The organism is Leptospira kirschneri serovar Cynopteri str. 3522 CT (assembly GCF_000243695.2).
Classification (GTDB): domain Bacteria; phylum Spirochaetota; class Leptospiria; order Leptospirales; family Leptospiraceae; genus Leptospira; species Leptospira kirschneri.
Window position 1 is genome coordinate 461,374 of the sequence record NZ_AHMN02000004.1, and the last position, 57,671, is coordinate 519,044.

General features: G+C 36.5%; 43 protein-coding genes, 1 tRNA gene and 5 pseudogenes (1 of these 49 running past the window's edge). 26 read left to right on the forward strand and 23 right to left on the reverse strand.

Annotated elements, in window-relative coordinates; translation table 11 throughout:
* Positions 1–526: 526 nt before the first annotated feature.
* Positions 527–1,261, forward strand: coding sequence for an MORN repeat-containing protein (locus LEP1GSC049_RS222115; RefSeq protein WP_004758787.1), 735 nt, complete (start codon positions 527–529; stop codon positions 1,259–1,261).
* 928 nt (positions 1,262–2,189) lie between these two features.
* On the opposite strand, the gene rktP is transcribed toward LEP1GSC049_RS222115, so the two are convergent.
* From rktP to LEP1GSC049_RS222100, 3 genes are read right to left on the reverse strand one after another with little or no spacing between them, the layout of a single operon-like run.
* Positions 2,190–3,284: an Arg-Lys translocation region protein phosphatase RktP gene (gene rktP / locus LEP1GSC049_RS222110; RefSeq protein ID WP_016560523.1), complete on the reverse strand. Its 1,095-nt coding sequence runs from the start codon at positions 3,282–3,284 to the stop codon at positions 2,190–2,192.
* 1 nt (position 3,285) lies between these two features.
* Positions 3,286–4,086, reverse strand: a complete 801-nt coding sequence (gene tatC / locus LEP1GSC049_RS222105; protein ID WP_004756074.1) for a twin-arginine translocase subunit TatC — start codon at positions 4,084–4,086, stop codon at positions 3,286–3,288.
* Positions 4,083–4,340 (reverse strand): Sec-independent protein translocase subunit TatA/TatB, encoded by a 258-nt coding sequence (locus tag LEP1GSC049_RS222100; RefSeq protein WP_004758675.1) that lies wholly within the window; start codon positions 4,338–4,340, stop codon positions 4,083–4,085. Before LEP1GSC049_RS222100 ends, tatC begins: the two co-directional genes overlap by 4 nt.
* A 464-nt stretch (positions 4,341–4,804) precedes the next feature.
* Between LEP1GSC049_RS222100 and LEP1GSC049_RS222095 the strand changes: the two genes are divergently transcribed.
* The 5 genes and pseudogenes from LEP1GSC049_RS222095 (at position 4,805) to LEP1GSC049_RS0204840 (ending at position 10,175) form a co-directional block, all read left to right on the forward strand.
* Entirely contained in the window at positions 4,805–5,614 is an 810-nt protein-coding gene (locus tag LEP1GSC049_RS222095; protein ID WP_002177737.1) for a hypothetical protein, read from the forward strand.
* Between the two features lie 50 nt (positions 5,615–5,664).
* Complete coding sequence (gene trxA / locus LEP1GSC049_RS222090) at positions 5,665–5,979, forward strand: thioredoxin (protein WP_001970524.1); 315 nt, start codon at positions 5,665–5,667, stop codon at positions 5,977–5,979.
* Between the two features lie 22 nt (positions 5,980–6,001).
* Positions 6,002–8,160 (forward strand): annotated as a pseudogene (locus LEP1GSC049_RS222085) (cAMP/cGMP-dependent 3',5'-cyclic-AMP/GMP phosphodiesterase).
* 17 nt (positions 8,161–8,177) lie between these two features.
* Complete coding sequence (locus tag LEP1GSC049_RS222080) at positions 8,178–9,308, forward strand: acyl-CoA dehydrogenase family protein (RefSeq protein ID WP_004755915.1); 1,131 nt, start codon at positions 8,178–8,180, stop codon at positions 9,306–9,308.
* A gap of 39 nt (positions 9,309–9,347) precedes the next feature.
* Positions 9,348–10,175: an Lsa36 family surface (lipo)protein gene (locus LEP1GSC049_RS0204840; protein WP_244266173.1), complete on the forward strand. Its 828-nt coding sequence runs from the start codon at positions 9,348–9,350 to the stop codon at positions 10,173–10,175.
* Here the strand turns inward: LEP1GSC049_RS0204840 and LEP1GSC049_RS2000000227300 are convergent.
* Positions 10,086–10,882, reverse strand: a protein-coding gene (locus tag LEP1GSC049_RS2000000227300; protein WP_162833666.1) for an IS5 family transposase whose coding sequence is annotated in 2 segments (ribosomal slippage) — positions 10,086–10,537 and positions 10,537–10,882 — 798 coding nt in all. Because the reading frame shifts where the segments join, the coding sequence is not laid out codon by codon here. The genes LEP1GSC049_RS0204840 and LEP1GSC049_RS2000000227300 overlap by 90 nt on opposite strands.
* A gap of 53 nt (positions 10,883–10,935) precedes the next feature.
* Between LEP1GSC049_RS2000000227300 and LEP1GSC049_RS222070 the strand changes: the two are divergent.
* Positions 10,936–11,394, forward strand: a pseudogene (locus tag LEP1GSC049_RS222070) (Lsa36 family surface (lipo)protein); the annotation flags it as partial.
* Between the two features lie 105 nt (positions 11,395–11,499).
* Entirely contained in the window at positions 11,500–12,111 is a 612-nt protein-coding gene (locus LEP1GSC049_RS222065; protein WP_004756008.1) for a hypothetical protein, read from the forward strand.
* Between the two features lie 1,138 nt (positions 12,112–13,249).
* Here LEP1GSC049_RS222065 and LEP1GSC049_RS222060 read toward each other — a convergent pair.
* From LEP1GSC049_RS222060 to LEP1GSC049_RS222025, 9 genes and pseudogenes are all read right to left on the reverse strand, one after another.
* Entirely contained in the window at positions 13,250–14,551 is a 1,302-nt protein-coding gene (locus LEP1GSC049_RS222060; RefSeq protein ID WP_032828388.1) for an MFS transporter, read from the reverse strand.
* A gap of 75 nt (positions 14,552–14,626) precedes the next feature.
* Entirely contained in the window at positions 14,627–14,986 is a 360-nt protein-coding gene (locus LEP1GSC049_RS222055; protein WP_004756006.1) for a phasin-related domain-containing protein, read from the reverse strand.
* Between the two features lie 98 nt (positions 14,987–15,084).
* Positions 15,085–15,657, reverse strand: a complete 573-nt coding sequence (locus LEP1GSC049_RS222050; RefSeq protein ID WP_000366622.1) for a bifunctional nuclease family protein — start codon at positions 15,655–15,657, stop codon at positions 15,085–15,087.
* Between the two features lie 59 nt (positions 15,658–15,716).
* A pseudogene (locus tag LEP1GSC049_RS222045) lies at positions 15,717–17,587 on the reverse strand (alpha/beta hydrolase).
* A 1,078-nt stretch (positions 17,588–18,665) separates the two neighbouring features.
* Positions 18,666–19,229 carry a DUF1564 domain-containing protein gene (locus LEP1GSC049_RS222040; protein WP_420890158.1) on the reverse strand — a complete coding sequence of 188 codons (564 nt, stop codon included), beginning with the start codon at positions 19,227–19,229 and terminating at the stop codon, positions 18,666–18,668.
* Positions 19,230–19,328: 99 nt separating this feature from the next.
* Positions 19,329–19,451 (reverse strand): annotated as a pseudogene (locus LEP1GSC049_RS2000000227745) (DUF1564 family protein); the annotation flags it as partial.
* A gap of 561 nt (positions 19,452–20,012) precedes the next feature.
* The gene (locus LEP1GSC049_RS222035; protein WP_004755938.1) at positions 20,013–20,492 is read right to left on the reverse strand and encodes an LIC11966 family lipoprotein; all 480 of its coding nucleotides are present in this window, start codon (positions 20,490–20,492) and stop codon (positions 20,013–20,015) included.
* A 921-nt stretch (positions 20,493–21,413) separates the two neighbouring features.
* Entirely contained in the window at positions 21,414–21,596 is a 183-nt protein-coding gene (locus LEP1GSC049_RS2000000228995; protein WP_016748683.1) for a hypothetical protein, read from the reverse strand.
* Positions 21,597–22,022: 426 nt separating this feature from the next.
* Positions 22,023–22,430, reverse strand: a complete 408-nt coding sequence (locus LEP1GSC049_RS222025; protein WP_004762018.1) for a DUF6968 family protein — start codon at positions 22,428–22,430, stop codon at positions 22,023–22,025.
* 632 nt (positions 22,431–23,062) lie between these two features.
* Here LEP1GSC049_RS222025 and LEP1GSC049_RS2000000227310 point away from each other — a divergent pair.
* Positions 23,063–23,859, forward strand: a protein-coding gene (locus tag LEP1GSC049_RS2000000227310; RefSeq protein WP_162833665.1) for an IS5 family transposase whose coding sequence is annotated in 2 segments (ribosomal slippage) — positions 23,063–23,408 and positions 23,408–23,859 — 798 coding nt in all. Because the reading frame shifts where the segments join, the coding sequence is not laid out codon by codon here.
* A 32-nt stretch (positions 23,860–23,891) separates the two neighbouring features.
* Here LEP1GSC049_RS2000000227310 and LEP1GSC049_RS222015 read toward each other — a convergent pair.
* From LEP1GSC049_RS222015 to LEP1GSC049_RS221980, 8 genes are all read right to left on the reverse strand, one after another.
* Positions 23,892–25,163: an ankyrin repeat domain-containing protein gene (locus LEP1GSC049_RS222015; protein WP_004776763.1), complete on the reverse strand. Its 1,272-nt coding sequence runs from the start codon at positions 25,161–25,163 to the stop codon at positions 23,892–23,894.
* Between the two features lie 1,372 nt (positions 25,164–26,535).
* Positions 26,536–26,609, reverse strand: a tRNA-Ile gene (locus tag LEP1GSC049_RS222010).
* 58 nt (positions 26,610–26,667) lie between these two features.
* The gene (locus LEP1GSC049_RS222005; RefSeq protein ID WP_016560436.1) at positions 26,668–27,222 is read right to left on the reverse strand and encodes a hypothetical protein; all 555 of its coding nucleotides are present in this window, start codon (positions 27,220–27,222) and stop codon (positions 26,668–26,670) included.
* On the reverse strand, positions 27,206–27,715 hold the full coding sequence (locus tag LEP1GSC049_RS222000; RefSeq protein WP_004763209.1) for an LIC_11959 family protein: 510 nt from the start codon (positions 27,713–27,715) through the stop codon (positions 27,206–27,208). The genes LEP1GSC049_RS222005 and LEP1GSC049_RS222000 overlap by 17 nt, the downstream gene beginning before the upstream one ends.
* 4 nt (positions 27,716–27,719) lie before the next feature.
* Positions 27,720–29,021, reverse strand: coding sequence for a HEAT repeat domain-containing protein (locus LEP1GSC049_RS221995; RefSeq protein ID WP_016748691.1), 1,302 nt, complete (start codon positions 29,019–29,021; stop codon positions 27,720–27,722).
* Positions 28,957–29,445, reverse strand: a complete 489-nt coding sequence (locus tag LEP1GSC049_RS221990) for a response regulator (RefSeq protein ID WP_016748692.1) — start codon at positions 29,443–29,445, stop codon at positions 28,957–28,959. Before LEP1GSC049_RS221990 ends, LEP1GSC049_RS221995 begins: the two co-directional genes overlap by 65 nt.
* Positions 29,446–29,515: 70 nt before the next feature.
* Positions 29,516–30,739 carry a 6-hydroxymethylpterin diphosphokinase MptE-like protein gene (locus tag LEP1GSC049_RS221985; RefSeq protein ID WP_232410866.1) on the reverse strand — a complete coding sequence of 408 codons (1,224 nt, stop codon included), beginning with the start codon at positions 30,737–30,739 and terminating at the stop codon, positions 29,516–29,518.
* A gap of 152 nt (positions 30,740–30,891) precedes the next feature.
* A complete protein-coding gene (locus tag LEP1GSC049_RS221980; protein WP_244266174.1) occupies positions 30,892–31,362 on the reverse strand; it encodes a DNA primase in 471 nt (156 codons plus the stop codon).
* A gap of 712 nt (positions 31,363–32,074) precedes the next feature.
* Here LEP1GSC049_RS221980 and eno point away from each other — a divergent pair.
* The 17 genes and pseudogenes from eno to LEP1GSC049_RS2000000227315 all read left to right on the forward strand — a co-directional run bounded on the left by eno (position 32,075) and on the right by LEP1GSC049_RS2000000227315 (position 53,371).
* The gene (gene eno, locus LEP1GSC049_RS221975; RefSeq protein ID WP_004755972.1) at positions 32,075–33,373 is read left to right on the forward strand and encodes a phosphopyruvate hydratase; all 1,299 of its coding nucleotides are present in this window, start codon (positions 32,075–32,077) and stop codon (positions 33,371–33,373) included.
* 299 nt (positions 33,374–33,672) lie between these two features.
* Positions 33,673–34,131: a septum formation initiator family protein gene (locus LEP1GSC049_RS221970; RefSeq protein ID WP_016748694.1), complete on the forward strand. Its 459-nt coding sequence runs from the start codon at positions 33,673–33,675 to the stop codon at positions 34,129–34,131.
* 10 nt (positions 34,132–34,141) lie between these two features.
* A complete protein-coding gene (locus LEP1GSC049_RS221965) occupies positions 34,142–34,735 on the forward strand; it encodes a ClpP family protease (protein WP_004755913.1) in 594 nt (197 codons plus the stop codon).
* A gap of 1 nt (position 34,736) precedes the next feature.
* On the forward strand, positions 34,737–35,093 hold the full coding sequence (locus LEP1GSC049_RS221960; RefSeq protein ID WP_004758748.1) for a hypothetical protein: 357 nt from the start codon (positions 34,737–34,739) through the stop codon (positions 35,091–35,093).
* A 23-nt stretch (positions 35,094–35,116) separates the two neighbouring features.
* The gene (locus LEP1GSC049_RS221955) at positions 35,117–36,127 is read left to right on the forward strand and encodes a YheT family hydrolase (protein WP_004756069.1); all 1,011 of its coding nucleotides are present in this window, start codon (positions 35,117–35,119) and stop codon (positions 36,125–36,127) included.
* Between the two features lie 11 nt (positions 36,128–36,138).
* Positions 36,139–36,696 (forward strand): DUF4416 family protein, encoded by a 558-nt coding sequence (locus LEP1GSC049_RS221950; protein WP_004756064.1) that lies wholly within the window; start codon positions 36,139–36,141, stop codon positions 36,694–36,696.
* On the forward strand, positions 36,671–37,246 hold the full coding sequence (lcpA, locus tag LEP1GSC049_RS221945; RefSeq protein ID WP_004763190.1) for a complement regulator-acquiring protein LcpA: 576 nt from the start codon (positions 36,671–36,673) through the stop codon (positions 37,244–37,246). The genes LEP1GSC049_RS221950 and lcpA overlap by 26 nt, the downstream gene beginning before the upstream one ends.
* A 403-nt stretch (positions 37,247–37,649) precedes the next feature.
* Positions 37,650–38,261 carry a TlpA family protein disulfide reductase gene (locus tag LEP1GSC049_RS221940; protein ID WP_004758733.1) on the forward strand — a complete coding sequence of 204 codons (612 nt, stop codon included), beginning with the start codon at positions 37,650–37,652 and terminating at the stop codon, positions 38,259–38,261.
* Positions 38,258–39,007: a type 1 glutamine amidotransferase gene (locus LEP1GSC049_RS221935; RefSeq protein WP_004756051.1), complete on the forward strand. Its 750-nt coding sequence runs from the start codon at positions 38,258–38,260 to the stop codon at positions 39,005–39,007. Before LEP1GSC049_RS221940 ends, LEP1GSC049_RS221935 begins: the two co-directional genes overlap by 4 nt.
* A gap of 114 nt (positions 39,008–39,121) precedes the next feature.
* The gene (gene secA / locus LEP1GSC049_RS221930) at positions 39,122–41,848 is read left to right on the forward strand and encodes a preprotein translocase subunit SecA (protein WP_004763167.1); all 2,727 of its coding nucleotides are present in this window, start codon (positions 39,122–39,124) and stop codon (positions 41,846–41,848) included.
* A 23-nt stretch (positions 41,849–41,871) separates the two neighbouring features.
* Entirely contained in the window at positions 41,872–42,309 is a 438-nt protein-coding gene (locus LEP1GSC049_RS221925; protein ID WP_016560516.1) for a hypothetical protein, read from the forward strand.
* A 100-nt stretch (positions 42,310–42,409) separates the two neighbouring features.
* Positions 42,410–42,787 carry a hypothetical protein gene (locus tag LEP1GSC049_RS221920; RefSeq protein WP_002079225.1) on the forward strand — a complete coding sequence of 126 codons (378 nt, stop codon included), beginning with the start codon at positions 42,410–42,412 and terminating at the stop codon, positions 42,785–42,787.
* Positions 42,788–42,935: 148 nt separating this feature from the next.
* Entirely contained in the window at positions 42,936–44,339 is a 1,404-nt protein-coding gene (locus LEP1GSC049_RS221915) for a TolC family protein (RefSeq protein ID WP_004756042.1), read from the forward strand.
* 10 nt (positions 44,340–44,349) lie between these two features.
* Complete coding sequence (locus LEP1GSC049_RS221910) at positions 44,350–45,351, forward strand: efflux RND transporter periplasmic adaptor subunit (protein WP_004758643.1); 1,002 nt, start codon at positions 44,350–44,352, stop codon at positions 45,349–45,351.
* Position 45,352: 1 nt separating this feature from the next.
* Positions 45,353–46,081 carry a hypothetical protein gene (locus tag LEP1GSC049_RS221905; RefSeq protein WP_004755988.1) on the forward strand — a complete coding sequence of 243 codons (729 nt, stop codon included), beginning with the start codon at positions 45,353–45,355 and terminating at the stop codon, positions 46,079–46,081.
* Between the two features lie 5 nt (positions 46,082–46,086).
* On the forward strand, positions 46,087–49,416 hold the full coding sequence (locus LEP1GSC049_RS221900) for an efflux RND transporter permease subunit (protein WP_004758795.1): 3,330 nt from the start codon (positions 46,087–46,089) through the stop codon (positions 49,414–49,416).
* A gap of 633 nt (positions 49,417–50,049) precedes the next feature.
* A pseudogene (locus tag LEP1GSC049_RS2000000227315) lies at positions 50,050–53,371 on the forward strand (efflux RND transporter permease subunit).
* Between the two features lie 589 nt (positions 53,372–53,960).
* Here the strand turns inward: LEP1GSC049_RS2000000227315 and LEP1GSC049_RS221895 are convergent.
* Together LEP1GSC049_RS221895 and LEP1GSC049_RS221890 are read right to left on the reverse strand one after the other, a co-directional pair.
* On the reverse strand, positions 53,961–55,613 hold the full coding sequence (locus LEP1GSC049_RS221895; RefSeq protein ID WP_004763203.1) for an outer membrane beta-barrel protein: 1,653 nt from the start codon (positions 55,611–55,613) through the stop codon (positions 53,961–53,963).
* Between the two features lie 978 nt (positions 55,614–56,591).
* On the reverse strand, positions 56,592–57,671 hold the 3' portion of the coding sequence (locus LEP1GSC049_RS221890; protein WP_016560524.1) for a CCA tRNA nucleotidyltransferase. 219 nt of this gene lie beyond the right edge of the window; only the last 1,080 of its 1,299 coding nucleotides appear in the window; its start codon lies beyond the right edge, outside the window — the gene reads right to left on this strand; its stop codon occupies positions 56,592–56,594.

Genomic DNA, 57,671 nt, shown 5'->3' on the forward strand with positions numbered 1-57,671 from the left:
ACCTGAGTTTGGAAATTTCGAAGGAATTGGAACATTATGTTGCGAAAATAAGAAACAACATTGAGTTCAAGCCGAGCCAGTTTGCTATAAAATTTGCGAGTTGCTAAAGACGACTCGCAAAACTCAGCGAATGCCTCTCTAAGGATCGGAATTCAGGGAGTCGTTGCACCTGAGTTTTTTATTCGCCAAGAGTCCTGCTCACATTAACTTATTTGGTGATCTATCAACACCAAGATATTGTAAATCAAAAGAGTCGTTCCTGATTCAAAAAGATTTTTTATATTTTTAGACAAACCTGCGTTAGGTGTGCTGATTTCTACTTTTTAAGGAATCAATTTTCGAACTTATGTCTAAAAACTATGAAGATCATTTATAAAAACGAATGTTAGGTGGTACCTTGCTAACAGTTCTTAAGATGATGATATAATTCAAAATTCTTTTTTATGAATCGACCATGAAACCTGCAGATTCTAATTCTTAAAGAATTGAGTTTGACAGATTCGGCCTGAATAAATAAAATTTTGACATGTTTGTAAGAGCAAACGTATTTATTTCGTATTCAAAAAATATGATTCGATGGAAACAGTTCTCAAATTTGGTTTTAAAAAAAATTAGAACCTCTCTTCCGGTTGAAATTTTCCGTAACAAATTTCTCGAAGTTATGTTCCTTATCCTAGTCGTATTACAATGTACTTCCAGCGATAAAAGAATTACGTCTAACGAATCCGCAGACGGTGGCGCGGGAAGTTCTTCTTATAGTGAAAGTGAAGTGAAAGAAGAACAAACTGAATCCTCTTTTTCCGCACGATCTACGTCTATGGAAGCCGATCGAGTTCGAGGTTGTGTCCAAGGAGATTGTGTTTCTGGAACTGGTGTTTATATTTATGATAATGATGATGAATATAGCGGTTCTTTTGTGAATGATCTTAGAAATGGCTCTGGAAGAATGAAATATAAAAATGGGGATCGATTTGAAGGAAGTTTTAAAGACGACTTGAGGGATGGAAAAGGGACTTATATTTTTAAAAATGGGGCTATGTTAGAAGGAACCTTTGAGATGGGAAAAATGATCGGTCCTGGAAAAGTGCGTTTTCCGGATACAAGCATTTATGAAGGAGATTTTCAGGACGAAAAAAATTCTGCAGAAGGAGTTATGTATTCTTCTTTTGATCATTCCAAAAGACATTGTAGAATAGAAAATAAGGTAGTTCTTTGTGGAGGACCTCTACAGGAATCCGGAGATATTAAGCCACTTCACTAAATAAATTTTTTATTTAAGAATATTTTGATATTCTTAAAATTCAAAAGATTGTTGTCAAAGGACTTATAACACCTGAGTTAGACGTAAAAAAATCTGGGTGAATCCAGCTTATCGCCGAACCTAGCTCTTTAGTTCTGGTTAATAGATTATATGCAGGAAGCATTATATAAAAATCGTCTTTAATTTTAATATAGAACGCGATCCGTAGATAGTCGTTCTGCTGGTTTCAAGCGTGATGTATTGAGTTCAGGAAGTAAGACGGCTTTAGTTTGAAAGAGCGTTCTCCTGAATTTTCCCGCATTGATTCCTTTTGCGTTATACCGAATTCACATTGTATAAATAATTTTTTTTCATGATCGCAAAACGGCGATTCTATGCAGAAATTTGATTGACCAATTAGTTATTTTTAGATGTCTCTGCGAAGGTATAAAAAGAATATTACTATTGAGTTGATTCAAAAAGTTAGAATGTAGAAACTCCTCAAAAAAAGTTATGAATTTCCGAATAGTCCCATTTGTAATAACTTCCTATATTTTCTCAAAATTCACCTTCATTAATTCTATAATCTTCAAAGTATGCGGCAATAGAAGAATTTATTTTTTAGATATTTGTACGATTAAAAAGACTGGTTCTATGGCTTTCCTTGCATTTAATCGTGGTGAAATTTTTCATTAAAGTTGTTGAAAAATTTTATAGTGGAGTATAGTAAAAACTGCTTTAATTGTCCAATTTCAGCGCAACAAAAACAGATGGAGAATTAATTTTTCAACAGTTCTATTTATGATTATTTCTGAACTTACAGATGTTTCAATAAATTCATTTTTTGCGATTTTACGAACAAAATTCTAAACAAAATTGGGTTTAAGATATTTTTTTGATAGTTCAGAAGAACATTCAAATATTTTTATAATTTAATAAACGAATGTATTTAATTTTTTATCCTAATTGCAAGTAAGGCGGAAGTTTCTAAGACTTTTTTACCGTATTTTTTTTCTAAGGTTCTACCACAGTCTAAAATCAGATCTCTAGAATTTCGAAAATTTTTGCCTGTTAAAACGTTTTGAAATTGTTTTATGAACTCGGGCGCCGAAATTCCGATTGCGGAATAGGTTCGGTCCGAAATTAAGACCCAGTATTCGTCCGTCTTTAAAACGGTTTTATGAATTTCTAAGTCGGCTGCTTTGTAATCGAAATAACGCACTTTATTTTTTTCCAAAGGAATGAATTCATTATTTTTATAAACGAATACGGGAAGTTCTTGAAAGTGAATATACCCTAATTCCCCGGTTTTAGTTTTAAGATAAAAAAGTGAAAGATTTAAAAATGGAATGGGCATTTTGGAAAGAATTTTACCGATCTTAAAAATTAATTCTTCTCCTGGAATTTCGTTTGTTTCATTGGCTAAGGAGAAAATTCCTTCTAACCTTGCTTTAAATGCGGATTCTAAAATTCCCGGACTTGAAAACCCTGCCAAAATACCAACACAACCGTCTGCACTCGGAACTACATTCGTATAATCACAGTTAGAATTTCCGCTCATTCTAGGAAAAAGAGAAACATCCAGATTTAAAATTTTAGGTAATTGGATTCTGTAAAAAGCTCTTTGAATTGAATCCGCGATTTCCTTATTTATTTCGCCTAACGTTTCACCGGAAGGATTCTCTTTGAATTCTTTTTGTTGAAAAAATTTTAAACGAAAAGCACGAACCAATTCTCCGATTTCATCGTCTCTTTCTTCTGCAGGAGTTTCTTCGTAGACTTCGTTTCCCCAGTCTTGAGCGAGAGTTATCAAAGAACGCATCGAAGAATAGATGAGTCTTACAAAATAGAATACGAGGGAAGCGATAAGAGTGGAAAATGAAATTGAAAGTGCAAGACGGATGGAAAGAGAAATTACCTTTTGTTGTCCTAAAGGAGACTTAAGAATAATATCGTCTGTAATCGTATAAACTAGAAAGAATAAAAAACTCAGAACGAAAACCGCGATCGATAATTTAAGTTTAGAAGGAATTTTTGTGATCAAGCTATTCTCTCTCTATTATTTTCATGAGAACGATAGATACTATAAATAAAACCGTCAATGGGACAAATAAGAATAACATCGAAATCAAATCTGGTCCCGGAGAAAGAACTGCGGCGGCAATCGCAAGAATTATAATCGCTTCTCTCCATTTGGAAAGAAGGAAAGAAGAACGAATGATTCCTAAACCGCCAAGAAGAATGAGTATAATCGGAAGCTGAAAAGATAAACCGAAAATCAAATGAATGTTGAAAAAAATTTCGTAATATTCATCGATTGGAAGTCTGGCTTCTATATCCAGGGGGCGGAAGTTGACTAGAAAAATTTTTAAAAGATTTTCGAAAGCTTCTGTCCAGCAGAGCCAAATCCCGAACCAAAAAAGAAGGGTGCTAAAAAAGATTAGGAATTTACCGTATCGATCCGCTTTGGAATCAAGTGCGGGAGAAATAAAACCCCAAAGAAAAAAGAGAACAAATGGAAGACCCAACAAAATAGAGATCATAAATGAACTCTTCAAGTAAATCATAAATGGAGCCATCAAATTGATCTGATAAAATGTCGCTTGTGGACCTAAGACATTTTTATAGGGTTGTGCGAGAATTTTATGAATCTCTTCTCCAAAACATAAGGAAATTCCCATAATGATCGCTACTACAACGAGAGACTTGATAAGAACCATCCGGAGTTCTTCCAAGTGATCTCCCAAGGTCATATATTTTTCCCTGTCTCTCGGTACGGATTCTTCCGGATAAGGAAGGTTTTTTGATTTTTTCTTTGCAGCCATTCCTAGAATGGGTTTTGTCAAGTGGATTTGGACTTTTTAGACTTAGAAGTTTTTGTTTCTTCTTTCGGAGCCGAACGCTCTTGTTCTTGGCTGATTTGTTGGGAAGAATCATCCGATTCACCTGTTAAGGATTTGCGAAACGATCTGATTCCATCTCCTAAATCTTTTGCCAAAGAAGGTAGTCTTTTTCCTCCGAAAAGTAAAAGAGCGATGAATAAAATGAGTAGAATTTCAGTCCATCCGAGTGATCCGAAGACTGCTAAGGGTGCAAACATATTCAAATACCTCGACTAGCATTCAGTGTTTAAAAACGCGAAACACATTTCAGTTTCTTTGTTAGACTTTTACTTCCCTGTTATCTGTCAAATAGTAAGTAAATAAATCCTTAAGTTAGAATTTTCATTATACAACAGGACCGTTCTTATCTTTGATTGGTAATAGTTCCCACAATTTCAAATCAATGTATATGTATTTTTGTTTTTTCTTAAGTCAAGAGTTGGACTTCCAAAAAGTGCTATAGATTGAGCATTCGTTTTAAACTTTGAAAGAAATCGGTTATCACTTGGATAAATTTAACGGTTTCGACCAATTTTCTGGTAAGTAGTATCTACATTTTTAGAAATCAGATTTTAAGGTGAGATGGAAAGAAATTTTTCCAAAAAATGAAACGATTTAGATCGGTTCTGTCCTTTTTCATTTTGAAAATTACCGATATTCTAAGTATATCAGTTGGGAAAAGATGGCACTCAACAAAGAACAAAAACAGGAATTTGCAGAGAAACTAACGGACTTCAAAGTCTATTTGGATGATCTCAAAAAAGAAAGTAATCTATTTAAATCTCAATTGAGAAAAGACCCCAGATTAGAACCGTACTATCAAATTGCTTTATCTGTAAACGCAATCAAAATGATCAATACCTGCCTTTTGGTCAATGACCTAAGTGTTGCGATCTTAGACATTAAAAGTGATACATATTTAAATACCGGAAGGAAAGAAATTTACAATGCGATTTCCGGAATGGAAAAAGTAGTAGGGGCCGATTTCGAAGGAAGTCTAGCGGAAAATAAGGATTTACTAGCAAAAATTCCAGAATTTCTACCGGTTCAAAGATTGAATTTTATCAAAGCGATTCGTCAAGTAACAAACAAAACGATAGACGCTTTTGGAACCAATAGTAAGTGGAAATGGAGTTTTCCGGAAATCCATTTTAAAATTGCAGTACTGTGTAAAAACGTTTTCGATTTCCGTGCATTTGAAAAAGAAAGAGACTTAGAAAATCCTCACTACTATATTCGGCAGGAGCATTTTAATTTGATTCTTGAACTATGTAACTACGCCGCACAGGAATATCGGGCTAAATTTGATCTTTCTACACAAGACGCAGGAGATTTGAAAAAGTCCATCGCAATGTTGGAAGTAAACCGTAAAATTTTACAAACTACAGGTGAAACAGAAGACTTAGAGAAGACAAAAACTTTGATCGAATCTCTCCAAGATAAAGTCGAATCCATAGAAGCAGATAAGGATAAAAAGAAAAAGAAAAAATAGACCCTGTGAGTCTGATCTGTATTGTAGGAAAAAAGGAGAAAGAATCAAAGATGGCATTGGCAGAAGTCAACGATACAAATTTTAAAAGTGAGACATCCGGAGGATTGGTTCTCATCGATTGTTGGGCGGAGTGGTGCGGCCCTTGTAGAATGGTGGCTCCGGTTTTGGAAGAACTTTCTGGTGAATTGGACGGGTTGGTAAAAATCAAAAAACTGAATGTAGATGATAATCAAGATACAGCTCAAAGTTTAGGGATTTCTTCCATTCCTACATTGTTGCTTTACAAAGACGGACAACTTGTCGATAAAGTAATTGGAGCGCTTCCAAAAGCTCAAATTAAGAATTTTATAGAAAGACATAAATAATTTTTTTACTTCTTTATTTATTATGCTGAAAGAAACATACAAAGGTTATACGGAATTGCCTAGAGGAGGTATCTCATCGATACTTCCGAGGGATACCTTCAGATTGGCTCACCGCCGGAAACGATTAAGGATACAATGGGACTTGAAAAAAAGTCTCCTTTGGTATTTATCTTACCCAATAAATTCTTTCATGTGGAGAAGGGAATCAGTACTGCGGAACTGGAATTTCCGATCTACTATAACTTCTTTTTAAGACAGAAAAAAACATTTATCGTTTGTACGGAAGAACAGAGAACCCAGTTGATAACTGTACTCAAAGAGTCTCTTATGGGACCCGATAACATCAATCTTAAAAGTGAGTATCTCAACGGAGAACAATCTTTCGGATTCCCTGATATGAAAGCGGAAATGGCTTATTTTCGTGGATACAAGGGATTAGACGACGTAGTCGATTTTAAAGTATTCGATGCAGAAAATAAAGTATATTATGGAAATGTAATTATTGGCAAACTACAAAATGGGGATTTTCTTATCCAGGACGGAGAAAGAAAAATTGAGGTTCCAGGAGAAGTAGGCTTCAATATCAAATACGATATTGGGGAAAGACCTACTGAACCATTTCAAGCCCCACTCCTTGCAATTACTTGTCTTGGGCCTTCTCACGGATTTGATCCTGAGGATAACACTTCTGGTTTTATTATCTGGTTAAATCACCAAGGAATTATGGTGGATCCTCCCGTAAATTCGACGGAGTGGTTGCGTCAGTCGAACGTAAATCCTAAACTAATAAGCCACGTTATTTTAACTCATTGTCACGCTGACCATGACGCAGGTACGTTTCAAAAAATTCTGGAGGAAAACAAGATCACGATTCACGCAACGGAAACCGTGATGGATAGTTTTCTTAGAAAGTATTCCGCTTTGACTAAAATTCCTAAAAAGGAATTACAGGAATTATTTCACTTCCAACCAATCATTATCGGAAAAGCGACTATGATTAACGGAGGAGAATTCAATTTTCATTATGCACTTCATTCCATTCCTTCCGTAGGTTTTGAGTTTTTCTTTCAAGATCAGTCTTTTATTTATACTTCGGATCATTTGAACGAACCTGAGATTCACGATAAAATGTATGCGCAGGGAATTCTTCCCGAATCTAGATGGAAATTTTTCAAAGAGTTTCCCTGGGAAAGAAGGATCATCTATCATGAAGCTGGAATTCCTCCTCTTCATACTCGGATCAGTTATCTAGCTTCTCTTCCCCCTGAAATTCAGGAAAAAATTACGGTGTATCATATTGCCAGAAAGGATATGCCACCTGGAACTAAGTTGAAACTTGCTAAGTTTGGAATTGAGAATACTCTGTATCCGGAAATTACACCTCCGAAACATATCGAAGCGTATAACCTTTTAGATGTGTTGACTCAGATTGATATATTTCATGGATTTCCGATCGAAAAGGCTAAGGAATTTTTACTCATCGTAAACGAAGAAAGATATAAACGAGGAGATCAAATCATCCGCAAGGGAACTCCAGGGGATAAATTTTATATCATTGCGTCCGGAAATGTCAAATTTGAGGGACTCAATCAGGATGAAACTGGTCAAGGACCGATCAAACGTTATGGAACGTATGAGTATTTTGGAGAAGCGTCTCTTGTATTGGATCTTCCACGTGCAGCCGATGTTTATGCGGAAACGGATGTACTCGCGCTTACGATCGAAAAAAATAAATTTTTACAGTTCATACGAAATTCAGATCTAAAAAATAACCTAACAAGACTAAACGAAATTAGAGATTCTAATTCTTGGAAAGCATTGGCGGAATCCAGACATTTCCGAGGATTGACCAGCCATCAGATCACTCAGTTAGAATTGATCATGACTCTGCATAAAGTGAACGAAGGTTCAATTCTTGTAAGAGAAAAAGAATTTTACGGAGATGCCTACATCATTCGAAGTGGAAAAGTAAATGTCTATCAGAATGGTAATTTATTGGCTGAACTAACGGACGGAGACTTTGTCGGAGAGATTTATAATATCTCTAAGAACTTTGTATCGAATTATACATTTAGGGCGGAAACGGATACTGAGTTATATTCCATTCGGCAAAATGATTTGATCGATTATGTGAAGAAGAATCCAGGCGTTTACATGAGAATGAATACAGTCTACGCGTAGACGTTTGGGAGAAATGAATGGATAGAATCCTTCAATTTACGGAAGAACATGAATCCTTCCGTACGATGGCTAGAAAATTTTTCGAAACGGAAGTTGCACCGAATCACGAATCCTGGGAAAAAGTAGGGGTTGTTCCGAAAGAAATCTGGAAAAAAGCAGGGGCAAATGGTCTTTTATGTCCAGACGTTCCTGTAGAGTATGGTGGAGCGGGTGCAGATTTTCTATATAACGTAATTGTAATCGAGGAATCTTCAAGAGTAGGAAACAGCGGTTTTTTTATCTCTCTTCATAACGACGTAATTGCACCTTATATTACGACTTACGCAAACGAAGAACAAAAAAAACGTTGGTTGCCTGGTTGTACAACCGGAGACAGTATCCTTGCCGTTGCTATGACCGAACCCGGAGCAGGCTCTGATTTAAAAAATATTAGAACTTCTGCTATTGAAAAAAGTGATCATTACGTAGTAAACGGACAAAAAACCTTCATTTCCAACGGACAATTGGCAAATTTAATCATTACGGCTGTTAAACATGATAACGGCACGATGTCCCTTCTAATGGTAGAAGAAGGAATGAAAGGTTTTGAAAGAGGAAGAAGATTAGAAAAAATTGGTCTGAAAGCTCAGGATACTTCGGAACTGTATTACAACGACGTGATTGTTCCTAAGGAAAACTTGATTGGAAAACAAGGACAAGGTTTTCGTTATCTCATGCAAAAGTTGGCTACGGAACGATTGGTTCTTTCCATCGCAGCCGTAGAAGCGACCGCACTCGTACAAAGAATTACCCTTCAATACATTAAAGAAAGACAGGCCTTCGGAAAGAAAATCGGAACCTTTCAGAACATTAAATTTAAAATGGCTGAAATGGCAACGGAACTGGAGATGTGCCGTACTTTTGTCGATAAGATTACTCTGGAAACTATAGCCGGAAGATCAAATACCGCAGAAGCCTCTATGGCAAAATGGTATTCTACCGAAATGCAAAAACGTCATACAGATGAATGTTTGCAGTTCTTTGGTGGTTACGGTTATATGATGGAATATCCGATCGCGAGAGCGTACCTGGATGCGAGAATCCAAACAATCTACGCGGGAACTACGGAAATTATGAAAGAGATCATAGGCAGAAGCCTAGGACTCTGAAATAAATTTCTAAGGGTTTCCGTCAAATGAAACGGGGTAATGATGAATACCTTCCGCAGTTTAGTGGTAGGAAAGTTTTTTCCTATTTTAGTTTTTTCTTTTGTTGGATTTTTGACCCCGGCCAATTCGCTAATTGCGCAAATCGAATGTAGCGGCGCGGCTTGCGAAATCATTCCGAGTAATATTTCCTCTCAATTTAACGGACTGGAATACGAGATTCGTACAAAGTATCTAAACGAAGTAGTCGACTCGATGGAAGACGCCGCTTTATTGACTACGATCAATTCTTCCATGATGGGTAACGGATCGATTAATCGATTTCAACTAGGAGCAGGACTTTCCGCGGCGGGAGTTAAGAATGACGATATACAGATTCAATATGGTGGAATTACTCTTCCGAATTTACCAAACGGAGGCGCTTCTCTTGCTCCTACGTTGATGGCCGGAGTTAATTTAGGTTGGTTGACCGGAAGCGGACCCGCTGATCAGAAAGATAAAGATGAGAAAGATGGCGAAGGAAGATCTTTTCTTCATAGAGTCAATATCTTTGCTCATGGCTTTCAAGGAAAGTTGGATCAAGGAGATTTGAAAGAGCTCAACGATCAATCGGATCAGTATAAATTTTCGGGCAATTACAATTCTTTTGGGGCTACGGTTCGTTTTCAATTGATTCGAGAACGTTATACACGTTTGGATTTTTTTGGTTTTACCGGTCTTAGTTTGGGACTCGGATTTCATCGTAAAACCGAAGAAATGAATTTAGAGCCGGTCTCAAAACTACCTATCAAAAAAGTTAAAAGCAATGATAGAGCTTGCGAGATAAAGAGATGCAAGATAATTTTCAGATTTTCTTTCCCAACGAATTAGGATAGCCCTGAATCGATTGTGCCAACTGTTAGTTCTTTCAACGACCCATCGTCTAGGTTTTCCTTTATATTTACCAATGAGAGGCTTCTCACCTTTTTTCCGAATATGAGATTGAATGTTTCTTCTTTTGATTAAAACTTCTATATCTTTGAAATCATATCCTTTATCTAAACAAAGATGTTTTGGTTTCTTTTTTCTTCTACCGGAAAAAATCAGGATTGAATTCAACGTATCTTTTACAGCGTGTTTATCATGAACATTGGCTCCACTCAATGTTATGGCCAAAGGAATTCCATTTCCATCTGTAAGAATATGCCGTTTAACCCCCAATTTGGCACGGTCTGTAGGGTTTTTCCCAGTTAAGCTCCCCCTTTGGGAGCTTTAACCATTGCCGAATCCATCGAAGCCCAGTCCCATGCTATCTGATTCTTTACATCATAATATTTTAAAATAGATTTATAAATCTTTTTGAATACTCCTGCTCGTTCCCATTCTTGAAATCTTCTGTGACAAGTTTGGCCAGATCCAAACTCATTCGGAATGGCACGCCACTGACAGCCTGTTTTCATTCGATAGATGATACCGGCCATTACTAATCGTGTTGGTACTCGATTGCGACCTCCTTTCGGATTTACCTTTTCTTTCGGGATCAATGGGGCTATTTGTTTCCAAAGTCCATCCGGTATCTCTGAATAATATTTGTCCATTTCACAAGTAAATAATTACGATTCAAAAGTACAACCAGTTTTGAGACCGGCTCTTAGGTTATTCCCCGTCACAAATACCTAAAATTTCATTTGGCCCCGCCACAGGACGTTGGGACGCAGACTTTGCTTTGGATTATAGATCTAGGTCTCAGTCTTTGCCGATTGATATTCGAACAGGGGTGCGTTTGTTTTATTTTCTTACGATTTTTGTCGGAGCGGGGATGAGTCAAAATTCCGGAAATTCCAATATTCATTTAAGTGTGACCGGTCCGATGGTGCTTACTTTGGAAGCGGCAGCTGCTGGTTTACCTATAGATTTTTTAAAAGGGCAGTCGGCTAGCTCGGCAGGAAATCTGGCTATTCGAAGTCATGGAGATGCAAAAGCTAAGGACAGCGTGAATTATCTTTTGGGAGGAGTAGAAATCAACTTACTCACCTTTAAAATTTTAGTGGAAGGATTGGTTTCTGATAAAATTTATTCTGCGAACGTAGGCGTTAAGTTTGCCCTTTGATAAGACGGTACGTTTCTTGCAATCTTAATAGATAAGTCTTCATAAATATTCGTTTTTTATGAAGATTGCTTTAGAAATAAACAGAATGTATTTGAGGAAACCGTAATGATCCAAACGTCCGCAGAATCTTCCGTTCATATTTCTTGTATTCCAAGAGACGGTTCCTATGCATTAAAAGTGAATATCTCTAATAATGAAATTGGAATCATCTACAGAGTTACTGCCGCTCTTTTTGTGAGGGGTTGGACAATTGAAGAAGCCGTGGCCGAAACTTCCCAAGACGGTTATATCAGCGATATTTTCATCGTTAAAAGTGTGGAAAATTTTCCGATGACTGAAGAGGCTCTTCATCTCATTCAGAAGGATTTGAAAGAAATGTTTTTCCAAGGTGTTTCCGTTCTAAACTACTTAGAAAGATTTCCGGAAAAAGCCGAATATCTGAAAAATAAAGAAAGGTGTCCTATCGAATTGTTCTTATTCAATTCGCAGGGCAGTGATTGTACTGTCATGGATTTGAGAATGAAAGATAGACCTGGTATTATTTTCGAAGTGTCCCAACTTTTGTTTTTATACGGTATCGATATTCTTTCGTTTAAGGCGGTGACTGATTCTAATTCAGTTCGAGATATGTTTTTGCTTCGATTGGAAAACGGAAATAAATTAGATGAGTCTCTTCACTTTGAAAAATTAGCAACTGCTTTAAGGACCATTTTATAAATATACTACTCGGACGTATGAAAATAGTATCAAAAGTTAACAATTGATTTTACCAAAGATATGGAAGTTTTCAAAAATTATATTTAGCCCTGATTTGTGAGTTTTTTGTAGGAGATCCCACATTTTCAGTTTTGAAACAAGTTTAGTATAAGTATTATCTTATGCGTCCAAATAGTAAGAGTCGTTTTAAAGATTCTTCTATTTAACGCTAATTTGTGGAGAAAGTTGGAGAATAAAAAAACTCAATGCTTTTCCTGAATTCAATGCATCGCCTTCGCATTTGGTTATATTATCGAATTCACATTAATTTTTAAATTTTGTGGTAGTTCCCACAATTTTAGGAAATTGGAATATTTTGTATATCAAATTAGTGTAGTAACTACTGCGAACTTTGCATTTTTTTTAGATGTAGGAACTATTACTGATTTCTATTTAAAGTGAGTAGGACGTAAGAAATCCGTTTTATCTTAATGTGAGTTTGGTATAACGCGAAATGGATCGATGCTAAGAAAACTAAAGCAGAACGTTCTCTCAAACTTCTCTTCTATGGGCGCTCTCAAGCTCAGCAAAACGCTCTCTACCATAACCAACCCCACAAGTTGAAGAAGATTTTAGAATCAGAAGGATAAAAACGTACATTATTCAAGTGTTCCGACAAGAATGAGTCTTTTTACTTGCGAAAAGCATGTTTTTCTGATAGAGAAAATTTTTCCGAACCTTACCGCCTCCACCCCCACCCAAAAATAAAAGGGTGGGAAACTAAATTTTACAGAGAATTTGTCGTAATTCCGACAGATTTATATTGAGATCCAAATACTTGTGGGTTTGGTTATGGCTCTCTATGGATCGCGTTTGAAACTCAAGCAGAACGCTCTCTCAAACTTCGCTTCTATGGGCGCTCGACAGATCGCGTTCTATATTGAAACTAAAGCAAAACGCTTTTTACGAAAGCGTTTTAGATCGTGAGCCATTTTAATTATGAAATTTGCGAGCTGCGACGACGACCCTCGTTGCACCTGAGTTTATTATTCGCCCCAATTTTCTAACGCCGAACTAACGTTAGATAATAAAGTATCTAATATTTTGAACTAAAACATGGCTTTGCGTTTAAAATTAATGGTACTCAATTTTATAGAGATCAATAGTTTTTAGATTCTACTGGCTTTGGTTGTTTCAATTTCCATATAAAAAGCAGAAATAAGAAACTAACAAGCCCGGAAGTCAAAAATGAAATTGCAGGACCTTTACTAAAGTAAATCAGACAAAATACAAAAGGGGCCATTCCTCTTCCTAAAGAGGCGAGACTTCTAAACATTCCGAGATTGGTTCCTTGTTCTTCTTTTCCGGATACAAGAGAGACTAACGTAGATAAGGAAGGATGAAGTAGGGCGCTTCCAGAAGCTAAAAACGTAAGTGAAATAAAAAGTTGATAAGAATTAGAAACGAAGTATAAAATAAAAAAACCTACTAACAAAGAGAACGTTCCTATACGAATTAATTTTGTTTCGTCAACTTTTCCAGACAGTCTTCTAAAAACTCCTCCTTGAATCAGTACGATGATCATTCCTATATAAACGAAAGTAAAACCGATTTCAGTAGGTTTGTAGTTCAAAAATTGACTGAGATAAAAATTAATTGAAAATTCGAAACCAGAAAACGCAAATACGAAAACGAAATAAAAAATAGAATATAAAACTACTTTCTTATTTTTCGAAGTGAATACTCCTAAAATCGGATGAATTTTTTTTCTTTCTAACGAATCTTTTTGATCGAATGTTTCCTGAAACCAAAAAAGAATCATAAGCAGATTGATTAACGCGATGATTGTAGCGGCAAGAGCTGAGGCAGGAAACACTGTAAACGTTAAATCCGGAAACATAAGTTTCAAAAAGTCTAAATTAATTTTGGCGAATAATCCTCCCGTTGAAGGGCCTGCGATAAAACCTAAACCCACACCGGCGCCTATCATTCCCATTCCTTTGGCTCGATCTTTTTCGTTTGTAATGTCTGCCATCGCTGCAGAAGCTACGGATATGTTTCCTCCCATTGTTCCGGTGATCACTCTGGATAAAACGAACAAAGAAAAATTTCCAGAAAACAACCAAATTACATAACCTAAAAAACTTCCAAGACTAGTGAGAACTAAGACTGGTTTACGGCCTAAATGATCCGAGATCCTTCCCCAGATCGGCGCAAATATAAATTGTAAAATAGAATAGAGACTTGCTACAATTCCACCAAAAAGAGCTACAAATAAAGAACGATCTCCGGAAGAAACTTCCAACAAAAGTCGAGTCCAGTCAGCAAATTGATCTAAAACCGGGTCTCCAGGTTGAGAAAGAAAGATCTTAAGAGTTTCTGGAAAGATAGGAAAGATCACAGAAAATCCCATCATATCAATGAATACCGTAAAAAAAAGTACGAAAGAAGTTTTATTCATACGAGGTAGGAAGGCCTGAAGACAATAGTCTTTCAAGCCGTTTACCTTGTCTTAACATTTTCAGAAAAAGTAGGGTTATTGTTTTTTACTTAAGAGATGTTTTAGTTCATCTAAAGTATTTTTTGCAGCCGCTTTGAGAGGTTCCGGAATGGAAGATTCAATTTCGGCAGAAAGTCGAATGAAATTTTCCTGAAGTTTTGCAAACGCCTGTTGTCTGCTCTCTTCCCCCTTCGAAAGAATTTCAGTTGCGTCTTGAACCGTTTTATTGAGAAGCTCTCGAACTCGGTTTGCTTCCATACTTTGGTTGATTTCACCTTTTTCTCTTAGTTCCTGGTAGATTGTATCCAATTCGGCCAAGGACTGTTTAACTTTTTCTTCTCCGTTTTGAAATAGTGCGATTCCCGCGTTTAGAATATCCATCAATAACCTTTCCAATCTGATTCTCCTTTTGATCTACCGATTGAGCTTGATCGATGATTGTAGAACTTACACCGGTTCTAAGTCGTCTCTTTTTTAAAACTATATCAGGAAAATTAAGAATTCTCGATTAACTTTTTGATCTGATCCCGAATTCGGGCGGCGGTTTCGTAGTCTTCGGTTCTAAGAGCGTTGTTTAAAGATTCTTGTAAAATTTCCAATTGTGTTTTGGGAAGTTGGGAAATTTTTTCTCTCGCAATAGATTCGCCTGGAATTTCTTCGTCTTTCATTTCGATTCCGGCTTCTTCGATTACTTTTTTAGCGAGATAAATCGGAGCGTTTGCTCTGAGTGCCAGTGCGATGGAATCACTTGGTCTTGCGTCCAATACGATTACGTCTTCGTCTTTACGGAGAGTAATTTTCGCATAAAAGGTGTTATCTATAATTTCTTCGATCGAAATTTTAATAATACTTACGTTTAAAGTTCCAAGAAGGACCGTCATCAAATCGTGGGTCATTGGTCTAGGTGGTTTTGTTCCATCCAAAACTGAAGTAATGGAATGAGTTTCTAAAGGCCCGATAAAAATCGGAACTACTCTAGAATCGGAATCGTCCTTCGTTTTGAGAAAAACCGCAAAGCCTACGTTTGTCAGAGAAATATCCGAAATTTTTGCTTCTACAAGATCCATTCTCTTGGAGGCTATCCTTCTAATCCTTTGGTGTCAAATTCTTTACTTTACTGAGAAAATTAATCCAGTTTCTGGATCCAATCGTGAAAGCCAGAGCACATTTCTCGAACCGTGGGCATATGAAATAAAATTCCCAAATGTCCCTGATCGAATTTTACGATTTGATTGTTGGAAGAAGGAAGGACTCTCAGCTCTTCTTCCACGGAGTTTACTGGAACAATCTTATCCAACGTGCCTAATACGGAATAGATCGGAAGTTGGAAGTTTCTTTGTAGTTCCGTGTAATTGATAGAACCGTCGAAGGAAAAAAATGCGTGGTCCTTACTCAATTGAGAACGGATAAATTGCAGAATCACCTTTGTGGATTCTTCACAAAAAATATCTTCGATTAGAAAATACCATTCCGGAGGAGAAATCTGTCTATAACCTACGAAATCTCTTAGATTGACAACTTTTGTACTGAGTTCAAACGAAACCGTTCTTAAAGAAGAATGAAGGCCTAATAAGAACTTAAAGAATTTATTCAGGTCTACTGTCGGAAGAGTGGATTGAAGAGAAAAAGTAGTAATATCAAAAAGGAAATCAGAAATCGATTTAGCTGGTAATAAGCTGAGTCCAGTTTTGAGAGCGCTCATCCCAGGAATATTGGTTCCTACAGAAACAAAGTTTGGAGAAGTAACCGAGATAATTCCGGAAATCACTTCTTTGGGATCGGGAAGAGGTACTTTATTTTGAGGATATTTAGCGATGAAGGTTTCGTAGGCGGATACATAATAACGAGGAATCATTCCTCCCATACTATGCCCCATGACTACGATCTTTTCTTTAGGAAAACTTTCTCGAATCCAGTTGAGCACGGCTGGAAAATCTTCTTGGATGAAATCGTCTATTGTCCAACCTTCTTTGATACCGTTGTAGGGAAGTGTTTGTCTGGAACGGCCCCGCATATCCATAGAAAAAACTCGATAGCCATACTTGAGCGCCATTTCTCTTGCTACTTTGTCCATCACGGATCTTCTACAGAAAAAACCTGGAATTAGTAAAAGAATCTTTCCGGTGCCGTTCGTTTTTTCCGGTTCAAATCGTTTTAGACTGACCGAAAAACCATTGTTAGACGGTATGATATAACTTGCATCTAGGCGATAAGAACAATCATAAGTATGACAATCGAATATGATCGAAGTAACCGGATGTTGTTGTCCACCGGTTCGAGTGTAATAGAGATGTTTTGCGTAAGAATGGAGATCTGCCTTTTCAATATTCTTTTTAGCGATATAAGGATCTGCTTTATTATCCATTTCTCTGGCGACTACAAAATCTACAACGTCGTAAAAAGAACTTAACTGTTCTCTAACTTCTTCCCTTTGTTCGTCTGTCATTCTATCTCTGCGAATTCCCCAGATCATACCGATTGGATTTCCTTTTACAAAAAGAGGAATTCCAGCGGCGTAGTTCATAGTGCCGGAAAGAAGGTGTCTTAAGTTCGGGTGAATTTTATCGTCTTTGAGACTGCTGAAAACAACTTCCGGACGTTTTTTAGTTTCTACGGAAATGATCGCTTCTCGGATAAAGTTTGCGGAAAGATTATCTTGGTCTTGGATCGAAACGGGAAGGGTTCTATTGATAAACTCTTGAATGTCTTTGAGACCGATTCTGGTAGCGATCTCTTTCATTTTAAAATGAGTCGCGGAAGCAACTATTTTAAGATTTTTATCTTGGATCGCTTCGAATACGGCGTAATTAAACACCGGTTGGTTGTTTGTGAAAGTTAATGCGACAAATTTATTTACGAATGAAGACCATACTTTTTCCACAAACTTATATGTGGTTCCGGGAATGGGAAAGATAAATATATCATCGGCCGCAACGTTAAGTCCGCTTTTGCCTCTTCTTTTACGAGATGTGTTTTTTTTTCTAAAACTCCAGCCATACTACTTGCCAGGATTGTCGGTGAAAACTTTTGTGCCAACCTGGATTTAAATGATTTTTTAGTCTTTTTAAGCGAATTCTTTCTAAAAAAATTCAGGTTCAAACGAATTGAAATTTGAAATAAAAGCAGTAAAGTTAGTAAAAAATTTTTTTATACTCAGAAAAATATTCTATTTTAAAAAATAGATTCAAAAATTATAAAATACTATTGTATTAAATATCTGTTTTTATAATATAACTCGGGCGTGCCCCTGCGAGATTTTAGTTTTTTAAAAAGATTTTTTTGAGATTGCAGGGCCGCGTCTTCTACAAGCTTCGCGCATTGGCGCTCGTCCCTACGGGACGCTTACGCGCTTTTCGAGCCGCTCACGCATTGTTTTTGTAAAACGAATCGAAATTTTTGGACCGTATGTTTAATCGAAAAGTTTTTCAGATCTAGGATTTTGAGTTAAAAGAGTTTGTTTTACAATTCAATTTTTATTTCAGAATTTTTTAAAAACAAAATAGAAATTTGAAACGGAACGAATTGAACTGAAGATTTATTACTCGGACGTATGAAAATAGTATCAGAAAATGAATAGGCGGTTTTACAAAGACGCAGAAATTTTTAAAAAATTATATCTAACTTGAAATCCTTGGCTTTTTGTGTGAGATCCCACATTTTAAATTTTGAGACAAGCTCAGAATCGTATTATTTCCATGTGTCAGAGTGTAAGGTGATCAGTTTTGTTGAAATTAATAGTGAACTTGTTTCAATATCTCAAAAGGAATAAACGATAGTTCTTTAGAAATTTTTAGTAAAATGCAGGAGTTCCCACAGAAACCGTCATATCTAAACATTCGCGAACTTTCTAATAGTTTATTGATCATCAAATTTTCGTAATTTTTAAACTTTGGGACAGGTTTGTATTATTTTTATGTGCCGAAGAAGGTAAATGTGGGAACTACTATGAAGTAAACTTACTGAGAACTGCATAATAAGTCACTTTGGATTGTACGAGAATTACTGCTTAGAAGCAGAACTTCCAGCAATTTATGATGCAGTTTTAGGAATATAAGGAATTATTAATTTACTTGCTTCAGTGTTCTAGGTCTAAGGCGTAAAAATAAGATTCTGGTTCACAGTGTAATTTTCGGGTGACTCGATTGTTTAGCAGATCTAAGTGTAGGATATAACTGTAAGACCAGTGAAACGTGGGAACTCCCGCCCGAACCGTATTCAAAATAGAATCACCGACCCCGAGGGCTTCCAACTTCAAAAGATAATTAAAAAGATAACACCTAGACACACCATGAGCTTGAGCCAACGTTCCCAAAAGAGTCCAACTTGCAGAAGGAACACGAACGCTTATTCGTTTCATTTTTGATTTACCCGGACTGGATTGATACAAAGTTCTGTCCGCTTTTTTGCCAAGACGTTCCGAAGAAGAAATATATTTCCCATAAATTTTTAAAAGTGCAGGAATTTTTTTAGTAAGCAGCTTTACATCTTTTTCGGAAAAAAGAAGCCAAGTATTTTCCGGAATCAAAAGAGTAACCGTTTCGGAAGGATTTTTTTGAAGTGTAGAACTAATTTCATGATCAGAGTTTAGTATAAAGCGCCCATACCTACTACGGTTCTCGCAAAGNGTGGACGGATCAATTTGATCAAAAAATCATCATCTAAAAAATTTTGAGAGTAAGACTGAATTTTTCAAAGCGTAATAACTTCGTATAGCATACATTATACGAAGTTATACGATTACANCTTTTTCGGAAAAAAGTAGCCAAGTATCTTCCGGAATCAAAAGAGTGACCGTTTCGGAAGGATTTTTTTGAAGTGTAGAACAATTTTCATGATCAGAGTTTAGTAATAAAGCGCCCATACCTACTACGGTTCTCGTAAAGAGTGGAACGGATCAAATTTGAATCAAAAAAAATCACTCATCTCAAAAAATTTTTCGAGAGTAATAGTGAATTTTTCCAAAGGAGCCATTTATAAAATAACATGAGTTAGGCGTGAGAATTTATGATTCATTTCTTGAAAAAAGTTGGAATCTGAACTTTACAGATCGATTTCTAAAATGTGGGAACTACTGCGAATCACAGTTTTACGAAAGAATTCCAAAATTGTGGGAACTCATACTTTTAGAAAATTCTCTTCACGTTAAAATAAGATTCAAATTTTAAAGATAACCACGAAACCAGATAGATTCATGTAATTGAGGTTTTTAGAGTTCTATAAATTTTTTATTCACATATATCGTTTTTTCAAAGAAAGATCTATTCTTCAGAACTATGTAAAATTGTACGCAAAATGTTCTACTGAAACAGTGTTTTACGATACTCAATTTTATAGGAAAGAGTAATAGAACTTCTTTCAAAAAGTGGCGTTTACTTGGAGGCGCCACTAAGTTGGGTTAGTGATTTATTTTTTAATAAATTACTTATTGAGAAGCGTATTCTTTCGCAAATTTATCAGAAGCGGCGTTGAGAGTATTTGCTGCCTTTTCGAAATCCTGATTGATGCGGTTGAGAACCTGATTGATTTCGTTTGAGTCTGCTTTATCACCTAATCCACGTAATTCGATCAAACGTTTGTAGTCTTTACTCACGATGTTCAAATAGGTTTCGAGTGCTTGGACGCCTGCGTTTTTAAAGCTGGAATCTCCTTTAAAGTCACCGATACCTTTTAATTTATTGAGTGAAGAAACCAGATTTGCTTCCCAAGTTTTTCTGACGTTTTCAGCGTTTGTAAGGTCTTCCTTTTCCATAGCTGCGTTTAACGCATCTAAATCATTTGTAGAAGTGTTCATGATTTCCATGATTTTATTGTTGTAATCTACCGGATCTTGTTTGCATCCGGAAGTTAAAAGAAAAATGCAACAAGCAGTTGCAATAATTGTACTGATAGAATATTTTTTCATGCCAGTAAAAAATGAAACGTTCTATAAAATGTCAATAAAAATTTGACTTTAAAAACTTAAAAACGGGAGTTGTAAATATAAAGAACAATTTAAATATCTGTTTGAATCTTTCCGAATTTGCGGGCATGATCAAACTTTAAACGTTAATTTCAAAACCTCAGTTGCGCAAACTTGATCAAATTATACAGTGATAATATTTAGAAAATTCGTAAATAAATGTTATAGAAACATTGAATGTAAGTTCGTGTGTGTAGCGTTTTTATATAACTGAATAAAAAATGTAGAAGTTATTGCTTTTAGGAAATTATCTTTATTTTTTTATGGGAATTCACATCAACTCAGAATTAAAATTTATAAATTTATAATATTCTGTTAAACTATTTAATCTGAATGGATTTAGAGAGAATAAAAATGAGATTTTATCCTGCTATTTGGAACTATATAATAAAATACTTAATCTTTTAAACTTGATAGATGAAATTCAACGAAAAAAAATTGGGCAAATTCGGTATTGCGTGGACTGTACTTTTAGTTTCAGTTAATAAAGTGCATAAAGGAAACTTAATGTAATATTTTGTCTTTAGTTACAATTTATTATAGAACGCGATCTGTCGAACGCCCTAAAACGCGACCTGCAGAGCGACCTAGAAAACTCAGTGAATGCCTCTCTAAGGATAGACATTCAGGAAGAGATGTATTGAGTTCAAGAAGTGGGACGCTGAGTTTTCTGCTTCAATCATTTTCGCATTGAATTATACCAAAAACGCGTTAATCAACACCTTATGAGAGTATTCATTGTATTTTGTTATATAAATTTGAGTAAGTCAAATATTCTGAAAAATTTTATTTTCAAACTTCCTTTGAAAAAACGGGTCTGGTTATGCAGATATTTCTTTCAAAACTTGACAGGGTTCCTATAACCTAAAGTTGACCTTCTTTTCTTTTTGTTATAATATTTTTCGATATAATAAACAGAAAATATTGTGTCTCTTGAATTGTGTTAAATTTTTTTCTGTAAATTAGATTTTTGGATACGAAAAGTTTTTCTTCTAGGTTTTTGATGAATTCGTAGATACCCACAACGCAGACTCCGGCTGAGTTCATCGCTCCTCGAACAGAATCCGAATTCTTTCATTTAACTTTTGATTAGACTTTATTCTATCGTTATCTTTTTTCTTCGATCAATCATAACAATTGTTTTTTATATATTCAAAATATTAAATATACGGTTTGCAAAGGATGACTCTTCTTTACGTATATTTGGTCTCAAGAAAATGCACACAGACTTTTTGGAATTTTACTCTTCTCTGTTATTTCAAAGAGTTCCTTCTTTAAATTTTCATTCTTGTCTTGAAACGGGTCATCATTCGTCATATACTTCTTTTTCTAATTTATCAAGTCATTCAAAGAGATTCCTCAATCTTTCGTTGTCTGGGTCGTTGAATTTATAAATAATCCAACAATTATGTTCTTTTTAAATTTTTCTCTATATGTGTTTTATGAGTCATTCTTTTACACGGCCGTGTTTACTCATTCGGAGAGATTTTTGTATTGAATTCGAACATTATGTTTTTTTAAATTTTTTTGCAGACGAATTTCATTTTTTGAAAGTTCTTCTAACTTTATTGTAGGTGGAAAGAGCAAGTCTTCAGGTTTTAACCAATTGAAATCATATAATTTTTGAAAGTAATGGACCAGTAGTGAGCCTGTCATTTGGAATGCATGATCAATAGCTCCGATTGAATCAAAACTAAACGCCACATGAACTTTTTCGGAACCAATGCCTATAATTTGTAAAGTACAATACCAAGGAAAGTCCGGATCTGGATAAAGTTTAGGTTTTCCAATTTTGATATGGACCTTAGATTTTTTTTTCCCAACTTGAAAGAGAATTTCCCGTTCCGCAATTACTGTTCCTAACCGATAGTTTTTTTTCATAAGAAGTTATTTTTAATAGTAAGGATTCGTTTACTATCTTTTTTCAATCTATGAAAATAAGGTTTTGTCCCAGCTTATACAAAAATTTTTTAAACCAGTAAATGAAATGATGAAACGTAATTTGTGGGAGCTACTGTATTTTTATGAAAAGATTTAGTTGCATCAAAATAAGTTGAATTCATGTGAATTTACTTACAAAGTTGCATTTGACACCAGAAAGATTTTTGAGATAACTTTTTGTTCTTGTCCAAGCCAAATCAATTTTCCGGATTGAGTTTTTTGAAAATGAGAAAGGTCAATGATAATCATTTTGATTGCAAGTTAGAACGATTGCATCGAGTTCTCTCCATAGGCGGCAGGTATTTTTTTGAATCCAATTTCTGTTATCTGTATCGGACAATACCAACAATCGTCTGGTTTTGGAAAATATTTAGGCTTACTGATTTTTAAGATGATCTTTTGTTTTTATTTTTTGATTGAAAAAGAAGTTCTCTTTCTGCAATTACAGTTCTTAACTTGAATTGTTTTTCGATTATAAATTATATTTTTATTCTATTTTGGTAGAACGATTTTAATTAAGAGCCGGTCTCAAAACTGGTTGTACTTTTGAATCGTAATTATTTACTTGTGAAATGGACAAATATTATTCAGAGATACCGGATGGACTTTGGAAACAAATAGCCCCATTGATCCCGAAAGAAAAGGTAAATCCGAAAGGAGGTCGCAATCGAGTACCAACACGATTAGTAATGGCCGGTATCATCTATCGAATGAAAACAGGCTGTCAGTGGCGTGCCATTCCGAATGAGTTTGGATCTGGCCAAACTTGTCACAGAAGATTTCAAGAATGGGAACGAGCAGGAGTATTCAAAAAGATTTATAAATCTATTTTAAAATATTATGATGTAAAGAATCAGATAGCATGGGACTGGGCTTCGATGGATTCAGCAATGGTTAAAGCTCCCAAAGGGGGAGCTTAACTGGGAAAAACCCTACAGACCGTGCCAAATTAGGGGTTAAACGGCATATTCTTACAGATGGAAATGGAATTCCTTTGGCCATAACATTGAGTGGAGCCAATGTTCATGATAAACACGCTGTAAAAGATACGTTGAATTCAATCCTGATTTTTTCCGGTAGAAGAAAAAAGAAACCAAAACATCTTTGTTTAGATAAAGGATATGACTTTAAAGATACAGAAAAATTAATTAGAAGAAGAAATATCCGGCCTCACATTCGAAGAAGAGGCGAGAAACCATTGATCGGTAAATATAAAGGAAAGCCTCGAAGATGGGTCGTTGAAAGAACTAACAGTTGGCACAATCGATTCAGGGCTATCCTAATTCGTTGGGAAAGAAAATCTGAAAATTATCTTGCATCTCTTTATCTCGCAAGCTCTATCATTGCTTTTAACTTTTTTGATAGGTAGTTTTGAGACCGGCTCTAAGTTGAAAATGGTCATCAAGATTTATACAATAAAAAAGGCTCTTGGTCGTGTTCACTGCCGAAAATGAACCAAAAATTTTCGGACTCTGGTGAAAAAATATCTGTAAGAACTTCGTTTAACAAAATTGATAAAAATAAATTATAAAGTTTTTTTACGATCCAATATTCTTGAGAATTGCAAAGTTCTAATATACTATCGATTCCTTCAAATGCATCCGTAAAATCTATACCATTTTTGAGATCTTCGAATTTCAAAAATTCACTTTCAAATACAAATGCACCTTTTCCGATTGTTTCAAATTGTTCGTAACCTCGGGCATAGGCGTAACCGTTAAATGGGGTTTGTGTTTCTCCGCCCCATTCGAAAAGAATCGTAGTGATTTCTGGAAAAGAAGTTTCCCAATGTTTTTTAAGTTTTTTGAATATTTTGGAAGTAGATTTGATGAAATTGACACGATCTATTTTTGATAAAGAACTTTGCAGACTTTCTTGAATTTCTTTTGGAAGAGATTCAAAAAATTCTTTTTGATCGGCTTTTAATTTTTGAATCATCGATAGAAGTAGAGAATCTAAATTAGAAGATATACTTCCAGAAAGTAAATTTTTTGTTTTTTCTTTTTCGGCGAGATCTATTGGTTTTTTTTCTTCGTTATCGATTGTTTCTTTATCCGCTCCCGCTTGGAGAAAAATTTGAATAAGATCTTGATAATCTCTTTCTGCTGCTTCATGTAAAACGGTTCTTCCTTCTGAATTTTTCCAATTTATATTGGAACCGGCATTTAGTAAAATGGAGACGCATTTTAAAGAATTATAATGTACTGTCCAATACAAAGGAGTTTCGTTCTTTAGATTACCTTGATTAGGATCTAAACCTTGTTCTAAAAGAAATTCTAAAATAGAAATTTGATTATTTAACGCAGCGTAATGGAGTAAAGAAGTTTGATCGTTATTCTTTTCGAATAAATTGGCTCCGTGTTTATGCAGAAGTTGTAATAATTCGAGTCCTTCTTTTCTACCCCAAGGAATCTTAAATGCTGGGGTGTCTCCTTCGGTATTTTTAGAATTAACGTCAGCTCCTAAATTTATGAGTTTTTCGACAATTTCAAGGTTTCCGTTATTTACAGAGATGTGAAGTGGTGTATTTCCCCAATTATTTCTTGCTCCTTTATTCAAAGAGTGGCAATTGATGTTAGCACCTTCATTTAGTAAATTTTTTATTTTAGATATATCTGGGTTGGATTGTTCTACTTCTTTGAGTAGTCTAGAATTGTATAGATTGGATTCCATAGTATGCCATGGAAATAAAGATTTATTTCAAGTGCAAGCTCATAAATGTAGAAATTTTTATTAGAGTTTTTCAATTGGAAATTATCAATATTTAAATTAATAAAGTATATAATGAATTTTTAAATCTTTATTTTTAGTTCAAGTTTGATTCCAATAATTTATCTTAAGGCATTTAGATTGATCTTTTCTAATTTTGCTCAGGATTACAAATGAAAAATCAACCCAATGGTTTATGTTTTAATAATAGAGTTGTTGAAGAATGAATTCTATATCTGTTTTATGAAAATGGTTGATTGAAACAGTTTTGTTAATACAAACTTTCAATAACTATAATATAGATTCAGTGGAAGGAAATTTGGGCGAATCCTGTGTTGCCGGACTGCGCTTTTAGTTTTAGTTAATAAATTGCATAAAGGAAACTTAATGTAGTATTTTGTCTTTAGCTACAATTTATTATAGAACGCGATCTGTAACGCCCTAAACGCGACCTTGTAGAGCGACCTAAGAAACTAAAGCGAATGCCTCACTAAGGATAGGCATTCAGAAGAGAGTTCTGCTGAGTTCTCCGCTTCAATTGTTTTCGCATCGGAATTTTATTGAATTTATGTGAACGGTATTTTGTGATAAACATTTAGATATTCAATTTGATAGAGATGAGTAAAAGCGTTATTTTCTAGTTTTAAATACTTTCCGAGTCTAAATAAAACGGAATGGAATTTTATTTTTTAGAGGTGTGTGTATTCATGAATTATTGGATTTGGAAAAACGATCGAGAAAATGGTCAGGCTATTATTCTCGGAGGATGAAGAGGAATATAAATTCGAAAAGAAGGTGGTGGACATCATAATGGACAAACGGTCTCAAGGTGAACTTACTTAACCTGATGGTGATGGGAGCTCCTCCCATATTTTAGGGTCGAATAGTGTGCTTATTGCAAAAGTTTGGGGTAAGTAACATCGAAACTTTTTCATGTAGAATCCAGAATACAAAAATTGGCGAGGTGCATGAAGATTACTTCGTCTTGAACGTAATCGAGAAGATTGCGTGTGTCGATTTTATAAAATCGTCGGTTGAGTATGTTGATGATAGTTTTAGTAAAATCTTTGTGTGGAAATATTTGACTTTGGATGAATCGTGAATTAAAGATCAACATCTATTCGTGTTGGAGGAAATACCTATACCAAATCATTGTACACAGATAAATTGCAGAAACGCTGGAGAAATCTAAAGTGACTGGAGTTCGTTTCCTGCCACAGTATGAGTCTAAATGATTCGTCTCACGTTTCTTGCGCTCTCTACGGATCGCTTGAAATGCTCTCGCAAGAAAGGTTCAAGTTGATATTTGATTTTGTTTGAAGTAAGTTTACTCCGCTGGGCCCAGAAGGACTTGAACCTTCGACCCGCAGATTATGAGTCTGCCGCTCTAACCAACTGAGCTATAGGCCCGGAGTGATTCCAGTTTTTATGAGAAGTCTTGTTCTTCAAGTGAATTTCTCAAAAGAGATCAAAAAGAATTGATCGAGGTTGGTATCAAAAATTGATTCGGGTCTTGAAAAAAATCAGAAACGATTTTATTTTCTGAATCAAAACAGAGATAGATTGATACGATTTTTTTATTTTTTTCCAAAAGAAAATAACGAATGGTAAGAGGGGTTCCGGAAACGATTTTATTTCTTTCACCACCAATCATTTTTAAGTTAGGAAGTTTTGGAAACGGATTTGGAAATAAGTTTTTCAAAATGGATTTGAGAGATTCTTCATTGGAAGGAAGTCCGTCCCATTCTCGTAGAATCAACATCCAAGCTCTTCCTTGAGTAGGGATTATTTTCCAGTGATTTCCGGTTCCCAGTTTCAGAACTTCCGCTTTTTCCGGAAAACGAATTTTCACTATGTTTAAGATAAAAGGAGTCGAATGATACGATAAATCCGGATTTAACGGATCTAACGCAAGTAAATCAAAGAACGAATAAAAAATAAAACCGCTTAGAAAAATTGAAAAAGTTAGAAGTTTTTTTATAAAAAAATTTCTTTGAATCTTATTTTTAATAAAGAATTTCATCCAGAGCCAGTTCCTTGAATTCAACAAGATCAAAAACCGGAATGGAAAATTTTTCTTTTTTTTCTTCTAAACTAATTTCAGAAGCCTTTTTGAAAAGTGGAACGGTGGAAACTTGAAATACGAGCAAACCTTCCCAGAGACCATTTACTTCATATGCAGCGCCTTCCGAAAGTTTACGAACTTGTTTAAGTTTCGATCTGTCAAATTTGTTAATTCTATATTTATAATATACTGTATCTCCGTTCCAGTCATAAAAAATCGCGTAGTTTCCCTTGAGTTCTTGAAAAAAAAGTTTTAATGAATTCGGAAAATCGGGAGATTCGGAAGATAGAGCTTCTTTAATATCGGAGATTCTAGGTTCTGAAAGAGAGATCGAATTTCGATACGTAGAAGCAGCCCTATGTATTTCCTGAGAAAAAACGGATAGGGTCAAAATATTAGAAAAAAGAAAACAAGTCCAAAATATTTTTTGAATATTTAAAAAACGTAACAATAGATTAATCCTCTAAGTCCTCAGATTCGGGTTTGCCTCCTCCGGATGGAGAAGGAGAAGAGCCGCTTTCTCCCCCTGAAGGTCTTAGATCAGGACTGGAAGTTCCGGGTAACGGAGAGGGATCGCTCGAACGAATTGGTTTTTCTCTATGTCCTGACTTGGGTTTGATAGGAAGTGAAGAATCATCTGGATCCTTTCCGGATTCTCCTTTTTTTAATTTTTCGATCGCTGTTTTTGCGGCTTTTTTTACTTTTTCACTCGGGTCTTTGTGAGCCTTATACTCTAAAATTTCAAGAACGGACATATCCCCCGTATCGGTAAGATGTTTGATCGCTCTAAGTCTTACGACGGGATCATCGTCTCTTGCATATGCATACAATTCTTCTAATATATCTTTGTCGCCCATAGAAACGAGTGCCGTAATGGAATGGATTTTTAGGGGTTGAAAGTCTTTAACTTCTTGTTTGTTTTTGAGATTCCTAATTTTTTCCAATTCCTCCTTGATCGTCTGCATTGAGGAAATGGATTTCATCTTGCCAAGAGAACTAACGGAAAAACTTCTAAGAGTGATTGGTTCTTTAGGGTCCTTATAGATTTCGAGTAACGTGTTCTCCGCTTTTTTATCCTTGTTCTTTCCGAAAAAAAGAGCGATTTGGGCTCTGATTTCTGGATCGTTGAAGTTTTCATGCAATCGAGCGAGTAAAAAAGAAGAAGATTCTTCTTGAGGAGGAAAGTCACCTAACGCATCTAAAAGGCCTACGGTAAGATTGGAATTTTTAGTAAAGTCCTGTGTTTTTAGTATTTCAAAAAGAATCGGAACGGCCTTTTCGAACTTTAATTTTTTAGTGGCGTAGATGGATTCCTTTTGTATGTCCGGTTGTTCGTTTTTTAGAAGTTTAAGAATGGATTCTTCATATTGGGTGAGTTTTAATGTAGCAACGGTTCTAATTGTGTAGACCCTCATCATCCAATCGGGATCTTTATCTAAAATTTTACCGAGTTGATCTATTAGGATTCCGGAATGTTCAGGCGGAAACCGTTCAAGTTCTCGAAGCGCCATCGCTCTTTCTTTTGTAGTTCCGAACTTTAAAACCTGTAGAAGAACTTCTTTTTTCTTTAGAATTTGTTCTTCGGAAAGTTTAGTCGACTTTGATTGAGCAAATACGGAAATTTGCGTAAAAAGTAAAAGAAGAATATATGCAAAAAAAAGAATATGTTTCACAAAGTTAAGGTGTATTTTTTTAGATTTCTTGCTGGAATTTTTGATTTTGTTCTTCCAGTTCTTGGATTTTTCTACTGAGTTCATTGATTAAATGTTGATTCTCTAAATTTTGACGGAACTTTTCTATCAAGAAACGAATATCCCCTGTGAGTTCTTCTATATTCCAAGGTTTTTCCACATAACGACTTAAACCCCCGTAGTTGATCGCGTGGATCGCGGAATCAAGACCGGCCTGACCGGTGAGCATGATCTTGATCGAGTCTGGAAGTTTTTTATGTACTTCCTCTAAAAATTGGGAACCTTTCATGCCGGGCATTACTTGATCGGTAATCACTACTTCGATTACATAGCCGGAATTTTGGATTTCCTCCATGAGCGCCAGGGCTTCTTCCGCGCTGTTTGCAATTTCGATTTCATGGCTTTCTCCGAATTCGTTACGGAGTTGCTGTTGAATCGTTTCCAGCACCGATATTTCATCATCGACACAAATGATATAACCTTTATTCATAATCTTTGTCCCAAATCGGAAAGTATCTTTAGAAATAGAATTGCGTCAAGAGTATATCTTTAAGATTTACTTAGAGTTTGATTACCGAAGGAATATTCAAAATCCGAGAGGAAAAATAGTCTTTTAGGTCCAAATGTGCAATACAAAATCGAATCCATTTTTCGAACTGAATTTTTTTTGTGTCTTCTAAGATCAAACCTTCTCCGAGTTTTTTTGCAGTTTTAGACATAGGATCGGATTGGAAAAGTTCCGGAGATTCTTCTTTTAAGATTTCTAAAATGGAAAGTCTTTTTTCCCACGACTTCGATTTTTGAAACCGTGTTTTAAATAAACTTACTTTTCTAGAAAGAAAAAAACGATCATAGGTTTCGTAACCACTGGTTCTGCAATGAGTTTTACCACCGTTTCTATCAAAGTCCACACCTTTTAAAATCAATCTATCGTATTTTAGATGTTTGGCGAAGGACACGGCGATTCCCGCCATGTTCAAAGACGGATTTTCCAAGATAGGCGCATTCTGAAAAAAAAGAGATCTTAGAACTTGATCTAAAGGATGAGTGGAAAAATAAATCCATTTCGGATTTGGAAGATCAAAAAGATAAGTACAACCTCCGAACCAAGTAAGGATTGGAATTTCTTTGGGAAGAATATTTCGAAAGTGAAATAACGTGCCTCTAGAAGAATCCAAACTCAAAACCACGTCAGGAACGATTCCGAAGTTTAAAATCCAACCCAAAGAAGTATCCGAAGCGAGTAGATGAAATCGGCTTCTGTTTTTAGAAATCCAGTCCGTTTCTTTTTCGAGAGAGGGGCTTGCACCTGTAAAAACTAAGGTTTGGTTTTGAAAGAAATTATCTTTGGCTCCTGAAAGAATCAGAGAAGTATTAGAATTTTGGAATGAACTTGTAAGATTTCGGATACTGTTGCGTATCCAGATCTTTTGAAAATATTCTTTGGCGATTTTATTTTGAGAATTTTGTTTGAGAGAATCCAAAAAACTCAATGTTAGATCGGGAAATTTTCTGGAATAAACTGGGTGTAGAAAAGGGGAAACCAGGTCTGTTTTTTCGGAAAGCCAGAAAGAGAGTGGGTGAGATAGAAATTTGTCCAGACCAAAAACGATTTGGATACGATGTCCTTTGTTTTCGTATGATTTTAAGATTCTATCAAAAAATTTTTCTGCGATCGATTTAAATGCTCCAATAGGTTCGAGTATAAGAATGTTTACTGGCTGGTTTGTTTTTTGGAGATAAGATTCTAAGTGGTAGCCTAAACCGAAACCGAAGATGAGAATGGTTTCTTTGTCTGAGAGTGGAATCGGAATCTGTTCTGCGATTCTTTCTCCTTCTCCAATAGGGTTGAATCTAGAATGAAAAAGGAAACCCGATTGGGTTTCCTTTAGGTTTAAAGTTCCGTTTGGATTTGTAACGAGCTGGTAGATGAATTCTAATCCTCTTCTTTTTCGGATTCTTCTTCGTCCTCGTCAAAATCGTCTTCGTCCTCGTCGTCGTCGTCATCTTCTTCATCGAGAGAATCTTCTTCTCCATCAAGAATTGGACGAGGTGCTTCTTCCGGAATAAAATCTTCTTCTGTATCTTCTTCTGCAATTGGGGCTTGAGGAGCTTCGAAAAGTCCGTTGAATTTAGAGTAGGATTCGTTTGTAAGATTTGCTTCTTTGTCGAGTTGGATTCTTTCTTCTTTTGTAAAATATTGGTATTGTACTTCTTCGTTGGCGAGTGCAAACATTGCCTGAACGGCTAATTTTCTAGCTTTGATCTTTTTAGGCAATTCTAGTCTTTCGATTCGGTCTAGTGTATGGAATCCAGCAACAGCTCTTTCATATTTGTTACGTTTTGCTAATTCGATAAGAGTGACAATGTCAAATTCTGAATTTTGGTTCATTCGGATTCCCTGAATAGATTAGAAAGAAACTTCAAAATACCACGAAATCAGTAGAAAGATAGTTGTCAACTGCTTCTTTCTATAATTTTTGAGAATCTCGCTTTTTTACTTGATTCTCTTAGATGGTTTTAAAAATGCCGTTTCTCGAAAGAACGTTCTTACAGTTTCGGAGAATCTGTCAGTGAAATCGGTGTAAGAAAACGAGAAAAAATTTTCTAAAAGTATGAGTTCCTACAATTTTAGAATTTGTTCGTAAAATCGTGATTTGCGGTAGTTCCCACATTTTAGGAATCGAGATCACAACTTTTTTTAGAAAAATGAACCATGGATTCTTTACATCGAACTCATGTTACATTATTTTGTAAGAGTTCCCACATGGAAACTCTGTGTGAATTTTTGAAAACAAAACCGGATTTTCAAATCTTAATGAAGCAAAATTAGGGATCGTGTTTCCCGCTTGATTTCTTTGGATATGACCCTTTTAATAACCCTGATTCTGACTTGAAAGATCGTGGGAATAAAGCAAAAGGATTAAGAAAAAACTAAGAACTTGTTGTAAAACCTGAAAATGTGGGAACTCACACGTTTTGTTCGAGTGATCAGTTATGTTCCCTAAGGTTTGGAAAACGCTCTAAATTGTTTTTCTTTAGAAGTAAAAATCGGTTTTTTGTTTTACAACTTTTTCAACTTCAAGCAGACAAAACATACATAAATTTCAGGAAATAAAATGTCTCATCACTCTCAAATTCAGAAAATTCAAGCTCGGGAAATTATGGATTCCCGTGGAAATCCTACGGTCGAAGTGGACGTAACCCTTATAGATGGTTCTTTTGGAAGAGCGGCGGTTCCTTCCGGAGCGTCCACTGGAGAATATGAAGCCGTAGAACTTAGAGATGGAGATAAACATCGTTATCTCGGAAAAGGGGTACTTAAGGCGGTAGAACACGTAAACGTAAAAATTCAAGAAGTACTAAAGGGAGAAAATGCGATCGATCAAAATAGAATCGACCAACTCATGTTAGACGCTGACGGAACCAAAAACAAAGGAAAACTAGGAGCGAATGCAATTTTAGGAACTTCTCTTGCGGTAGCCAAGGCTGCAGCCTTTCATTCTAAACTTCCATTATATCGTTATATCGGAGGAAACTTTGCCAGAGAACTGCCGGTTCCTATGATGAATATCATCAACGGAGGCGCTCATGCGGATAACAACGTAGACTTTCAAGAATTTATGATCCTTCCTGTAGGAGCCAAAAGTTTTCGAGAAGCCCTTCGTATGGGAGCGGAAGTATTTCATTCTTTAAAATCAGTCCTCAAAGGAAAAAAATTGAATACTGCCGTCGGAGACGAGGGTGGATTTGCTCCAGATTTGACTAGTAATGTGGAAGCGATCGAGGTCATTTTACAAGCCATTGAAAAGGCAGGATATAAACCTGAAAAAGACGTTTTACTCGGTTTAGATGCGGCTTCTTCCGAGTTTTATGACAAAAGTAAAAAGAAATACGTACTGGGTGCCGAAAATAATAAGGAGTTCTCCAGTTCCGAACTCGTGGATTATTATGCGAATTTGGTTTCCAAATATCCGATTATTACGATCGAAGACGGTTTGGATGAAAATGACTGGGATGGTTGGAAACTTCTTTCCGAAAAATTGGGAAAGAAAATTCAACTCGTAGGAGACGACCTTTTTGTGACAAACATAGAGAAACTCTCCAAAGGAATTTCTTCGGGAGTTGGAAATTCAATTCTGATTAAGGTAAATCAGATTGGCTCTCTTTCCGAAACTCTCGCTTCTATTGAAATGGCGAAAAAAGCCAAATATACAAACGTCGTAAGTCATAGAAGTGGGGAAACGGAAGACGTTACGATTTCTCATATTGCAGTTGCAACTAACGCGGGACAGATTAAAACCGGTTCTCTTTCTAGAACGGATAGAATTGCAAAATATAACGAACTTCTAAGGATCGAAGAAGAACTCGGAAAATCGGCAGTTTATAAGGGTAGGGAAACTTTTTATAATTTATAAAATTGTTTTTGTATTTGGAAAAAATGCGTCTTAGTCTAAAATAGACGCGTCTAAAGCGAACAAATACAAGTTTCTATAAAACAGATTTGCGATTTTTATTGGATAGCAATCACAGAACAAGGATTAGATGCAGAAATTTGATTTATAAGATTATAGTTTTGAGATCTTATAAGTTGGTATTTGGGGCGATCGAATTTAAAGAGAATAAGATTGGAAATTTTAAAGATTCAAAAAGATTTTTTGTTTAAAAACCTATAAGGACTTCAAAACGGGGAAAATTTTGAAAGCAGCATAAATTTATGATTACACTTCCAACGAAAGTCTTCTTGTTCTCTTGTTTTTTTTCAGGACTTTTTTATTTTATCGTCTTGGGAGAATCCGGAATCGTAGTACGTTCTCAATTGGAAGAATCACTTGCTTCTTTACAACTCGATATAGAAAGACTCTCTTATGAAAATAGGCAGTTGGAAGAAAAACAAAAGATTTTAAAAAACGATCAAGTTGCTTTGGAAAGAGAAGCGAGACGGTTTTATTTATTGAGTGAAAACGCTCATATCGTTAAATTTAGAGAAACAGAAAATAGATCCGAACTCAAACCGGTTTTAGCGTCTAGATTAAATGCGTTTCGTCCTGGAAAACAATTTCCAGTTCCGCCCATTCATTTTATTCGGATTTTCTATGCAATCTTCTCTAGTTTCATTTGTATTGGAGTTTTCATAAAAATGAGGAAGAAGAAACTGGATTTTAGAAACGAATAAGGAAAGGTTCATGCCAGAAACAGAAAAAATCGCAGAAGTATTCGAAGAACTCACAGGAAGTAAAATTTCCAAAAATTTCCTCGACCATAGAAAGATTTTTCTCTGGGGTCCTGTTACGGACGAATCTTCTAAAGATTTAGTCGGTAAACTACTTTACCTGGAAATGAAAGATCCAGGTAAAAAAATCACTTTTTATATCAATAGTCCGGGTGGGGTTGTCACTTCGGGAATGACCGTATTTGACACGATCAAGATGATTAGTTCTCCGGTTCACACGGTTTGTATGGGAATGGCCGCTTCTATGGGTTCTGTTCTACTTGCTGCAGGAACAAAAGGAGAACGTTCTATTTGGCCAAACGGTAAAGTGATGATTCATCAACCTAGTATTGGCGGACAGATCGTAGCACCCGCAACGGATCTGAAAATTCACGCGGAAGAAATTCTAAAGACAAAGGCGAAATTAAATCAAATTCTTGCGGATGCTTGTGGACATCCTGTTTCCAAATTGGAAGAGGACACAGACAGAGATTATTATATGGACGCGGAAGAAGCGATCAAATACGGAATCGTAGATAAACTTTCTACTAAAATCGATTTTAATTGATTTGTCTAAACCAGTTTCCTTAGAAGAATTCTTAAAAGAATTTTTAGTCTCTTCCGAACAAAAGGGAAGAAATTCGGAGGTAGATCAAAATTTAAGTGAGATATTTCTGGAATTTGTTTCTCTTTTGTTTTTGGAAGAGGAAGAGAAAATTCAAGAAAAAGTTTTATTAAAGGATATTGGCTCTTTTGAATTGGATGAGTTCGTAAATTTTTATCTTTCCGATATGTATCCTGACGATCCTACGGTAGTAAAACGTGGGATCGACTTCTTGAGAAGGTTTTATAAATTCGCTAAAAAAAGTTCCCATATCAAAAAAGAACAATTGGAAGACTGGGACGAATTCTTTAAAGAACTCTAATATTCTATAAAACGCATATTGTAATGAGTTCAGAAGCCTTTAAACCGAAAAGATTCGTTCAAGGCAAACACCTTCAGACCGTCTATAATACTTTTTTTCCTCCTAAAAATCGTCTTAGGAGCGAATATTATTTCGAAGATATTCTTCTACAATTAGGGGACGGTTCTGGAGATTCGCTCTGGTTGGAACACAATCCTCCTATATCTCAGTATTCTTCTGGTCCGTCTTGGAACGGAATTTATATTGTAATGATTCACGGAATGGAAGGAACCTCTGATAGTTCTTATCTAGTCAGTTTGGCACAGAATGCTCTACTTCGAGGATACGGATGTATTCGAATGAATCTTAGAAACTGTGGTAGAGGTCAGGGATTTTCTAAAGGAACGTATAACATTGGTCAGACGAATGACGTTCAGGATGTGATTGATTTTGTATGGAAAAAACTTTCTCATAGAATTTTTCTTTCCGGGTTCTCTCTTTCTGCAAGTTTGGTTTTAAAATATTTAGGTGAAAGAAGAAATCACAAGGTGGAAGCGTTTTCCTCTACCAACCCTCCTTTAGATTTATTTAAAGGTTGTGAGTTTATCGATTCGAGAGAAGGAAAGTTTTACAGGGATCGATTTGTGTCTGGTTTTCGTAAAAAAATCAAAAATAAAATTATTCAACTTCCTCCTGAGTTAGAAAAAAACGCGTTCCAAACCAAAACGTTTTATGAATTTGATGATCGTGTAACGGCACCTTTTTTCGGTTATAAAGACGCGAAAGAATATTATCTGGATTGTTCTTGCGTTCGTTATATCCCGGATATTCGTCATTCTGGAATTGTAATTCATTCGGAAGACGATCCTGTGGCTCCTCCTTTTGATTGGGAAAAAATAGAATGGAACAAACTTCCTCATATACGAACGATCCTCAGTCCTAAAGGAGGTCACGTCGGATTTCTGACGGACCCGACGCCGGAAATTCCAGACGGAAGATGGTTAAATAAAATAATTCTGGATTATTTCGATTTGAAAGTAAACCCTGGAAGTTAATTTTTTATCCGATGAATTCCTCTAAAAAGAATCCTATCACAAAGGAAAAACTCAATCGTCCTCCCGGTGCGGCGTTTTTTATTGTGGTCACTTTTGAAGAAGCGGAAATATTTTATTCCATCAAAACTAGGTCGGAAAAAAAATTCTCCGCAACCTTGTATGAAAGTAATCCTATGCCTACTTGGAAGGAACCGGACACAGATTTTTGGAATTCGTTTCCAGGAAGAAATACTAAAATTCTTTCTTTCAAAAGAAGAATTCACAGAGAAGAACTTCCCTCCATTCAAAAAGAATGTCTTTCGATTCAGAATTCTGTCGTGGAAAAGGACAGAGGGGTTCGAATTTTTCCAGGATACCTTTGTAATCATTCTGTTGTGATCTCAAGTATCCAAGACGATTTTCATAGAATTTATCTTTTTAACGGAGTTTATGCGGAAACGGTTTATAACTATCAAAAACAAAAGATGGTTTTTAAAGAGACTGCCCCTCCGTTTTTCAAAACTCCGGAAGCAGTTTATTTTTTTACGAGTTTGAGAGAATCTTATGTTCAAAATATTAGTAAATCTTAATATTCTATTTTTCCTTTTAGTTTATTTTTTATTTTTTGGGTGTTGTGCTCCTTCGCGGCTGGAAATCGTTTCGGTGGTTCTTTGTGATCATTTCAATCGGGTTGGAGAATGTCTTGAACCTGTGGAAAAAAATCATCATTATAAAATAGAAATTCCAAATCACAAAAAACCGGATACTTGGGAAAAGTTTTCTAATTATCTTTACTTTCATGCGAGAGAAACTCCAGGTTTTCTAATTCGATTCAATCGTAAGTTAACCCCTTCCGAATCTAAAATGATCAAAGATTCCTATTACGCCACGATGAGTTTTTCCGGAACTGTAGAAAGGATGGAAGGTTTTGAAATGGGAGAGGATTGGGTTGGTTCGTTTCAGTATCTAGGTTCTATAATTAAAGAAAAATTAAAAAAAGAAAATCGTCTTTCTTCCTTTCCTTATACAAATTCTATCTTTCCAGCAGAAGTGGAATTTAGATTTAATTCTTCTCTTTTCGAAGGGGAAGAAAAAACGAAAATCAATCTAAGTTTTATCGTTCTTCCTCCAGAAAAATGAAATAAGTATCCAAAATCTAAAATTGTAGGAACTCTTACAAATTTTAGATTTAGAGTGAAACTTTGAAATTGTAGGAACTCTTACAATTTTAGATTTAGAGTGAAACTTTGAAATTGTAGGAACTCTTACAATTTTAGATTTAGAGTGAAACTTTGAAATTGTAGGAACTCTTACAATTTTAGATTTAGAGTGAAACTTTGAAATTGTAGGAACTCTTACAATTTTAGATTTAGAGTGAAACTTTGAAATTGTAGGAACTCTTACAATTTTAGATTTAGAATTTTGATCCTAATCTTTTTGTTTCTTTCAAAATAGAAAATGGTCGTTGTTATTTTAAGTCGCGATGGCCTTTGATTTTTATTCCTTGAATTTCCCTCTATTAGGCTTTCTTCTGGTATTATCCATGAATTTGGAATCCAATTCTTGCATTCGTAACGTGATCCATCGATTTTTTCTATATTTTATTTTCAGTTTGTCTGGATTTTATTGCGCGCTGTCGGAACAACCCAATTTAGGTGTTCAGGAATTTCAAGGAATTACCCTAGATGGACAACTCGTTCGACTTTCTGAAGTGAAAGCGTCTCGATTAATACTAAACGTATACGGTCCTAATTGTGTTCCCTGCATTAAAGAAATACCGGCTCTCAATTATCTCTATCACGAAATGCAAAAGGATCCCAAGGTCCAATTTTATATGGCGGTTGACCCATCTTTATTTTTTGATGACCCGGAGGTGATGTCGGAAGATGAGATGTTGACCAAAGTGATTCCATTGGTAAAGGATGAAATTCAGAAATATAAAATTCAAGTTCCGACACTTTTAATGAAAAAACCGTTTCGAGTCAGTCGAACCAATTCTATCATTACGGGAACCCCCGAAACTCTTCTTTTTAAAACAAAACCTTTTGTACTATATTATAATTTTATTGGACCCATTAGTGAAGAGGGAAATCCAGAAAGACTGAGCATAGACCAGAAGATACTATTTTTTAGAAGGATGGCTGGATCTTCATGAGGAGTTTGATCGTTCGATTTAAGGATTGTGAAGGCCCGGGAATTCTACTCGATTCTTTAAAAAAAAGAAGTTATAAAATCACCTATCACAACGCATACGATTTACGAGTAAAACCACTTCCGGACGCTCATCTCATTTTTGATCTAATTGTACTTTTAGGTGGACCACAGTCCGTCACGGATCAGTCTCTTACCGGTTTTTTCGAACCTTGGTTGAATTTAGTGCGTTATGCGAGCTCTATGCCGAATCGTAAAGTAATCGGAATTTGTCTTGGTTCACAAATTATTTCCAAAGCATTGGGTGGCGAAGTCAAACGAGGAGAAAATGGACCCGAAGTCGGGTTTTACGACGTGCAGGTTCAAGAGCCTCATTTTATATTTGATGGAATTTCTTCATTTCCGGCGTTTCATCTTCACGAGGATGTTTTTTCAATTCCTAAGGGAGCAAAAAATCTTTTGAAAAGTGGAAAGTATCCCAATCAGATGTTTTCTTTCGAAGATCGAATTTTTGGAATTCAATGCCACTTAGAAATTACCGCTTCTATGCTTTCTGTCTGGCAGAAGGTGCATTCTGATTTTATTCGTTCTGCGGGTTGGATTCCCGGACCGGAAACGGAACTTTTGAGGTCTCAGATGGAGAAAGTGGGGCGTAGTATTTTCGAAAAAATATTGGATCATTCTACTGGTTTTGAGACAAATCATCGCGCTCTTTTGAGTCCTCAAGCCATGACTTCTAAAAGCAGATGATAAAATTTAAAAAAGAAGAAATCTTATTATCCTAAGAGTTAAAATATTTTTTGGAATCGACGCGGTTGTCTTAAGAGCAATAATTCAAATAATAGAATATACGGAAAAGTGAATATGATTCAAAACATTCTCCGGGTGGTTTTCGGAAGTAAATTTGAGAGAGATTTAAAAAAACTCATCCCGATCGTTAGACAAATTAATTCTTTAGAAGAAAGTATGAAAGGAATGGACGATTCTGCTCTTTCTTCCCAAACGAAAAAGTTTAAAGAAAGAATTGTACAAGGAGAATCCTTGGATTCAATTCTTCCAGAGGCATTTGCCACAGTAAGAGAAGTTTCTCTTCGTACTATGGGAATGAGACATTTTGACGTGCAGATGATGGGTGGAATCGCTCTGCATGGTGGAAACATCTCCGAAATGAAAACCGGAGAAGGAAAAACTCTTACCTCTACTCTTGCAGTTTATCTCAATTCTCTTGCGGGGAATGGTGTACACGTCGTTACGGTAAACGACTACCTTGCCAAAAGGGATGCGAATTGGATGAAACCAATTTATGATTTTCTAGGGATTTCAGTCGGTGTAATTCAACACGATATGGATTATGAACAAAGGAAGTTCGCTTACGCCGCGGACATCACCTATGGAACCAACAACGAATTCGGTTTTGATTATTTAAGGGACAATATGGTTTCTCATAAGGATCATAAGGTTCAGAGATCTCATTTTTTTGCGATCGTAGACGAGGTAGATTCGATTTTAATCGACGAAGCAAGAACCCCTTTGATCATTTCTGGTCCTTCTGACGAAGCGACTGATAAATACGTTCGTGTTAATAAGATCATTCCTAAACTCTTCGAAGGTGATGACTTTGAAGTGGATGAAAAGGCGCGTAACGTTCTTTTGACTGAAAAAGGTGTTTCTCATGTTGAAGAAATACTTTCGATCGAAAATTTGTACGCTCCTGAGAATGTGGATTTAGTTCATCACGTTCACCAAGCTTTGAAGGCTCATAAAATTTTTAGAGTGGATAAGGACTACGTAGTTCAACAGGGGCAAGTAGTAATTATTGACGAATTTACCGGTCGTCCTATGGAAGGAAGGAGATATTCCGACGGACTTCATCAAGCGATCGAGGCCAAAGAAAACGTTACGATCGCAAAGGAATCTCAAACTCTCGCTTCCATCACATTCCAAAATTATTTTAGAATGTACGATAAACTCGCCGGAATGACCGGGACCGCGGATACCGAAGCGGAGGAATTTAAAAAAATCTATAACCTAGACGTGATCGTAATTCCGCCTAACGTATCTGTTCAAAGAAAGGATTCTCCAGATCGTGTGTATCGTACTGAAAATGAAAAGTTCCAAGCAATTTTGACTGAAATTCGAGAACTACAATCTAAAAAACAGCCGGTTCTTGTTGGAACCATTTCCATTGAAAAGTCGGAAGTTCTTTCTAAAATGTTAGCTTCGGCTGGAATCCAGCATAACGTATTAAACGCTAAGTTTCATCAAAAAGAGGCGGAGATCGTTGCAAATGCCGGAAAACCTGGCGCCGTAACGATTGCTACTAATATGGCGGGAAGAGGAACCGACATCGTTTTAGGAGGAGCTCAACTTTATAAAGAGAATCTAGAAACTTGGAAGGATGAAGACGAAATTGTAAAACAATTTAAGGAATCCATTTTAAGACAAAATCTTGAATATGCAGAATCTTTAATGCAGAAAATGGATTCCGGAGCCAAACAGAAACGTGCGTCTGAAATTTTAAGTTCTGTAAAAATCTGGAAGAAAAATCACGAAGAGGTTTTGGCTGCAGGAGGGCTTCATATTTTAGGAACGGAAAGACACGAGGCGAGACGGATTGATAACCAGCTAAGAGGTCGTTCCGGTCGTCAGGGTGATCCTGGTTCGAGTCGATTCTATTTGTCTCTTCAAGACGATCTCATGAGAATTTTCGGTTCAGATCGAATTTCCGGTCTTATGAAATGGGCCAATATGCCGGAAGGCCAAGAGATAGAAAGTAAAATGGTGAGTAACGCAATTGCAAGGGCGCAAAAGCGAGTAGAAGGTCATAACTTTGATATTCGTAAACATCTTCTTGAATACGACGATGTGATGAACCGCCAACGGATCGTAATTTACAAGATGAGAAACGAGGTGCTTGAAAACGAAGATATTTCCGATTTAATTTCCGGTTTTATCGAAGAGACAGTGGAAAATCAAATCGTAACTTACTGTGAAGGAAATAATCCATCTGCATGGAATTTAGAATCTTTGAAAGAATGGTCCGATGGTTTGGATTTGAACTTACAGATTGACGAAGTAGAATTTAAAAAATCTAAAAATCCACAATTATCTCTTTTCGAAAAAGTAAGCTCTACTGCAAAACTGAAATACGAGTCCAAAGCAGAAAAGATCGGAAAGGACATCTGGAAGTTACTCGAGAGAAATATCTTCCTGGATATTTTAGATCATCGCTGGAAAGAACATCTTTATTCCATGGATCATTTAAGAGAAGGAATTTGGACCGTAGGTTATAGCGAAAGAAATCCTCTTGTAGAATATAAACTTCAAGGTTTTAGAATGTTCGACACTGCGATCGAAAATTTGAAAAACGAAATTGTAAACTTCATCTTTCGAGTAGAAGTATCAGAAAATTCTAAACTACCGGAAGAAAAAAAGGAATATAAAAAAGTAGGGCAAGAAATTACGGGAGGATTTCAAGAATTTTCAGGCGGCAATTTGAATCGTTCTCAACCCAACGGTTCCAGTGTAACGGTTACTACCAGTTCCGGTGGAGGAACCGAAAGAAAAACAAGTCGGAGAAGAAAACGCTGAAGTTTTTTGTTTTCATTTCGATTTTGTCCTGCGTTCTATTTTATTGCGTAACAACAGAACCTCAAAAAGGAAGCGCAAAACAAATCTATTCGGATTGTATGGAAACATTTCAGGATTCCGAAAAATGTGAAAAACTAGTTCTCAAACAACTTTTAGGTTCTGATAAAACAGAAACTCAAACAGAAACCGAAAAGAATCAAACTCCGACTTTAGATCCGGAAATTGAAAAAAATCTCAGACTTAGATCCGAAATCAAAGACAGTTTACAGGGACAAAATCGAATTTTTGTAAAAGAGTTTTTAGGAAATCCGGACCAAGTTCAGTTCCGAACCAACGGAATAGAAGCTTATATTTATACCAGACCGATCAGTCGACATAAACTTGGCGTAAAACCTGATTTAGAAATCAGAGTTTTGATGCGAAATGGAACCGTAGTACGAGTAGAACACGTGGCTCCTTAAATGGAGTTAGACCTTAAAAGAATAGATTGGTGCCGTATTTTTAAGCATCAAAAATCGAAAAACGTTTGTAAGTCAGATTTAGCCTTAGAATCGTGGAGGAATGAAGGTCCGTTGGATCCATCGATTTCTGATTCTTGTTCTTACAGCGGTAATTGTATTACCCTGTGAAGAAGATGGAACCTTTGATCTTGCTTTTTTAGACGTTCGAGGTAGGGAAGTTCATTCCACTCTTGCGAAAAAGATTCACAATCAATCGCAACATAAGACGCGTTCTGAAATTCAATCCGGTATCGAAACCAGGGATCTTGCAATTTATACGAGAGGACGTTACGATTTTTTAGATCTCGTATTCTCCGGTTCTTTCGAACTTTCAAAAGTGGAAGTTCATTACTTTTCCGGAAAGTTCAACGCACCTAAAACCTATTTTAGCTATTTATTATCTTCTCTCCTTTTGAATTTACCACCTCCAACGGTTTGATTTTTTTACGGAAGCCCTATCGGGTTCCCAAAATCTTTACGATAAACTTTTGCTACGAACTCGGTTTGTACGCTAAGTATAAGGAAAATCAAATACAAACGTGGAGAACTGTACACTGAATCAGCAAACCATCATTTCTGGAAAACCTATGAAAAAGATTTTCATTCTACTTTTTTTCCTTGTTTTTACGATTTGCGTTTTTGCGGAGGAATCGAAAACGGAAGTTTTGGATTCTGCTATTTTTCCGAAAGAAAACGAAGAATCTAAAACTTCACTGAACTTGGAAGAAAAACCTACCTTTGAAAAAGAAAGGGTTTTGGATTTAAAAACCGCAGAGGAAAAACTCTGGCGGAATAACCTACTTTTACTCGCGTCTCGTTTTAATATAGACGCACGCAAGGCAGGAATTGAACAAGCGGGACTTTACGCGAATCCGAATATTTTTATCGACCAGAGTATATACGCCGAACCTACACAACGTTATTTTGATTTTTCGAGATCCGGTCAAACGGTCGTACAAATTCAGCAACTTTTTTTGTTAGGCGGAAAAATCGGTAAACGGGTACGTGTGGCCGAATTGAACGCTAGAATGAGCGAACAGGAATTTTATGATCTGGCTAGAGGACTTGTTACAAAATTAAGGAAGTTGTTTTATGCGATCTATTACTATAGACAGGCAATTTCCTTTTACGATCAAAGTTTAGAAGCCTTGGGTAGAACCGTAACTTCGGCGGAAATGGGTTATAAAAGAAGGGCGATTCTTCAGGCGGAAGTGCTTCGTTTAAAAGCTCTTTACTTCTTTTTAAAAAAAGAAAGAGAAGATTTGAATATTCGAATTTTAGAAAGAGAAGCAGACCTTCGAGTATTGTTAAACGACGATTCTCTTAAAAGTCCGGAAACTAAAATCATTCCGGAAATCGTAGAAGAAAATTTAGATTTATTGGAACCCGCAAAATTAAAAAGGGAAGAACTTTTAGAAGTAGCAAGAAATAAAAGACCTGATCTAAAAAAAGCGGTTCAAGCTCTTCGATATGAAGAGGCCAATCTAGAATTGCAACACGCTAACGCCATTCCGGATCTTGCGTTCGGACCCATGTACAATCGGGGAGGAACCGCGTTTCAAAACTATTGGGGGATTACGGCTCAGTTAAACGTTCCTATTTTCGATAGAAACCAGGGAAATATTAAAGCTTCTGAAAAGGCAGTACTCTCCAGAAAACAAGAACTTAAAAACACTCTTTTAGAAGTTGAAAATGAAGTAGCCGTTTCCATTGAAACCGCCCGAGTGAAAGACGAACTTTATAAAAAATTCAAAAACACTTATACAAAAGAATATACGGATCTCTCCAAGGATATGATACTAAGTTACGAAAAACGTTATATTACAATTTTGGAATTTGCCGATTTTTTCGAAACGTATCGTTCCAGTATAGTCGAAATGTTGAAACTTCAGACCGATCGAATGGATGCTATTGAAGGAGTTAATTTTTCCGTTGGGCAGGGAGTACTGATTCCGAAACTCAAGCCAGCCGAGAGCACGGAGAATCAGTGAGGAAACCGATATGAAGATACATTTTACAAGTAGAACACTTTTAGTTACCGGAGCGGCGGTAGTCATAGCAATCGTTTCTTTGGCGATTTTGGGACTTTCCAATCGAGCCGATAAGAAAACAAAACTTCCTCCGAGCAAACCGATCATTTCAGAAAACGGGGAAAAAATCGAATTTAAAGAAAATAGTCCTGGTCTTGAGATTATACAAACAAAAGAAATCGGAAAAGATGGAGAGTTTATCAACGTAGACGCTCCAGCACGTCTGATCGCTTCTACTTCTCCTTCCGTAAGCGGAGGAGAAAGGATTATTCTTTTTGAATCTGCCGAACTCAACGATCTTTACGTAGGTTATGTTCACTCTCGAAATAGTTTGGTTCGTTCGATTAAAAACTTCGAACGGATTACGGATATGTTCAAACATAGAGTGGCGACTGAAAAGGATTTAATCGAAGCCGAAACTCAAAGAAACAATGATCAGGCAGAACTGGCCGAGTTCGAAGGGAAGTTGCGCGCGGTCGGTTTAAATCCGGCTCTACTCGGTAAATCCGGAGCTCAGAGCGCTTGGATCATTAGCGACGTTCCTGAATCTCAACTTTCTAAACTCAAAAAAGGAAAAAGAGTGAAGGTGCGTTTTTCCTCTTTTCCAAACGAAGAATGGTCCGGAACCGCAGAAGCTCTTGGTGACAACGTAGACCCTATGACAAGAACCGTTAAGGTTCGTATTGTGATCTCTAATGCCGGATACAAACTCAAACCAGGTATGTTTGCCAATGTTAAGTTTCCGGAAGATACGGCGAACGACACAGTTGTAGTTCCCTTTAATGCGATTGTTACCGTAGAAGGACAAAATTACGTTTTTGTGGAAGAGTCTCCACATGAGTTTGTAAGACGTGAGGTTACTTTAGGGATTTCTACTACAGATCGAGTTAACGTTATCGAAGGTTTGACCAAGGGCGATCGAGTAGTCGTTCAAGGTTCTATTCTTTTAAAAGGACTCAGTTTTGGTTTTTAATATGCAAAAATTGGTCCTATTTATAATATTATGCTTTTTGAATGTATCTATTTGGGCTCAGAATCAAAAATACGGCTCCGATCCTAAGTCCGATCCTTCTCCCGAATGGGTGGAAGATCCAGATAAAAAGACTAAAATTGGTAAAGAAGAACACACAGAAGACGTTCTCAAGGGTAAAACCCTTCCTAAATCTACCAACTTTTTAGTTTATGGCGCAAGCATCGGTTCTCCCGGTAGTATCAATCTAAATCTTGGTTATTACTACAAAGACGTGGTTTTCCGAGTTTCTGGTGGAAAGTGGAACACTCATTGGTGGGGAGGGCAGGTAGATATTGGGTATAGTTTTTGGAAAACCCCAGTGATTGCTCACAGTGTTTCGATTGTGTTTGGGGCTTTTGAAGTAGACCCTTTTCAACCCGAAATTGGTAGAGGGGGACAAAATTCGTATCCTAGTGGCTCTTCGTTTCCCGGCTATCAACATAGAGATCCTACTTATGAGGATTTGATCATTCGTTCTTATGTAACGGAACAATCTACTGATTTGGCGATGTATTTAGAGTACGAAAGCAGAGATAGGCAGAAAGTACATTTAAATCAACAATATGTGGGTTTGACCTACGATTTTTTGCTCGGTAATTTTTTTCTTCAGCTCGGCGGAGGAATCGGTAAAGGGGATTATAAAAATCCTCAATTGCTTATTCAAGTTGGCTATTTGTTTGATACGAGATAATATTCATGAAATTTTTAAACTTACTGATTGAATCGGCTTTACGATATAGATTTTTTACGTTAGCCGCTGCAGTTCTATTATTGGCGGTTGGGGTTTGGTCCTGGCTTGACATTCGCAAAGAAGCATATTCTGATATTGCGGACACACAGGTTCGTCTGGTTGCAAAGTTTCCTGGTAAAGCCACTCTCGAGGTGGAAGAAAGGGTAACAATGCCGATCGAACGGGTTCTTCATTCTACTCCGAACCTAATCGTAAGAAGGTCTAGAACCATCAACGGTCTTGTGGTTTTCCAATTCGTTTTTGAAGAAGGAACGGATGATTATTTCGCTCGTATGCGTTTGATGGAAAAAGTTAGAGACGCTGTCATTCCGGAAGAAGTGACCCCGACTCTTGCTCCTATGAGTTCTCCTGTAGGTGAAGTTTATCGATACGTAGTTGAATCTACTACTGGGACTCATACTCCTATGGAGCTTAGAACTATTCAAGATTGGATCGTAATTCCAAAACTACTTCAGGTTTCTGGAATTGCGGACGTGGTTACATTTGGTGGTTTGCCTAAACAATTTCACGTGGTAACTTCTCCTGAAAAACTGATTCGTTATAGCGTAACGGTTGCCGACGTGATCGAAGCGATCAAAAGTAATAACCTTAACACAGGTGGAAATTTTCTTTTACAAGGGGAACAATCTCTTCCGATCCGTTCCTTGGGTGCGATTAGAACTCCGGAAGACATAGAGGATATTGTAGTCAAAACTGTGAACGGGGTTCCAGTCTATGTGAGAGACATTGGTTCTGTGGAAATTTCTCATCCGATTCCGAGCGGTGTTTTAGGTTATACGGTTCAAAACGAACAAGAAGGTCTGATCGATGTAGACTCCGCCGTACAGGGATTAGTCGCCATGAGAAGATGGGTAGAACCGAACGCGTTTGGAGAAAGGGTTCGCGCCAAGGTTAAAGAAATTAACGATCGTTATATGCCGGAAGGCACAAGAATTAGAAACACATACGACCGTGGAGATTTAGTAAAATATACTCTTAGAACCGTGGGAACTACTTTGCTCGAAGGGATTGCGGTCGTGAGTTTGGTAGTGATCTTTTTTATCGGAAGTTTGAAAGCTTCTATTGTAGTAGTCGCCACGATTCCGTTTGCACTTCTTTTTTCGTTTACGATGATGAATTCCTCTGGGATCTCCGCAAGTCTTCTTTCTTTGGGAGCAGTTGACTTCGGGATCGTAGTAGATAGCGCCGTAGTGATGGTGGAAAACATCATGCGCCGTTATAAGAATGCTACACCGGCGGAAAAACAAAAAGGAATTATTCGTTTTACTTACGACTGTGCAACCGAGGTAGGAACCGAAGTTTTATTCGCGATTCTGATTATCATCTTGGCATATCTTCCTATTTTTTCTTTTGAAAGAATTGAAGGCAGGCTTTTTAAGCCTATGGCTTTTACTTTGTCGTTTGCAATTTTTGGTGCCTTATTGTTTACGATGACTGTGGTTCCGGTTCTCATGTCTTTCTTTTATAGAAGGTATTTTGAATCTAAAAATCCTGGACCGATTGAATGGCATAATCCCGTTTACGAATGGGTGGAAAGAACATACGAAAAAATTGTACACTATCTAGTAGATCGTTCTAAAAAAGTAGTGATGATCGCATTTACAGGAGTTACCGGGCTTTTGATCGTAGGAGGCATGTCTCTTGGAACTGAGTTTCTTCCTTCTTTGGATGAGGGTGGATTTACTCTTCGTCTTTATTTTCCTGTGGGGATTTCTCTTCCCGAAGCCAAGAAGTTTATTCCTAAGATTCGTGGGATGATTTATAAAAACGAACAGGTCAATATGATTCTTTCCCAATATGGAAGGAATGATGATGGAACCGATCCACTTCCTCCAAACCGATTGGAAATTTATGTTGGTTTAAAAGATTATAAAAATTGGAACGAGAAGATTACTAAAGAACACCTTCTCATTCGAATGAGAAACGATTTAGAGGAAGGATTACCCGGTGTAAAGGTGAGTTTTTCCCAGCCTATTATGGATAACCTTTCCGAAGCAATTATGGGAACCATTGCCGATCTTGCGGTTTTCGTTTCTGGTCAGGATTTAAAAGAGATGCGTCATATCTCTCAACAAATTCTAGATATAGTTTCTAAAATGAAAGGAGCGAGTGAATACGGGATCGAACAAGAAGGACCTGCTCCACAACTTGTGATTCGTTTGAAAAGAGCCGTTGCAGCTCGTTATGGGATCAATATCAGCGATATTCAGAATGTGATCGAGGCCGCGGTTGGTATGGAACCGATCAGCTATTTGTACGAAGGTCCTATGGATACACCTCCAAAAGAAAGAGCGTTATTTGGCATTGCTGTTCGTTTTGCAAAGGACTATCGTCAGTCTGCAAGAGAGATTGCAAACATTCCTATCATTTCTCCTAAGGGAGAAAGGATTCCTCTTTCCGAGTTGGCTGAGATCACTCAGGAGGATTCTCCTACGATGATTTTTAGACAGGACGGTAAAAGAACCATTACGGTTCGATTGAATGTAAGAGGAAGGGATCAAGGAGGGTTTGTATCTGAATTACAGGAAAGGGTCAAAAAAGAAGTCAAGATCCCAGAAGGATTCGAGGTTCGTTATGGAGGTCAGTATGAAAACTTGGCTCGGGTTGGTAAGCAGTTAGCTATCGTGATTCCAGTAACGATCGGAATCATTTTCGGACTTTTATTTATGCTCTACCGTGATTTGAAATCTGTGATTGTTGCTCTTTCCTGTATTCCTCTTTCTCTTTTAGGAGGAATTTACGCGCTTCTTGGAAGAGGATATTATTTTAACGTTTCCGCGGGAGTAGGATTTATTTCTTTGTTTGGAATTGCGACGATGGCAGGGATTTTGTTTGTATCCAAAGCAAATCATCTTCGTCACGATGATATTATGATGTCTGTAAGAGAAGCTTCTATTCTTTCTGCGGTCAGCCAACTTAGACCTAGATTGATGACTATGTTGCTGGCGCTATTGGGACTAATTCCTGCTACGATGGCGTCTGGAGTTGGTTCCGATGTACAAAGACCTCTCGCGACCGTCATGGTGGGTGGACTTGCTTCTGCGCTTTTTTTAGTATTAACCGTAATGCCTAGTCTTTATATTCTAGTGATGGGAAGTAAAGAAAATATGAAAGGTAAAGGTTCTGCTTCTAAAAGTTTAAGCGGCGATTATACTTCTATTTATTCCGAATCTGAATATTCTACTATCAGTTATGAAGAAGAATCTTTGAATCAAATTCCAACTAAGAAAACTGGAAAGAAATTAAAATCAAATAAAACTAAAAAGGATATCTAGTTTTTTAGGATTCACCTGTGAGTTGAGTTTATCACGGTGGATCCTTTCTTTTGGTTTTCAGTTTAGATACTATTTTCAGAAAAGTTTCGATTTCTTTTTCAAATTGCATTTTGTTATAAAAAATGCTTGCACTTCTTTTAAATCCACGCATTTTCCACAAACAATTTTAGATAACAGAGTTCACCCTAAAATTTTTAGACATTTCTTTGGATGAAATGTTAATAAACGTGAATTTAGTGTTAGAAAATGAGAAAGAATTTTCTAAAAGTATGAGTTCCTACAATTTTGGAATTTATCCGTAAAGTTTAGATCCCAATTTTTTGAAGAAAAAATGAATCATAGATGAGCTCACATATAAAATAAAGTGCACCGTATTTTGGGCTCAAATTGGTTTTTGTAACAAAGATTTTCGGTATTCTAATATGTAATTCTGAGTAATAAATGTATTGACAAATACATTTTTAAGTTTTGTTCGTTGGGTTTTAAACAAAGACTTTAGGAAATTGTATCGTTTAGCGTATTAAAATTTACGAATTTTATAGAAAATCTCTCATTTATGAACTGGACTGGAATTCAATTTTTCGTCTTTAAGATAAAAAACCGCAAATTATTCCTAGACAAGGAATTGAACTCATGATCAGAAATTTACTCGAAGGGGTGATGCGTTTTCGTGTCGCTACTTTGGTCGCTTTCGTCGGCGCAGTTATTTTCGGAATTTGGGCTTGGATTGATATTAGAAAAGAGGCATATTCTGATATTGCAGATACACAGGTCCGTTTGATCGCTAAATTTCCCGGTAAGGCTGCGGTGGAAGTAGAAGAAAGGGTTACAATTCCGATTGAAAGGGTTTTGAACGCAATTCCTAAAGTTGCAGTTAGAAGGTCTAGAACAATCAACGGTCTTGTAGTTTTTCAATTTGTGTTTGAAGACGGGACCGACGATTACTTTGCAAGGACTAGGCTTCTCGAAAGGGTAAGGGACGCGGATATTCCCGCAGAAGTGGAACCGGCTCTTGGTCCTATGAGTTCTCCTGTCGGTGAAATTTATAGATACGTGGTGGAGTCGAAAGCCAATCATACTCCGATGGAGCTTAGGACGATTCAAGATTGGAACATCATGCCTAAGATGCTTTCGATTCCTGGAATCGCGGACGTGGTTACGTTTGGAGGTTTACCAAAACAATTTCATGTGGTTACAACTCCAGATCGTTTGATTCGTTATAAACTTACGATAGAAGATGTGATCAACGCGATTCGAAAAAATAATCTGAATACCGGAGGAAATCTATTATTACAAGGAGAACAAGGATTTCCGATTCGATCTTTAGGAGCGATTCGTACTCCGGAACATATAGAAAAGATAGTAGTAAAAACGGAAAACGGAGTTCCCGTTTTTATACGAGATTTAGGAAGTGTTGAAATTTCACATCCGATCCCGAGTGGAGTTTTAGGTTATACGATTCAAAACGATCAGGAAGGACTTATCGATGTAGATTCTTCCGTACAAGGACTTGTAGCGATTCGCCGCTGGGGTGATCCAAACATTATGGGAGATAGAATTCGCGCCAAAGTAAAAGAGATCAACGAAAACTATCTTCCCGATGGAGTCCAGATTAGAAATACCTATGATAGAACGGATCTAGTGAATTATACCTTAAGGACGATTGGTAAAACTTTAGTAGAAGGTGTGGTAGTAGTCAGTTTAGTTCTGATTTTTTTTATCGGAAGTATCAAGGCATCTATGGTTGTGGTGGCTACCATTCCGTTTGCGATGTTGTTTGCTTTTTTATTGATGAATATCACAGGTATTCCCGCCAGCTTACTATCGTTAGGTGCTATTGATTTTGGGATCATCGTAGACGGAGCCGTAGTGATGGTTGAAAACGTTATGCGACGTTATCGGGACGCTTCTCCTACGGATAAAAAAAAAAGGAATTGTTCGTTTTACGGTGGATGCCGCGTCAGAAGTTGGAACAGAAATCATATTTTCCATTTTAATCATCATACTAGCTTACCTCCCTATCTTTTCTTTTGAAAGAATCGAAGGAAGACTTTTTAAACCTATGGCGTTTACGATTTCTTTTGCGATTTTAGGAGCGTTAATTTTTTCTATGACCGCGATTCCTGTATTGATGTCATATATCTATCGCAATTATTTCGAATCTCAGAATCCGGGGCCGATCGAATGGCATAATCCATTTTACGATTGGATAGAAAGGAAATACGAAAGACTAATCGAGTATCTTGTAGAAAGGTCCAAGCGAGTCGTGGTGATTTGTTTTTCGATTGTTGGAACTTTGTTGGTAGCAGGAGGATTATCTCTCGGAACCGAGTTTTTACCTGAGATGGATGAGGGTGGATTCAATCTTAGAATTTTCTTTCCAGTTGGAATTTCTCTGCCGGAATCTAGAAAGTTTATTCCAAAAATTAGAGAAATGATTTATAGAAATGAACAAGTGAATGTGGTTCTTTCTCAGTTGGGAAGAAACGACGACGGAACCGATCCGTTGCCACCGAATCGTTTAGAAGTTTTAGTAAGTTTGAAAGATTACAACGATTGGAAGGAAAAAATCACCAAACAAGAGTTACTCATTCGGATGAGAAATGATCTGGAAGCTGGATTACCAGGAGCGAGGGTAAGTTTTTCTCAACCGATCATGGATAACCTTTCTGAAGCGATTATGGGAACGATTGCGGATTTGGCTGTGTTCGTATCTGGAAACGATCTGAAGGTTATGAGACAAATTGCTTTAGAAATTTTAGAAATTGTTAAGGATATGAAAGGAGCGAGTGAATTTGGGATCGAACAAGAAGCGGATAGTCCTCAATTGACCGTTCGAATTGATCGAGAGGCAGCCGCACGTTACGGAATTAATGTGAATGATATTCAGCAAATGGTGGAAGCCGCGATAGGAATGCAAAGGATCGATACTCTTTACGAGGGTCCTTCCGATGTTCCTCCTAAAACTCCAGCACGTTTTGGGATCGTAGTACGTTTTTCTAAGGACTATAGAAGTTCTAAAAGAGCGATTGAGAATATACCGATCATTTCTCCAAAAGGAGAAAGAATTCCGCTTTCTGAACTTGCAAAGATTAGTTTAGAAGACGGACCAACGATGATCTTTCGTCAGGAAGGAAGAAGAACGGTGACTGTTCGAACTAACATACGAGGCAGAGATCAAGGTGGTTTTGTAGCGGAATTAAGACAAAGAGTTCAGAAAAAAATAAAACTGCCGGAGGGATATGAAATTCGTTATGGAGGTCAGTATGAAAATCTTGCAAGAGTGGGAACGAGGCTTGCCATTGTAATCCCTCTTACTGTAGGAATCATATTCGGAGTTTTATATCTACTTTATAGAAATCTAAAATATGTTTATGTAGCTCTTGCTTGTATTCCTCTGTCTCTTGTTGGCGGAATCTACGCCCTTTTGATGAGAGGATATTATTTTAACGTATCCGGTGGGGTAGGTTTTATTTCACTTTTTGGAATCGCTACCATGGCAGGAGTTCTTTTTGTATCTAGAACCAATCACTTACTACACGAAGACGACGAAATCAGTGTAAGAGAAGCAGTGAAAAAGGCGGCTGTGATTCAACTTAGGCCGATGCTTATGACTATACTTTTGGCTCTTTTAGGATTGATTCCAGCTACGCTTGCATCGGGTGTTGGCTCTGATGTACAAAGACCACTCGCCACTGTAATTGTAGGAGGTCTTTTTTCAGCTTTATTGTTGGTTCTCACTGTACTTCCTTCTTTATATCTGATCTTAGTAGGAGAAAGAGATTACGTTCCTAAAAGACAAAACTTGGAGTCGTATTCTTATCTGGATCAATATCCATTAGAAGAATATGAAAGTGAGGAATTAGATATATCAACGGAAACTAAAATTTCTTCTAATTTACAAAAAGAAAAGAAAACTTCTGATAAAAAGACAAAGAAGAAAAAGAAATCTTAAAGGTCTACGTGTTTGTATAAAAATTAGAAATGATTTTTTTAAAATAACGTGAGTTTGGCGTAAGGAACTCACAATTCTGAAAAAAGCTGGAATCTAAACTTTATAGATCGATTCCTTAAATGTAGGAATTACCACAGTTAAAAAAATAGAATTTTATAATAGTTGAATCTGTCGTATTCAAGTGTGGGAACTATTACAAAACTTAGGCTTGTCTGTAAAATGATGTGGGAACTATTATAAAATCACGATTTTACGAAAGAATTCTAAAATTGTTAGAAGTTCATATTTTTAGAAAAATTTTATTCATTTTTTTATACCGAACTCAGGTTAAAATTCCGGTAAAAGTTTTAGAATGAAATTAGATTTCAGAATTTTTAAAAAAATGTGTGATCAGTTTGTATATTTATTTTTTTGTAATAACGAACTTTTATAAAACGGATTTATTACATCGAATTCATTTAAACTTTTCATCGGATCCATGTTTTAAAAAAGCCGAACAAAATTTACGAAAATCTTTTATTTCTCTATAAAATAAACAAAGCGTCCTCTTTTCAAAGACGCTTTGTTTTAACCCAAAGTAGCTTTTGTTTTAGAATTTTGCTACGATACCTAAGGTCATACCGTATTGATGATCCGTTTTATCACCTTTTTGATCTACGAATTGTTTTCCAGTTGCCCAGTCTCTACGAAGATCGAGTTTGATTAATAAGTTTTCGGTAAAGTTCCAAACGGGTGTAACCGTAAAGGTTTTGTATTGACCCGCGTTTCTGGTTCCACCGTAATTTTTATAATCGTCACTCATCATTTCAAGAACTTGTTCTTTAGTAATTCCTAATGGACCAAAGTTTGGGTCTGCCGCTAAACTTGCAACAACTGCGTCTGCAATTGCCGCATCCGTGAGTTTTTTAAATTCACTCAAGTAGGCATTGGGTCCCATAAACGGATTGAAAGTGGTCAAAGCGCCGTTATTATGTTTATCGTCTATGTATTCTGCACGGACGTTTACTCCCCAACTTTCGTTGATTTTGAATTTAGCAAAAATACCGTAGGCTTTGTAAGTAGTTTTCAAATCTCGTTTATTATTCAATCCCCAGAAAAGAGTGTCTTTGTTAAAAACTTCCGCACCATTTGCATTTACGTTATATCGTCTTTGATCTAAACTGTTATTAGCAAGGGCTCCTGATTTTTCACTCCAAGTATAATCTAGGTCGATCGTGATTTTATCGGTTGGAGTTATGGAAAGAATTGCGTGATTCATAAACCAATAGTCTTTGTTGTATTTTGCCCTGGCGGGATTAGTAACGTTGTAGTTTGCTATGTTTGGATCTCCCCAAGCGTTTGATAACTCCGTAGCTGTAGCCGCTTTAGAAGGATCGACTCGAGCGTAGGCTCCGTCGCTGGAATAGAGAGTATTCCAGGTTATAGAAAGTTTATCTTCGATTAGCTGGCCTTTGATCTGTGTTCCAATTGCCTTTCTTTCTGTCTGACCTTCCACAAAATAACTTTTTCCGGCCGCATTACCGCTGTAAGCTGGATCCGTAATTACGTTGAAAGGAGCAGTTGTTGCGGTTGCAGGGGAATTGTAACCAGTACCAGCTCCACTATTATATACGTAAAAAGTTCCAGCCCATTTATCTGTGAACTGAGTGGTCAAACGAGCACCCGTATGAATAAATGGGATCGTGTTTTGGAAAATTGCCCCGATGGAATAATTAGGATTGCTCATGGATTCGAGCACCTCGTAACCGATATGAGTCGCCATCTTACCTACATCCAAAGTCATTCCCTTTAAAACTGGGAAATACAAACTTACGTATGCTTGTTTTAGCATATTATAATTATAGATACTGTTGCTTTGAGAATAAGGTGCTTCTTGAAAGGCGTTGTTTTGGCCGTTTTGAATGTCGATTCGAAAACCCCAAGGAGAACTTTTTTCAGCCGCTTTTTGTATGGTAAGAGCTACTGCGTTTACTGCAAAGTTCTTGTTGCTGGTTTCGAAAGCTCTGGTTGAATCAACATCGTTGCCTTGTTTCGGATTGAGATTATACATGTAATACACGTCTGCAAATCCCGAAAATTCAACTTGATCATACCATTTTTTTTCTTCCAGTTCGATCGTTTGGGAAGGGGGTGCGGGAGCAACCGTATCTGTCGCCGGTTTCTTTCCAGTTTGAGAAAGCAATTGGAAAGAAACCAACAGACAAAAAACAGAAGCAACGAGGTTTATTGTTTTTATTCTCATCATTCTCCTAAATCTCCTATGCTCACACTATGCAAAATGTATGCCAGAGCTTAAAATTTAGAATTTAGCTTAAAAAAAGAGATAATTTAAAGCGAATAAATAAATTTTGTGCTTATAAAATAGAAACAACATTACAAATTATGCTTTATTTATGATCATTTGCTGAATATTTGAGCTAGAATGAGTTGCTTTTTTATGATTGAGTTTTTTGGATTTTTGTTTTTTTAGGAACATAATACGGAATTTTTAGTAAAAGAAATTCTGTAAGAGTTCCCACATTGGATTTTACTGAAATTTATTTTCAAAGAAACCTTTTGTGAGGTTCCTTTATTTGGGTTTGTAGGAACGATATTTTTTAGTAAAAGAAAACTCTGTAAGAGTTCCCACATTGGATTTTATAAACAGATAATTTTATAATCGTATTGATGATTTATTTTATTCATCCCTATAAAATCGAGTATCTAAGTGTTTATCCCAAAGTACAGTTTCAAGTAAGTTCAATAGAATCCGATTGAAATGTAGTGAACTTAGCAGAAATGCTTTTTCAAATTCAGCGTTTTGCTCTCTGAACTCAATACATTGCTCCCTGAGCGCCGATCCTTTAGAGAGGTATGCGTTTGAGTTTTCCGGGGCGTTTGACGGATCGCGTTTTATAATAAATTGTAACTGAATACAAAATATCGTATTAAGTTTCTTTTATGTAATTTATTGGCTGGAGCTAAATAGCGCGGTCCAGCAACACGGGATTTGATCCGGTTTTCTTACGTTGAGTTTACATTATTGAAGTGTAAACTACTTTAATTGGGTTCTTTATTATGTAGTTCCGAGTAAGAACAAATTCTAAAATTGTAGGAATTCATACTTTTAGAAAATTAGAGTTGTTGAAAAATAAATTCTCCACCTGTTTCCGTTGTATTGAAACAAGTTTTGCGGATCTCCACTATGGAGTTTTTCAATAACTCTATTTTTTCTGCCTATTTATTTTGGAAGTAGAGGAATCAAAGAATCTTTTCGGTTTGCTTCCGGATTTTCGAGCACAAAAGAAAGAAGTTTTCCAAGGACAGAACCGATTTCTTTGGGAGGAATATTTGGACAAACCTCAAGAATATCCTCTCCTCTAAGAGCCAATTCGGTAACTAAAAGGGCTTGTGGTTGTGATAATAGATCTAATATTTTATGAAAATTGAAAACGGATTTTAGAGTCGGTTCGTAAATATATGCAATATTTAGAATATGTTCAATTACGGTTTTAAGATTTTCTCTTCCGGAGTAAACACAAACCGGATGTAATAAAATTTTTCTGATTTCCGAATCGGTCAATGTAGAGTGATTTTTATGGTTTAACAAAACGGAAATGGTATCCGAGAAAAAGATAGATTCCTTCGTATTTTGATTGGAGTAACGTAAATCTTTCATAAACTGTTTTGCAGAATTTCGGTCTTGAAAGTTTCCAAACAACCAAGCTTGTAAAAAAGAAAGTCTGAGACTGGGAGGAAACGTCGGAACTTCTTGGATTTTATTTTCTACGATTTTATTTTCTATTGGATAGAGTTTGAGTTTTGTAAACAATTCTAAAATTCCGAATTCCTTAAATAATTTTAAAGAAGGGGTAGGATTTTTACTTCTTAGAATTTTATTCAGTTCGTCGTGAACTCTTTCTCTGGAAACCTTTGCGGTTACATTTTTGCAAAGAAAAATCGCCTTGGCGGTGTTAGGTTCTAAATGAAAACCTAGGCTACTTACGAAACGGATCGCTCGAATCGGCCTAAGTCCGTCTTCGGTAAATCTTTCGATCGGATTTCCGATTGTTCGGATGATTTGGTTTTGAATGTCTGAAATACCGAAGTGTTGGTCTATGAGAATTTTCGTTTCTAAATCGAAGGCGAGTGCATTCATAGTGAAATCCCTTCGTTTTAAATCTTCACTTAATGAAACTCCAAATTCCACCATCTCCGGTCTTCTTCCGTCTAAATAGTCCGTGTCCTTTCGAAAAGTTGTAATTTCGTAGGCGCGATCTTGTATCAGAACGGTTACCGTTCCATGTTTGATTCCGGTGGG

What these genes read in the sequence shown, in the direction of transcription:
- LEP1GSC049_RS2000000228995 (WP_016748683.1), bottom strand. Translation starts at nt 21,596, where the DNA reads ATGAACTCAGCCGGAGTCTGCGTTGTGGGTATCTACGAATTCATCAAA.
- LEP1GSC049_RS222065 (WP_004756008.1), top strand. Translation starts at nt 11,500, where the DNA reads ATGATCCAAACGTCCGCAGAATCTTCCGTTCATATTTCTTGTATTCCA.
- LEP1GSC049_RS221995 (WP_016748691.1), bottom strand. Translation starts at nt 29,021, where the DNA reads ATGAACTCAGTAGAAAAATCCAAGAACTGGAAGAACAAAATCAAAAAT.
- LEP1GSC049_RS222005 (WP_016560436.1), bottom strand. Translation starts at nt 27,222, where the DNA reads ATGAAATTCTTTATTAAAAATAAGATTCAAAGAAATTTTTTTATAAAA.
- LEP1GSC049_RS221950 (WP_004756064.1), top strand. Translation starts at nt 36,139, where the DNA reads ATGAATTCCTCTAAAAAGAATCCTATCACAAAGGAAAAACTCAATCGT.
- LEP1GSC049_RS221970 (WP_016748694.1), top strand. Translation starts at nt 33,673, where the DNA reads ATGATTACACTTCCAACGAAAGTCTTCTTGTTCTCTTGTTTTTTTTCA.
- LEP1GSC049_RS222050 (WP_000366622.1), bottom strand. Translation starts at nt 15,657, where the DNA reads ATGGATCTTGTAGAAGCAAAAATTTCGGATATTTCTCTGACAAACGTA.
- LEP1GSC049_RS221935 (WP_004756051.1), top strand. Translation starts at nt 38,258, where the DNA reads ATGAGGAGTTTGATCGTTCGATTTAAGGATTGTGAAGGCCCGGGAATT.
- LEP1GSC049_RS222015 (WP_004776763.1), bottom strand. Translation starts at nt 25,163, where the DNA reads ATGGAATCCAATCTATACAATTCTAGACTACTCAAAGAAGTAGAACAA.
- LEP1GSC049_RS221895 (WP_004763203.1), bottom strand. Translation starts at nt 55,613, where the DNA reads ATGAGAATAAAAACAATAAACCTCGTTGCTTCTGTTTTTTGTCTGTTG.
- LEP1GSC049_RS221900 (WP_004758795.1), top strand. Translation starts at nt 46,087, where the DNA reads ATGAAATTTTTAAACTTACTGATTGAATCGGCTTTACGATATAGATTT.
- LEP1GSC049_RS222025 (WP_004762018.1), bottom strand. Translation starts at nt 22,430, where the DNA reads ATGAAAAAAAACTATCGGTTAGGAACAGTAATTGCGGAACGGGAAATT.
- LEP1GSC049_RS222115 (WP_004758787.1), top strand. Translation starts at nt 527, where the DNA reads ATGTTTGTAAGAGCAAACGTATTTATTTCGTATTCAAAAAATATGATT.
- LEP1GSC049_RS222100 (WP_004758675.1), bottom strand. Translation starts at nt 4,340, where the DNA reads ATGTTTGCACCCTTAGCAGTCTTCGGATCACTCGGATGGACTGAAATT.
- LEP1GSC049_RS0204840 (WP_244266173.1), top strand. Translation starts at nt 9,348, where the DNA reads ATGATGAATACCTTCCGCAGTTTAGTGGTAGGAAAGTTTTTTCCTATT.
- LEP1GSC049_RS221920 (WP_002079225.1), top strand. Translation starts at nt 42,410, where the DNA reads ATGAAGGTCCGTTGGATCCATCGATTTCTGATTCTTGTTCTTACAGCG.
- LEP1GSC049_RS221910 (WP_004758643.1), top strand. Translation starts at nt 44,350, where the DNA reads ATGAAGATACATTTTACAAGTAGAACACTTTTAGTTACCGGAGCGGCG.
- secA (WP_004763167.1), top strand. Translation starts at nt 39,122, where the DNA reads ATGATTCAAAACATTCTCCGGGTGGTTTTCGGAAGTAAATTTGAGAGA.
- LEP1GSC049_RS221915 (WP_004756042.1), top strand. Translation starts at nt 42,936, where the DNA reads ATGAAAAAGATTTTCATTCTACTTTTTTTCCTTGTTTTTACGATTTGC.
- trxA (WP_001970524.1), top strand. Translation starts at nt 5,665, where the DNA reads ATGGCATTGGCAGAAGTCAACGATACAAATTTTAAAAGTGAGACATCC.
- LEP1GSC049_RS221940 (WP_004758733.1), top strand. Translation starts at nt 37,650, where the DNA reads ATGAATTTGGAATCCAATTCTTGCATTCGTAACGTGATCCATCGATTT.
- LEP1GSC049_RS221990 (WP_016748692.1), bottom strand. Translation starts at nt 29,445, where the DNA reads ATGAATAAAGGTTATATCATTTGTGTCGATGATGAAATATCGGTGCTG.
- lcpA (WP_004763190.1), top strand. Translation starts at nt 36,671, where the DNA reads ATGTTCAAAATATTAGTAAATCTTAATATTCTATTTTTCCTTTTAGTT.
- LEP1GSC049_RS222035 (WP_004755938.1), bottom strand. Translation starts at nt 20,492, where the DNA reads ATGAAAAAATATTCTATCAGTACAATTATTGCAACTGCTTGTTGCATT.
- LEP1GSC049_RS222080 (WP_004755915.1), top strand. Translation starts at nt 8,178, where the DNA reads ATGGATAGAATCCTTCAATTTACGGAAGAACATGAATCCTTCCGTACG.
- LEP1GSC049_RS221955 (WP_004756069.1), top strand. Translation starts at nt 35,117, where the DNA reads ATGAGTTCAGAAGCCTTTAAACCGAAAAGATTCGTTCAAGGCAAACAC.
- LEP1GSC049_RS221965 (WP_004755913.1), top strand. Translation starts at nt 34,142, where the DNA reads ATGCCAGAAACAGAAAAAATCGCAGAAGTATTCGAAGAACTCACAGGA.
- eno (WP_004755972.1), top strand. Translation starts at nt 32,075, where the DNA reads ATGTCTCATCACTCTCAAATTCAGAAAATTCAAGCTCGGGAAATTATG.
- LEP1GSC049_RS222060 (WP_032828388.1), bottom strand. Translation starts at nt 14,551, where the DNA reads ATGAATAAAACTTCTTTCGTACTTTTTTTTACGGTATTCATTGATATG.
- LEP1GSC049_RS221905 (WP_004755988.1), top strand. Translation starts at nt 45,353, where the DNA reads ATGCAAAAATTGGTCCTATTTATAATATTATGCTTTTTGAATGTATCT.
- LEP1GSC049_RS222095 (WP_002177737.1), top strand. Translation starts at nt 4,805, where the DNA reads ATGGCACTCAACAAAGAACAAAAACAGGAATTTGCAGAGAAACTAACG.